This is a genomic window from Pseudomonas citri, from assembly GCF_025336485.1.
GTDB lineage: Bacteria > Pseudomonadota > Gammaproteobacteria > Pseudomonadales > Pseudomonadaceae > Aquipseudomonas > Aquipseudomonas citri.
This window is the reverse complement of sequence record NZ_JAODAB010000015.1, coordinates 1-57,671: the sequence shown is the minus strand read 5'-3', so window position 1 is coordinate 57,671 and position 57,671 is coordinate 1. Positions and strand designations below refer to the sequence as shown.

Sequence of the window (57,671 nt, the reverse complement as noted above, 5' to 3'; positions counted from 1 at the left end):
GCGCTTCAAGAAGCCGCTGAATCATGAGCAGCCGGGCAAGGCCGATCCACTGGCCTTCCTGATCGTTAAGTCTATGTTGCTCACCGGCTTTGACGCCCCCATCGAAGGGGTCATGTACCTTGATCGGCCAATCAAGGAAGCCGAGCTGCTGCAAGCCATTGCGCGGGTCAACCGTACTGGGTTTGGCAAACGCTGCGGCATCGTGGTCGACTACTACGGGGTCGCCAACCATTTGCGCGAAGCCCTGGCAGCCTATGCTGACGAGGATATCGAGGGTGCGCTGAGTAGCATCAAGGACGAGGTGCCGGTGTTACGAGATCGTCATCTGCGAGTGGTGGATGTGCTGCGTCGCCAGGACATCGAGTCGCTGGAAGATGCCGAAGCCTGCATTGCTGCACTGGAATCGGAAAAGGTGCGCGCCGAATTTGCGGTAAAGCTCAAAGCATTCCTCGACTCATTGGACACTGTACTGCCACGCCCCGAGGGCCTGCCCTTCGTCAAGGATGCCAAGCGCCTAGCCTATATCCACGCACGGGCGCGCGGTCGCTACAAGGACCTGCCGCAACTGGGCAAGGATGTCGGCGCCAAGGTGCGCAAGCTGATCGACGATCACGTTATTTCCCTGGGCATCGACCCGAAGATTCCGCCGATTCAGCTCACCGACGCAGACTTCGAGAAGCAGCTATCGCGCAGCGTCAACGACCGCGCCAAGGCCTCAGAGATGGAGCACGCCATTCGCTCGCATGTGCGCAAGCATGCTGATGAAGATCCGGTACTTTATCGCAAGCTATCCGAACGTCTGAACGACCTGCTCAAGTCGCTGGGCGAACAGTGGGATCAGTTGGTTGAACAGATGCAGAAGATCATCAACGAACTGCGCAGCGGTCAAATGAGCGATGACTACAGCCCCCTGGACCTACCTGAGCACTATGCACCCTTCCTGCGCACCCTGCTGGATGTGGTATGTGCCGACGCCAATCCGCAGCCCACCGAGCTGCTGCGTTTGAAGGATGTAACAGTGGAACTGGTCGATTTGTTGGTGGGCGAACTCCAAAGCCACCGCGATATCTGGAGCCCGCGCAAGCGAGCAGCACAGGAGGAACTAGCCGGGCAGCTATTCGATTACCTGATGCGACTACGTCCGCCCTTGATGGACAGCGATACGGCGGGTGTACTGTCTGACCGGCTGATGGACCAAGCGAGAGCTAGCCATGATCGGTTGATGCAACTATGAGTAGCCAGACCCTCACCGTAGGCGAGCTGCAACTGACGCTACGCCGCAGCGCGCGGCGTAAGACGCTACAGATCACTGTCGAGCGTGACGGCGCCCTTATCCTGTCTGCCCCACCTGAGGTTGATGAGCAAGCTCTGCGGCAATTCGTAGCGGAAAAAAGCTTCTGGATCTACTCGCGTCTTGCCGAAAAGGAACGCCTGCAGCGCGCAATCCCGATCAAGGAATACGTTGATGGCGAGGGTTTTCTATATCTGGGACGAAGCTATCGCCTCAAATTGGTTGATGAACAGGATGTGCCGCTGAAACTCTCTGCGGGTCGTTTTCGCCTGCTGCGTAGCGAGCTACCAAGAGCTCGAGAGCATTTCATTCGTTGGTACAGCGAACATGCGCGCAGTTGGCTGGCCTTGCGCGTCAAAAGTCACCAAGCCCGCATGGACCTTATCCCAGGCGGTATACGTGTGCAGGATCTGGGCTATCGGTGGGGCTCCTGTGGCAAGGGCGCGCAGCTCTACTTCCATTGGAAGACCATTCTGCTGCCCAAGCCCATTGCGGAATATGTGGTGGTGCATGAGATGGTGCATTTGCAAGAGCCACATCACACCCCAGAATTTTGGCTACGCCTGGAGCGCGTCATGCCTGACTACGCACAGCGCAAGACATGGTTGGCAGAACACGGAATTGATGTTGAAGGCATCTGAGTATCATAGCGGACGATGTCACCAGCGCACGCGGCATAGGTACTGGTCAGAACCATCCAACTTCACTCTGAAGATGGCTTACAAGCATCAGGGTTCCATCGACCCGATAATTCTCAGCACTTAACTTTGAGTCAGACGTTAGAACCCCCAATGCAGGCGATACGCTGTATAGCAGCTCACGATTTAAGGACACAGTCTTATCAGAAAGGAGTTAGGTAAATCACAATGCCTTCACATACCCTACATTTTATAAAACCTTGCCGCAAAACCGACAGTTCCCCGCAGCTCACCCCAAGCATCGTGACCGAGAACAAGCGGAAAGGCATAGAAACGACCTTGATTCTTGACCTTAACATTTTGGTGAGAATGGAAGATGTAATTCTTCGTCGCCACAGCCCGAACGATTTCGACTTAACTAGACTTATAAATTTCATAAACTCTTGCCCACCACAAAGTCTGTGCCTAACGCCCGGGTTTGCCCTTAACGAGGTCCACCCGAAATTCAAAAAGCTAAGCTTTGAGATGTATGAATTGTTTCTTTCGATATTCTGCCCTCAGATGATCGATCATCCAACCGCGACACGAAACACCCCGAATGAAGCGGAAAGAACCCGAGCGTATGAGTTCTCAGAACTCAGCATAGAAGAGCAGTACCTCTACAGCGTGCCGTTTTTCTCGCTCATGCAGATACATATCATCAACGCCACGAAGCCAAGCTTATCAGGCGTTGAAAAATTCAAAACATATATGAGCCGTGTCTGTGATGAAATTGATATGCTCAGCGCTGTTGAAGCCGAAATTGCCAAGTACTGCTTCTGCGATAAAAAGCCCAACTATTCCGACGAGCTTAACGCAAAAATCGAAGACATCAAGAACAACTTCATGAGTGGAAGCAACAAGCCAGCGCAGCGATTCAAAAATATTTTTAACGGCGTTCAAGACCTCAAGTACATAAAAGGCGCCCTGGAGTTTTCCAAAGAGCACTTTTACGGCAAGACTCAGGACACATGGATAGCCACATTGGACTCCAAGCTATACTGGCTGAGCGAGTCCATTCATCATTATCCAGTCGCGGGTGAGCGAGACGGAAAATATTTCAGCATCAATCGATCACATGATCAGCAGACATGCAACTATTGGCTATCAGTAGATGAATTACAAGAGCAACTCCAGCACGAGAGAAGCCAAAACGGCAAAGGAACCGCCCCTTTAGGTGAGACAGGATTACTACGCATACACAATACATTAACCACAAATGGCTTCAGGGAATTTTTCGCTGTTTTCAAGCCCACATAGTCGACCAAGCAGGGTACAGGTACAAGATGTTGCTCAACCACGCACCTGTACTCTTAGTACCTTGATTTTAAAGATGAGCGATCAAAGCAAATTAGGCCCCTTAATTTAAAGCTCATACCTGTACCCTACCCTCATCCAACACTGGGCAGAAAAGGGGATGACGACCACGTGATTGGCCACTGCGAAATGACTCCTGATGATTGCCTCAGGAGGGTCACGCCTCAGCATTCCGGCTCAATCCTGTGCAGCGCATTCCAAATGGTATTCCACGAAGAAAGTTTAACCAGAAAACTCTATATATTTCATATATTTATCAGACCATTTCAGCTCACCCCGGCACATCAAACAAAAGAAGACGTCCTAGGACGTCTTTTTTTGTGCCCAGGATTCTGCTCCCCCCCACACCCCGGTATCCTGCCAAACGCCCCTCAACAACAAGGACCGTCCCCCCATGCAAACCCACTTCGGCAAAGGTGTGATCTTCGCCCTCTGCGCCGCCGCGCTAAACGCCACCATCGGTGTCCTCAGCAAAGTGCTAATGAGCAGCGGCTTCACCGCAAGCAGCGTCGCCGTTATCAAGACTGTCCTGGGCTGCTTGCTGCTCTCGGTCCTGCTGTTTTTCCTCAAGGGACCGGCGACGAAGGCCAAGTGGTGGCAGGCGGCGATTTGTGCGTTTCTCGGTATTTTCGTGCTGTTCCACTTCGAAACCTCCGCTTACCGGCATTACGCGGCGGCGGGTGTGGTGGTGATGCTGATGGCGAGCGCGTCCATTTCCTCGATTCTGTTGGGGCGTCTCTTCCTGAAGGATGCGATCACGGCGAACGCCACGGTTGGCGCGGTGCTGGCCATTGCCGGGATCGCGGTGATTTTCGGCGCCGATCTTCAGCAGGGCTTTACGCTGCAAGGCGCGGCGCTGGCCGTCATGGCGGGCTGTGGTTACGGCGCGTTTTCGGTGGCGATGAAAGGTATGGGTGTGTCGGGCGGGTTGCACTTCACTCGCCAGTTGCTGTTTTTCGGCAGCCTTTACTTGCTGATGCCGGCTGCGGCGGATGGCTTTGTGATCGGTGAGTTCTCCATCCTGGCAATTGCCGTGCTGCTGGCACTGGCGGCGCTGCCGACGATCCTGGGTTTCTTCTGCACCACCAAAGCCATTGAATACCTCAAGCCGTCGCAAGTGCAGGCACTGGAGCTGACCGAACCGCTGTTCGCGGCGCTGCTGGCCTTTGTGGTGCTCAATGAAGTACCGAGGGACAGCCTGTACGCGGGCGCGGGGCTGATTATCCTCGGGTTGTGTTTCTCCAATGAACTGATCCGCCTGGGCAGACGCGTACCCGTTGCGTCTCATTCATAAGCGAACCCCGGTAAACCAGGCACTTGGCGATAATCGCCAGTGCCTTTTTCGTGCCCGCGAACACCTGCGTCAGATACCCGGCCCCATCACTCGCGCAGGCAACCGGGCCAGGCGATCCCAACCCTGCGCGCTGATCCCGGAGCCGTTGCGCAAGGACAACCGTTGCAGCGGCAACTGCTCCAACACCGGCACCATGGCGGATGTGAGCTGCGACTCCCCAGGGCCTGCCTCGAGCGTCAGGTCCCGCAACGGCAGATGCGCAAGGTGCGCGACGCCGGCATCAGTGAGCCAGGGGCTTTCATACAGGCCGAGGCGCTGCAACGGCAGATGACGCAGGCAGGCCAGGTCGTCATCGCGCAGATCCAGGCCGCTGATCTCAAGCTGCTCCAACGGCAGCCCCAGGTCGACGAGCTTGCGCAAGACCTTGCCATCGACGCCCTGACAAAAACTCAGGTCCAACCGCTTCAGCGGCAGGCCGGCCAGTTGTTTCAATGCCTTCCAGCTCAGCTCGTTCAACGACAAATCCAACGACTCCAGAGCCAAGCCTCGCAGGTCGCCCAAGGTCCGCGCATCGATCCCCTGGACATCGGCGAGCACCAGGCGCTTGAGCGGAAAAGCGTGCAGCACATCGAGCCGCTCGATCATCATCCGCGATGCCTTGAGATCCAGCTCGGCCAGCGGCATGCCTTCAAGCGCCTCAAGCCCTTCCTCGCAGACATACGAAGCACCGAGCGCAAGCCGTTCAATTGGCAGGTCGCGGATGAACGGCAACATGTCATCCGTCGCGGAGCAGTCGTTCAGGCTCAGGGAACGCAACTTGCCCAGGTCACGGAGCCAGGCAGGCTCATCCAGGATCCTGCGGTTATCGCTGATCGACAGTTGTTCGAGTGGATGGCTGCACAACTGCGCCATCCCCCGCGACGTGAGTTCCCCCGCGTCGCGCAAGGTGAGCGAGCGCAACTTGAGAGGCGCCAGGGCGCGAAGGCCTTCGTCGGTCACTTCATCACAGTTGTTCAGCCACAACGCCTCCAGCCGACCGCTGCCCAGTTGGCGAAAGAAATCATCGTCGAAATCCTCGCTGCGGGTTTCCAACTTCAACCGACGCAACCGTTCGAGCGCAGGCAAATGCGGATCGCCGTCATTACGCCAGAAACCGTTGATCTCCAACGCCTCCAGGGCAGCGGTCGGCAAACGCCCCCATATTTCCTGGCTGCAACTGAAATGCGGGTAATGGAGCGCCAGGGTCCGCAACGGCAGCCCGTTCAGGGCATCGCACCACTGCGGCTCGGCATCCTCCAACTCCAGATGATCGACCGGCAAACCGCGAAGCTGCGCCAACAACGGGCCAGGGCGATTGACGTGGGGCGTGGCGTTCAACTGGGCCACGGCGCTGATGGCCGCCGGGTCACCCAGGCCGGCCGCGACTCGCAGGCCATCCAGGGAGGCCTCGCCGGTGTCGAGCAGGTCGCGATACAGCGCGGCGCGTGTGGGGATGTCATCGGGGGTGGTGGAGAGTTGGGCCATCAGAGCGTTGCGAGAGGGGGTCTGCATGGTCTACGAGTCCGTGTGAGCATGCGGCGTATGCTGCCGTAAAAAATGGGTTTGATCATCGACCAAACCCATTTTTTCAGTTTCTATCTCGGGTCCACCGTATCCAGCGCCCGGTTCGCCAAGAGCTGGCCCAGCTCGATCAGCTGTTGCAGCCCCAACGCAAAGTGTCGTCGGGAGCCCTCCAGTTCGAATGCCAGGTCACCGGCCATGACGTTGGCGGAGGCCAGGGTTTCGCTGAGATTGGCCAACAGGCTTTCGGCATCGACGCCCTCCACGACAGTGAACAACTGGTCCGGAGGTAATTTCTTGTCAAGCTGTGCGGGTTTGGGGTTCAGATAGGAATCGATGACGCGTTCGGCGTTGGCGTCGGCGGCGATGTCCAGGTGCAGCGGTGGGACGGGTGGATCGGGGATGAGTTTGTCCATGGGGTGCTCCTAACGTAAGTGGGAGCCGCCACGTTCGCTGCTAAACGAGTGGGTGGCAGCCGTGCGCAGGTTAGCAGACCGGTACGTTAGGAAACCGGCGCACCCGAGGATGCCCTGCGCACAGCCGCCATAAGAATTCAGGCGATAAAGATGCCCGCACTCATGGTGATTGCCATGCGCCTAACGTGACTTCCGAGCTGCTAAACCCGACCGCTGAATGGGCAGCGGTGAGCAAAGACTAGGCACCGGAAACGGCAGGCGCAAGGGGTTGGAATTTTCTAGGAAATGTCCTGCAAGTCAATGGGGAAGGTGCCTACAAAAGGCATTTCACATCGAGCAAGCTTGGCTCCCACGGCCCTGTATTCAATCGTAATACAGCGCAGCCGCGGCCAAAGCACGTCCGTGGCGAGGGAGCTTGCTCCCGCTGGGCTGCGACGCAGCCCTTGCGCCGCCAAGCGAGAGCAAACGCCCTTGCCACAATGAAATTATTTAACCGCCTGCCCGGGTGATTCAGAAGGTGTTGTTGTAACAGACGGCTCTATAACTTTCGCGGAATGCCCTGTCTCGACATCGCGAATTTCGTAATACCACCATTTCATCGTAGAGATGCCATAAAGCCCATAAGTACGGCCACCGACCAAATCCACGGTCATTTCAATTGGACGTGTGTACTCAGTTCCAATAGCTTGATTAACGGAAAGTTTATGCCGTCCTGCACCGATTCGATATTCGGTCTGACGGGCTAGCATATATAAGGATTCATCGTCATCGATCTTAGATATCGACAGGCTTTTGTCATACTGCCGAATCGTCGCGACTTCGTCCCAAGGCTTTCCTTCCGCGCTTTTATGTTCGTAATGAATGCATCCTGTCAGAGTGAAACAGAGCAAAATCATCGCTACAAAGCGTAAAACAACATCGTGTCGCATCGGTGGCCCTCCAAGGCACGTTATTTATCTCGATTCAGAGAAAAGGCAAACTAAGCCACTACAACATCACCAGAATCTAAACAGATTGAATAAGCTTCATACCCACTTTCGCCATCACCTTCAGCGACGATCGTGTCGCCAGAATGGAATATTATCTCCAACCCTAAGCCTTTAATTTCTCTAACCGACACGACATCTTGTAATAAAAAGTCCAGCAAAGGCGCACTCGTATAAGAATCAGAAAACTCTCGCCGCCCTAAGATGCCACCAACCTTATATGTCAAACCTCCTTCTATACAGAAAGAGACTTTATAAGAGGGTACACCCGGAGCCGCTTGCGGACGCGCGAAATCCAATTTGGTGATTGCCACCCCAAAACTAACCATTTCCAAGTAACACTCGGACAATAGCAAAAAATCAAAATCATCTGGTAATGCGTACATACGTCACCTATGCCGCAAATTCAACGACGAACCGGCGGCCAGATTAAATTACAGGATCCCTCAGGGTCTGCCCCCGTTTCCTCCCTCGGTTGTTTTTTCAACACTTATATAACGAATACTAAATGGAATGGCGTCCTGCTTTCCGCCCAATACTCAGCAGCTTCCAACCAAGCAGTTACAAAACACCCCAACACATATGGGGCCTGAGACCATCCTTTAGCTGCATCGTATAGAACAAGACAATAACCATCAGCAGGTAACCAATCCATATCCCCCAAACACTCGTCAAGAGCGTCCCAGTTGCTCCCAAAATAATCTGGAAACTGCATCGCCGACGCGACAACTGCAAACAAATCCTTATCTGACCTTACATTCGCTACCGACCCCACAGTTACCGTGCTCCCGAGAGAGCCTAATTCATCTTTAACCTCCTCAGTACGGACAAAGTGGATAGAAACTGCCGACGCTTTTTTCAAATAGCTCATGTTCGTCATGACTACCTCCTGACCGGATCAACTTGAATGAAGTTTTCGTAATGATCATCTGTGTAGTACAACCTACCGGAATTTGCATCTTGAACTACACGACGCGTGCCGCGATTATTCGCGCCTGGTGTATCAACGGTGTACTCACGGTAATCTCCGTCTGGTAGCTTACCTTCTTTATTCTTGAAGACCGTTCCATCTTTTCTGTGGGGAAAAGGGCCGCCAGCTTCGATACGATCAAGAGTCTTATTTACCTCAGTTAAACGATCAGCATCCTTGAGCGGAAGATTCCTGGCCCCTTTTGAACCATCGGCCCCTACAACCCCAACCTTAACCCCGGTTGTACCACCCTTCCCCCCAGCCGTCGACGCGAACAAATCCCGATCCGGATTCAATCCCTCCGACGCAAGCTCCGCCAGTAATGCAGCACCATCGCCATTTTCGGTGCGCGTCGTCTCGACGATGCCGGTATTGATGGCCCGTTCGTTACTTCGAGTGATCTCCCAAAGTGTCGCCGAACGGGTGAACCCGGCGCTTCTGCCGTCATGCAGCAATTTCTCATTGGCTGGAATCTCATCCGCCAGCTGTTTGGTCACTTGTAAACAACCCGTTGGGTTGTCCCGGCAGTACTGGCCGAACTCTTTGTTCCGAGTCGTATCAAGGTCGTTGTAGTAGTCCCTGACGGCTTGGCAATCCGCTGGAGAAACGCAGGTGTTGAGCCTCTGTTCTCTTTCAACCAGCTCGGCATGGAACAGATAGTTGAACCTGGTCGCCGTCTCGGCGATCTTCGAGCCTGTATTCAGGTCGCCATCGACCGCGGCCGCCGCCAGTAACCCCGTTAGCTGCGACAGCATCAGTTGCAGTTGTTTGTTTCCATCCGCAACTTTGGCCATGCCGGGAATCAGCGCTTCATTCAAACCGGCGGCGACCGCACCGGTCTTGAAGTCACTGCCGGTCAGCTCAGCCAGCAGACCACCCATGATCGCGTGGGCAACAATTTTCTGTGGACCACCATCGGGGAACTTGATGGTATCGCCCACCCAGTTGAAGCCGGTCGCCATCGCCACATTGCCCGCTTCTCCCAGCAGGGCAGCATTGAAATTGCTGCCGAAGCTGCCCCCCCCAATCGCGGTGGAAATGCTACTGGAGATGAACGCTTTCCCAGTTGTGCGGATTGCCGTGTCAGTCGCGTTACTCCAACGGAAGATATCTTTGGAGGAATTGCCCGCACTCGATGCTGAACTTGCCGACCCCGTCGAACCCGCCGACGGCTCGACGCCTTGGGTGGTAGTACTGGCGCTGTCGGCACTGGTAAACCATTCTTCGTCCGCGTATTGGAATGCATAGGCGGTAAAACCGGCAATCGCCGCACTTTTCAGGCTGTCGGCGCTGACTGTTTCCTTCAGCGCAAGACCCAGGTTGCCTTTGTTTTCGATGGTGCTGGTGACCGCGGTGGTACTCAGGGTGGTGGCGATCGCAAGGTTGGTGCCCGACAATCCGAAACCTGCCGGCCCCATGACGAACGACATCAAAATCGCGATGGCGATTTTGGCTCCGGCACCCAGACCGGAGTTTTCATACTTGAAGCTGTCGTGGATTTCCTTCACCTGGCGCCAGTCGATGTCGCCCCGCGCCTCGGCCTCTTTCATCCAGGCCAGCTCCGGCTCAGCCTTCACCATCGCATCGATGGTCTGGCTGACGCTCTGCTGATCGACTTGTTTGACATCGATACGCAGACCATCGACGGCCTTGATAACCAACTTTCCTTGGGCAACCAGAGCACTCTGGCGCAAGGTTTCATCGGTCCGCCCCTCGCCTTTCATCTTGTACCAGGCCAGGTCACCTTTACTCTTGGTGTGGCTCTCGTCGTGGAAATCCTTGACCCCTTCGAACGTGATGCGCCCACCGCTGTCGATGATCAGGTCGTTTCCGCTTTGTAACTTCGCCACTTGATAGGTCTGATCACCACCGCTGACCAACATCAAGTTGCCCCCGGTGCTGATCTCACTTCCGATATGAGTGAGTTGGGTGACCTCATCTCGCCGTGCGGCGTTGCTGCCCCAACTTCCCTTTTTCTTCATGTCATACAGCGAATAGTCCCGATTCTGCTCAGCCAGCAGACTCAACTGCTTACCCGCCACCAGGTAGGCCTCGTTACCCGCGGCAATCTTGCTCGCGACCATCAGCAAGTCATTGCGCGCAGAAACCCTTACATCCCCTCCAGCATCGAGGGTGGTCGCCTGCTGCTGGACATGCTCCTCTTCCTTGTTGATCTTTTTGCCGCTGCGTTTGTAGCGGTACTCGCTGGAGTCCTCGTTCGCGGCCGAAATCAGGGCAACATCTTTGCCACTCAGGTTGATATCGCCTTTGGCTTGGAGATGGCTGGCGACGACGCTCAGATTGTTCTCGGCGGTGACGTTCAGATCGCCGCCCACCTTGACCTCACTGGCGTGCTGAACGGTCTGGCTCTGTTCCCAGAAGTGGCGCTTGTCCTTGCGCATCGAGCCGTTCTCTTCGCGAGCGGCGGAGATGACGATGTCTTTGCCCGCACTCAGGTCCGCGTTGTTGCCTGCCGTGATCGCACCGCCCACATTCAGCAGATCACCCGCTGCCTTTACGGTGAGGTTGTTGCCGGCCTCGATGCGTGCGGCATTGTCGACAACGGAGGTTTTCGCACTGAAACCCTCGCCGTTGTTGTCGATGATGCTGATGGTCCGGTCATTGCGGATATCGCCCGTCAAGGTCGACAGTTCGACGTCCTTACCCTTGAGGATGCCGCCCTGTATGTTGACCAGGTCTTTGCCAGCCACCAGCTTGAGCCGCTCGCCAGCTTCGGCGAGGCGTGTGTTGACCAGATTGTTTCCTGCCGCCGCCGAGAGGTTTTCACTCGCGCGCAGGGTGCCGGCGTTCTTCAGGTCGGCACCCGTGATCAGGGTGAGGTTCTTGCCCTGGATCAACGCGCCATCGGCCATCAGCCGGTTGTTGACCTGTGCCAGGTAGAGCACCGGCACCAGGACATGTTGGCCGTTGACGACCTGGTCTTCCATCCAGACGATGTCATGGGTCAGTGCGGCAACTTGCTGCGAAGTCAGGGTCACGCCAACAGCCAGGTTCAACGCATCCTTACTGGCGATGGCGTTGTTCATCAGGTACTTGAACATACCTTCATCACTGGTCTGTCCGGCAATGAAACGCTGTCCGGTGCGGGCCAGCACCGCCTGTTGAATCAGGCGTTGTTCGTACAAACCATCACCCAGGCGCTTCCAACTGGTGTCTGGGTCATAACCCAGGTTATCCAGCAGGTAGTCCGAGCTCATGAACTGCCTGAGGTCGGTCAGCGCGGGGTTGGTTTCAATCAGGTATTTGGGGCCGGTGATGACCCGGCTGGCATCCGAACCTTGAACAGTGGCCCGGCTCTGGTCATGGCTGTCTTGCGCCGCAGCGGCGCTGTCGACGACACGGAACAGACCATTTTCGCCGGTCGGCAAGCTGAACCCAGGCATGGTGGTCGGGTTGATCTGTTGTTGGGCCAAGTCCGGCGGCAACTGCGGGTTGAGCACCACGACCGCTGGCTGTGCGACGCTGGCCACACCGGTCGCCGCTGACTTGGCTGCGCCCGCCAGTGGTGCCTGGAACTGCGCGACACTACTGTTCTCCAGGCGCTGCGTAGCCTGGATGCTGATGTTGCCCCCCGATTGGACGACCGCCGGCGCCAGCGACTGCCCTGGCGTGACGGTTGTGATGTCGACCACCTGACGGAAAGAATTGAGTGCACCTACGGGCACATCTTTCGGGTTGGCCTGGGCGTTGTAGGGGACGATGTAGCGGGCACGGAAACGCTCGTCGGTTCCATCGGTGACCCGGCCAGTGTTCCATGTCCGCGTTCTAACACTGGTGCCGGAAGCGGCACCCACGTTGGCGAAGTTGTCTGCCGTGATCGCCAGATCGGCAGCCGAGGCCATCACGCTGTATTGGTTGGTCACCCTAGAGCCATCAATGGTCAGCTTCGCCCCGCTCATCAGGGTGGCACTGGCTGAGTCTTCAAGCACTACGCTCTGGTAGGTCTCCTTCGCCACATAGTCGACGTTGTGATGATCGCCACTGCAGTCATAGCATTTGACGCTGATGGAGCCCGATACCAGCTCGTCGCCAGTGGTAAAGACGCTCTTGCGGTTGATCAGGACGCTGCTGCGCAGCGACATGTCCTTTACCGACTCAAGGGTGCCGGAGATATTCTCCAACAGTGTGCTACGGGCGATGCCGTCTCGCGCCATGACGTTCAGCGTTCCCAGGCTGTAGACGTCTGCCCGCTCGTTAGTGAAATTGTTGAAACGTAGCGCCATGTCCGCGCCACTGAAGATCAGACCGCGGTCGTTACGTGCGTCATTGGCAACCAGCTCGACGGTGTCGGCGCCACCCAGCGTGCCTGTATTGGTCAGGCTCGTGGCGGACAGGGCGAACTTACCACCGCCCGTGATCCGCCCCGCATTGTTCAGCGCACCCTGGCTAGTGACGGTGGTGACACCCCCTCCAGCCAGGCGCGAGCCGCTCGAAAGATCGATACTGGCGGCGCTTAAATCGAACTGGCCGACCCCGCTGACGCTGCTGTTTTCGGTACCGACATAAGCACCGGTCAGCTTCAGATCCAAATCAGCGTCGCTGCTGATGGTGCCGGCGTTGTTCCAAGTACCGCCAGTGGCCAATAGGCTTTGCACCGCGATCAACTTACCGGTGCTGCTCTGATTGAGCTGGCCCACCTTCAGGTTCAGGACGTTCGCCTGGATATCCGAGCTGTTGTCCCAACGCGCCGCGTCGACGGTCAGAGTGCCCGACGTCGTCAAACTGCCGCCGATGTTGCTGAACCTGGCGAGATCCACACCTAAAGTACCGGCGCCCACATGACGAACATCGCCGCCGCTATTCTTGAAGCCTGCCATCTGCAGGGACAGGTCTTGGGTGGCCGCTTCAATGACGCCGCCCTGGTTGTCCAGCAATTGGTCAACCGTTAGCGTCGCGGTCCCCAGCTTGCCCACCGAGCGCAACTTACCGCCCTGGTTATCAACTGACGCAGCACGGATCAGCAGGCCATTGGAGCCCTCCACCAGACCGCGCTGGTTGTTCAGTGCACCGGTCAAACCAAAGTCAATGGTGTTTGCCGCGGCGCGTCCGTCACTATTGTCCAAGTCCTGCGCGCTTATCGTCAGTGCCTGTTTGGCAAGCACGGTACCGTTGCGGTTTTCGAGCGTGACGGTGGAGAGCTCAACGGCACCGGACAAGGCCGAGACCTCCCCGCCATTGTTGACGATCGCTTGCTTGGCATCGAGGTTGACGGATTGCGCCTGGATCAACCCGGCCTCGTCGGCAGAGTTGAGCGACTCGCCATTATCCAGCACCTTATCCAGGGTGACTTTCAGCCAGCCGCCGACACTGGCAAGCACACCGCCACGGTTATCGAGACTGCTCGCCTCAACGTCCACGTTCCCGGCCTGGGTAATCGCGCTGCCATCCTGATTGACGAAATCACCTGTGATATCGACCTTCAGGTCACCTTGGCTGAGCAGGCTACCGCTGGAGTTATCGAGACCACCGCCGCGGATCGTCAGCCCCTGCTCGGTGCTGATGATTGCCTTGTCGTTATTGAGCAACTGTTGGTGAGCGGTCAGGCTCATGGCCTTGACCGAGGCGATATAGCCATCGTCACTGTTGTTGATGCGGTCTGCGGTCAGGGTTAGCTTCCCCTGGCTGATCAACTTGCCGTCCTGCTGGCTGAAGCTTTTCAGCGTGGCAACGAGATCACCCTGGCTGGTGATCTGGCCCCCGCTATTTTCAACGTCGCCCCCCTCAAGCGTCAGCGCGGTGCCGGAAGCAATTTTACCGGCGCTGTTATCCAGCGCTTTCGCTTCGAGTTTGAGGGTGTTCTGGCTGCTGATAACGCCTGTGCGGTTTTTTAGTGTCCCAGCTACCAAGGTTTGCTCGCCGTCGCTGACGATGCCCCCTTTGTCACGGTTATCCAGCGTTCCAGCGGCCCGTGCTTGGATTTTTCCTTGGCTAACCAATGTGCCGGCACGGTTGTCGAGATCTTTGCTGTCGAGTGTCAGGGTTTTCCCTGCGGAAAAAGTGCCGCCGCGATTGTCGAGAGTCTGCGTTGCGGTGGCCTTCAGCTCGCGACTGGCGATCACGCTCTGCCCGCGATTGTCGATATTCGCCGCTGTCAGCACGACGTCGCCAATCTGGTTGCGGGTGCTATCAGCGTTAACACCCGCTTCGATGATGCCAAGATTGCGGAGCTGGCCGTCGGTCGTCAGCGTGACACTGTCGCGCGCAGCGATGGCGCGCTGATTGTTGAGTGTCCCCCGGGTCGTCGCTTGGACATGGCTGCCGGCATAAATGGTTTCTTGGGCGTCCAGGCTCTCTGCCTTGATACCGATCGCACCCGCCGCAGCAGCCTGCGCCAAACTCAAATGCCCATTCGCATCAAGCTGAATATCCCCACCACTGGCAACCATCTTGCCATCCAGCTTCACCCCGACCCCAGCCTCGGTCCCCACCAGCTTGATCGCGCCGGCGTACATGCCGCCCAACGCCGAGGAATCGATGGCCAGTTGCGGCTTGGCACTGCCGTCGTCGGCGCGGGCGGTGGCGTTGAGGGTGTTGGCGTCGACGTCGTTGCGGCCGGCGACGATGGTCAGGTTCTTGGCCTGGATCTCGGCGTTGATCCTGGCGCTGCGGGTGATGATTTCGAAGCGGTCGACGTTGTTGGCGTTCAGGCCCGCGCCTTCGACGGTGACGCTGCCCTGGTCGACCTGATAGCGCTTGAGCTGACCGTTTTCGACGACCGGCTTGCCGGTGGTCAGGGTCGCTTTCGGGGTGTTGATGAAACCACAACCATTACAGGTAATGCCGTAGGGGTTGGCGACGATGACATGGGCCGACTGCCCGGCCACTTCGGTATAGCCGCGCAACTGGCTGGGGTTGCCGCCGTTGACTTCGTTGAGGATGGTGGTAGCGGCCGTGCCCTGAAGGTTCGGGTTGCCGAGGATGATCCCGCCCAGTTGCGTGGACTGGGCCGCGTTGGTGGCGTTGTTGAGGATCACGCCGTTGCTGCCGACGTTGTAGTCCTTGAACTGGTTGTGGGACAGGCCGCTGCCGTTGGGCTTGGCGATGTTGACGACCGGTACGCCATTGCCCGCCTGGCCGAGGCTGGTGCCCGGCTTGCTGACCACGATGCCGTCGGCCTGGGCCCACATCGGTTGCCAGAACATGACGTTGGCCAACAGGAACGCCAGGCCGCGCTTGGGCATGCCCCAGAACCGCTCGCGGGTTTTCAGGACAGCAGAAGGCTGGCGGGCCAACAAGGCGTATTGACGATCGTCCATGTTCAAGTCTCGTTGCAGCAGAAATTAAAGAAGTCGGAATCAGAAAAAGGCGTCTACGCGGAAGTAGATCGGCGCTTCGCGTTCGGTCATGGCATCCGGGCGTTCCAGGGAATGGGCAAACGTGACGCTGGCACTCAGGTGTTCACCGCGGGCGAACAGCTCCAGCGAGTTGCTCGACATGCGCCCGTGCTCGTCACCGTTGTAGCGGTCGCCGCGAATCACGCCCTGGTCATAGCCCAGGCTGGTGCCGTATTCGGCGAACACCGGGCGCAGCCATTGCAGCGTCACCGGGCGACTCCAGCGCAAGTCGTTGCGCCAGTAACCGCCGCTGTCGCCGGCCAGCGTCTGGTCCTTGTAACCGCGCACCGACGACAGCCCGCCCAGGCTCATGCGCTGGGGACTGAACAGCACATCCTCGCTACGCTGGCCGGTCATCAGGCTGCTGAAACTGAAGGACTCGCCCCACAACTGGAACGGTTGCAGGTAGCTGAGGGTCGCGGTGTATTTGCGGTAGCGCGCGTCCGGCACGCCGGGGCGCGGGTCATGATCGCCCTGGGCGTCGAGCGCGCCGATGCCGTTCTGCGCGCCCAGGTCGAGGTTGACGAAGGCATTGCCGACCCGTCGGCCATGGTTGATACCGAACTGCGCTTCGCTGATGCGGTTGCTACTGCCGGACAGCTTGCTGCCTTCGATGAAGTTGTTGGTGCGCAGGTAAGCCAGGCCGGTATTGAGGGAGGTTTTGCTCACGGCGTCGCGATGGATCACCCGCTCGACCCGCACCTGGTGGTTCTGGCTGTCACCGCTTTGCTTGAAGTTGAAACCGTTGGCCTGGCCCAGGGCGCGGTATTCGCTCTGGCTGTAGGTGTAGCTGACGTTCCACCAACCGAACGGCAGGTTGTAGTAGAGCATGGCATTGCGCGAAGTTTTCTGGTGATCGCTGATGGCATCGTGGCCGCCGCGCAGGGCCAGTTGATCGGCCAGGCCCAGGGGGCTGTCCCAATCCAGGGAGCTGCCCCATTGTTGTTCACCGGTACTTTTCTGGCCGTCGTTGTGCCGCGACAGGCCCACGCGCCAGGGTTTTTGCGGGGTATTCTTGACCAGCACCTGGCTGCCGCCGATGTTCTGCCCTGGCGCCAATTCCATCTGGGCCTGATTGGACGGCAAACGGTTCAGTTGATCGACCATCTGCTCGATGTCCCGCAGATTGAGCAGCTCGCCGGGCTTGCCGGGAAAGCTCATGGCCAGTTCCCGCTCAGAGAGGCCGCTGCCCTCGGCGCCCTTCAGCCCCTCCAGTCGGCCCTCGACCACCAGCACTTGCAGGTGACCGCTGGACAGGTCCTGTTGCGGCAGGTAGGCACGGCTGGTGACCAGGCCTTTCTCGATGTAATGGTCGGTGATGACCTTGAGCAGCTCGTTGAGCTGCGGCACGCCCAGGCACCGGTTGATGAAGGGCGCAAGCAGGCGTTGACGCTCGCCTTCGGACAGGGCATCGGCGCCCTTGAGTTCGATGGTCTTGATCGGAAAACAACGGGTATCGGCAGGGGCTGTCGGTTGAGTCGGCCGCGCCTCTTTGCCAGGCAAGTCCTTGAGTTCTTCCAGCCGCCTGCGCTGCTCTTCGAGCAAACGGTCCTGGCGTTCACGGATCAGGTCCGTATCGCCTGGGGTCGGCGCAGCGACAGCAATGTTCATCGCGAGAAAACACAGCGACGCAGCGACCAGCCTCGTCCCTAAGGCGAATACGGACATGTTCGATCCCTCGATATCAATACGACAGCCCGCCTATGGCGGCTCAAAACCGGATGCCTGGCTGATCCCGCCATGCACGGATACGCAAAAAACTGCGCACACCAGACCCGGGTTATCGCTTTCGGTTCACAAGGGAGGAAAATATCTTCGTAAAAAAGAGACGCATCTCACAGGATTCGTCGCAATTGCTGTGGGAAACGCCCGTTTGCCTTCGGCTCTTCGCCCATCACGGAGCGGATGGAGCCTCATGAACTTTTCTTCACGCCACCTTCCCAGCGGATTCGGTACAGTGGCCCCGCTCATTCAAGAAACTAAGGTTTTAGCCCGCTTTGTTCGCGGGCTTTTTTTTGCCTGGCATTCATGTCGACGATTGCACACCGCCCAACGCAACCGCGCCAGGCGCCACCGTCACGGACCTGGCCTGCAAGACCGGTTGCTGCAACGCCTCCCTGCCATAAAACGCCAGGGCCGTCAGCCAACACGTCAGCCAGACGAAAATCCCCGCCCAGAACGTGTGGGACATGTAGTGCCACCCCTGCAAGACCCGCGTCGTGCCGTAGACGAACCCCAAGGCCAGCGCCCCGTACATCACGGTTTTGGAATGGCGCCAACGATAGCGGCGAGCGACGAAGTACAGCGCCAGCATCGTGAAGCCACCAGAAGCGTGGCCACCAGGCCAGCAGCGTCCGTCACCGGCGACTTTCAGCAGGTTGAAATTCTGGTACCACTCCTTGTGTTCGATCTTGCCGGCGTACTGGGTGGTTTCCACCGGGCAATACACGCTGGTGTGGCCCTTGAGGTAATGGATGACGCCGGTGCTGAGGGAAAAGGCGAAGACCACATAGAGAAAATCGCGGCGGTGCTTGTAGGCAAAGCGCAGTGGCTTGGTCAGCCGGGTCTTGTCCAACAGGCGAAGCACTCCAGCGCGTTTTTCCGGCTTAAGGATCGGCCAGGCAAACGACAACAGCGCCCCGATGATCGCCGCCTCACCGGTCCAGTTCGGAATGATCCGCGCCCATTTGTGGGTGATTTTCTCGAACAGGCGCACATGCTCCAACGGGAACAACTGTTGTACCGGGTCATAGAAAAAATCGCTGATGGCGATGTCGATGCGCGTCATGTCGAAGAGCAAGAACACGACAGCGGCGCAGAGCAGAGGGATTCCGAGATTGAGCCCGTAGAAACGAGCGCGGGCAGACGTCAGCATGGGCGATCCTAATCGTGGAAAAAATTACTGGAATTTAACCGAGCGCCAGTCGGACGCTTCGATGAAACCGAGCAACCGAGGCGTCTTGGGCTGGGCGGCGGAGACGAACAGCGAAGCGCCATAGCCAAACGCCGAGGTCGGCCGTTGGAGCGCGGTTTCCATGGCCTGCATGCATTCGCTGTGGGTGACCAGGATCAGGTTGCGGCCGGGCACCTTGCGGGCCAAGGCGTTACGCAGCAGGTCATGTCGGCAATTGGCCAACCAGTCGTCGCCCGCGCTGACCTTGTTGAACATGTACCCTGCGGTCTGGGCCGTGCGCAGCGAGGGACTGTTGTAGATGTCGGCGTTGTCCAGGCCCAGTTGCTCGAACCGGGCGCCGACGCTCACCGCAACGGCACGGGCGCGATCGGTGATGCCTTCGCGGTCGTTCAGGCACGTGGCCTTGGAGCGGTCGCAGCGTTCGACATGGCGCACCAACACGATCATCTCGCCCTTGGCCCAGCCATCGGCCAGAGCCCGGTCGCTGGCGCGGTTGCCATGGGCCAGGTCCGGCACCGCCGCCGGGCTCAGGCACCAGAAGCCCAGCGCGATCAGCAGCGGCGCACAGGCCAACACCAGCATGGCCGTTCGGTAGCGGGCAAAGCGGCTCGCTTCGAGCGAGCGCGTCAGGCCGAAAAGGCTCAGTCTCAGTTCCACAGCAAGCCGCCCCGACGGCATCCCACCCAGTCATTCGATGGCGCGACAGTAGAGATGCCTACGTAGGCAAGCAGTGAAAGGGATGTGAAAAAAAACTTATAGATCCTGGACCCGACGCCGATACAGCCTGGTTACATGCTCTTGCTGGCTCTCAACAACAATAATCTTCCAGCCAACCGATGATCTGCCGCACAACGTTCCTGGAGGGATTGATGAATAGCTGGTTTGGCAACATTAGCGTCAACATGAAACTGGGCCTGGGCTTCGGCCTGGTACTGGCCCTGACCTGCATCCTGGCCCTGACCGGCTGGACCAGCCTGGGAGGGTTGATCCAGCGCAGCAACTGGATGAGCGACATTACCCAGCTCAACGCCGGCCTGACCAAACTGCGGGTCACTCGCCTGCAATACATGCTGACCAACGGCGACGAGACCGCCGCACAAAACGTGCAGACCACTCTCGACGCGTTCGTGGCGCAACAGAACGCCCTGCTCAGCAGCTTCAAGAGCCCGGCAAACGTCAAGCTGCTCAAGGAGCAGAGCGCGGTCATCGACGCCTATCAGGTGTCCCTGAACAAAATGCGCAGCGCCTACCGCACCGGCAACACCGCCCGCGATGCCATGGGCACGAACGCCGAGGTGGCCTACAAGCTGATCGAAACCATCGACGCCGACGTGCGGCAAATGGCCCTCAGCGATGAGCGTTTCGAACAGTTCCAGGCCATCACCCAAGCCAAGCAGGCCTTCATGCTGGCCCGCTATGAGGTGCGCGGCTACACCGCCAACAGCAACGCCGATACCGAGCGCAAGGCTGTCACCCAACTGGACGCCGCGATCGCGACCCTCAAGCCTTTGAACGAGCACTTCTCCAGCTCCCGCCTGGATGAACTGCGCCAGTTGGAAAACGCCCTGGGCCAATACCGTAGCGCCTTGCAGGCGTTCAAGCTGGCCACCGCCGATGTGGTGCAGGCCCGCAAGGAAATGACGGACCAGGGCGCAGCCATCGTGACCTTGAGCGAACAGCTGTACCAGATCCAACTCGACCGCCGCGACGCCGAAAGCGCCCAGGCCCGCACCCTGCAACTGGTCAGCACCTTGCTGGCCTTGCTGGTGGGCATCATTGCCGCGGTGGTCATCACCCGCCAGATCACCGGCCCACTGCGTCAAACCATGGCTGTGGTGGACCGCATCGCCGGAGGCGACCTGTCGCACACCGTCATCGTCACCCGCCGCGACGAGCTCGGCGTGCTGCAGCAAGGCATTGCCCGCATGGGCGTCACCCTGCGCGACCTGATCAGCGGCATCCGTGACGGCGTGACCCAGATCGCCAGCGCCGCCGAAGAACTGTCGGCCGTGACCGAACAGACCAGCGCCGGGGTCAACAGCCAGAAAGTCGAGACCGATCAGGTCGCGACCGCCATGCATGAGATGACGGCCACGGTCCAGGAAGTGGCGCGCAACGCCGAACAAGCCTCCCAGGCCGCCGCCGCGGCCGACGGCGAGGCCCGTGAAGGCGACCTGGTGGTCCACGAAGCCATCGCCCAGATCGAACGCCTGGCCAGCGAAGTGGTGCGCTCCACCGAGGCCATGACCCTGCTGCAACAGGAAAGCGACAAGATCGGCAGCGTCATGGACGTGATCAAGGCCGTGGCCGAACAGACCAACCTGCTGGCGCTCAATGCGGCCATCGAAGCGGCACGCGCCGGTGAAGCCGGTCGTGGTTTCGCCGTGGTGGCCGACGAAGTCCGCGGGCTGGCCCAGCGCACGCAGAAATCCACCGAGGAAATCGAAGACCTGGTGGCCGGCCTGCAGAACGGTACCCAGCAAGTGGCCGCCGTGATGAACAACAGCCGCAACCTCACCGACAGCAGCGTGGCCCTGACCCGCAAGGCCGGCGTGTCACTGGAAAACATCACCCGCACGGTGTCGAACATCCAGTCGATGAACCAGCAGATCGCCGCGGCCGCCGAACAGCAGAGCGCCGTCGCCGAGGAAATCAGCCGCAGCATCGTCAACGTGCGCGACGTGTCCGAACAGACCGCCGCCGCCAGCGAAGAAACGGCATCCTCCAGCGTCGAGCTGGCGCGCCTGGGCAACCAGTTGCAGATGCTGGTCAGTCACTTCCGGGTGTGATCATGGCAAACGCCCGTTTCCATCTGGAAAGGGGCGTTTGGCGTGAAGGACCGCTCAAGGGTTCCAGGGGTCGATGACTTCGATTCCCGGGAACCTGAAATCCTTGGTATTGCGGGTAGCAATCAGGGCCCCGTGGGTTCGGCAAATGGCTGCGATTTGCGCATCGGCCATACCGGCCGCTCGCCCCTTCGCCTCGCTCGAAGCCACCAGTGCCGCGTACTCGACAGCTGCATGAGCGTCAAAGGGCAGGATCCTGTCGGCAAAATCCTCTTCAAACATGGCCATGGCATGGGATTCGAGCATTTGCTTACGCTTGCCGACAGGCAACCGGGCGATGCCATGAAGAATCTCGGCGACGGTAATCGCGCAGATGGCCAGGTCCATGGCTGGCTGTGAATCGATCCAGGCCAGCACAGTCGTGTTCGGCTCGGCGCGCATGAATTCTGAAATGACATTGGTATCGAGCACGATCATTCAGAAAGGTCCACCGCCGTGGCTTTTTCGTCCCGCGAAGGCAGATCCAGGTCGACGCCCCCCAAGGCGCTGAATCGGCTTCGGATACGACTTCCCAATCCTCCCGCCGAGCTGACTGTCGCCAGGGCGCGCCCCAGGATCAACCGGGCCTCTTCCTCCATGGAGTGACCGTTGTGAGCCGCTGCGATACGCAGTCGCTCCTTGACTTGTTCATCCAGGTTTCGAATGGTGATACTGGCCATGACGCCCTCGCAATCAATGAAATCATTGATTTCAAACTAAGTTAATCGCCCCCTTTTGTACAGCCCACTGTTGCACACTCATCCAGAGCGACGGCCTTTATCGCCCCGCTCACCCGCATCCATGCAACGCATCGCCCTTTCGTACAAATCCTCCGCCCTCGTCCTACCGTCTTTTATTGCTCGCTCCTGTACGGTTTGCCCTGGATACGGACACTTCGTTCGAACAGGAGATGAACCACACATGGATGCAAGCGACGACTCTTTGTTGCACAAGCTCATCGAAGTCCCCATGGCCGCGGACGACGCCAGGGCCGACTTCAGGACGGCCTTGCGGCGCATGGAACTCCATTCGGTGTTCGACATCATGCGCATGGGCAAAGCGCAGTTCGTCCTTGAACTTGGCAAGCACACGGACGCGGATGCCGGGCAGGTCTATGACAACGCGGCGTGCTATGCCGGGCAAATCGCGCGCCTGTACCAGGAGCGGCAAATATCCACTCACGTCCCCAGGCCGCGTGTTCGTCGCAGCCTGGGGACGAACACGATGTCAGAGTCGACCCGCTATCAGGCACTGTTCAAAGAGAATTGGCAGCAGTTCTGCAAGGAAGGCGACATCGCCGCCATCGACTCGCCCGTGGCCTATCTGCGGGCGTTGTATCTGTTCGCCGGGCAGTTGGAAAAGGCCTCTCCGTCCGCCGACAAAATCACCCTGGCGCAACGACGCCCGGACCTCAAGAAGCTGATGCTCGACCGCCAGAGTGCCTTCGTGGCACAACCGATGCTGGGCATCGTCAATGCAGCCTTGCGCAGCCATATCGAGGTACATCTGGCGGGCACCGGCAAGACGGTCAACGAGGTACTGGCCAGCGAACACTACCCCTTCGCCCTGCCCTACGACCTGCATCATCACCAATGCCTGCTTGGGTTGGGCGCAAACAAACCGGCCCTCGGCGAGTTGAATTACCGGGTGAGCCTGAAGCTGCCGTTTGCCCCAGGCGAGTCCGCTTACGGCGGCGTTTCGCAATCGCGTATCGAAGCCCAAAGGCTACTGTCCGGGCTCAGCCCGGAGCAGCAGAAACTCCTGCTCGCAGCGCCCGGTGCAGATGCCAACCTCGACGGTCTGAGGAAAAGCTATGGCACTGAAGCGATCGACCGGCTGCATGATCCTGAATTCCTCAAGGAACGCACCGGGCTTGCGACCGAACAGCTGGAACAGCTGCTGGCTCAAGGCAGCTACACGCCTCGGGCCTCAACCAACAGTCCAACGTCCAGGCATTCCAATTATGGGGCCGCCTACATCAACTGGCCGGCCTCGACGCCAGCCCTGTCGGTGCTCAAATCGGCCAAAACTTTTACCAACGCCTCCCGCGAGCGTTTCGCCCGCCTGCAGCGAATGATCCGCCTGCAGCGCTGGACCGGCCTACCGATCGCCGAACTGGACACCCTGCTCATCAGCGCCCTGCGCGCCGGAGGCAGCACGACGATGGCACTCAACACCAATACCTTGCGCGCGCTGGGGGTCTATCGGTACTTGAACCTGCGCCACGGCATCGCCCCCGAAGAGTTCGCGTCACTGCTGCATGACATGCCGATTCATGCGTGCGGCGAACAGGCTTCGCTGTTCGACCAAGTGTTCAATCGAACCCAACTGCTCGAACGTCCACAGGCCGAAGACCTCGCCACGACAGACCTGACGACCTTCAGCTACCTCGGCGCAGGCCTTGGACTGCCCCTGACCGAGGACGCATTGTTGCTACTCGCCCGGCAGACCGAGAAATACCTGGGGTTAAAACATGACCTGCCCACGATCTCGTCGCTCTACCGCCAGGCCCGTATCGCCAGGATGTTCGGGCTCACGCCCTTGGAGTGCATGGAACTGGCCCGTCTATTGGGCGGGGAACACTTCTGCGAAACCCTGGTGACCGGAGCGCTGCGTACATCGAGGTCGTTCAAATCCGACATGCTCGATGTATTGATGGCCCTGGATTGGGCCGTCGACTGGCTCAGGCAGAACAACCGTGATGTGGTGTCGTGGTGTCGCCTGTTCGACACGCAGGAAAACGACTGGCCAGTGAATCAGAACCTGGAAAAGCGCCTGGCGGTATTGCTGGCCGATGCCAATCCGGGCGATGAACAACGCCTGGTGGAAACCTTGCTGCACGACCTGGCTGACGTGTCCGCCGAATATGTCCCCTGCCTGCTGCAAATGGCCGGCACCCACGCAGCAGCAATTGTCGAGGCCATCAAGGCGGCTCCGAAAAAAATGCCGCGCCCCCTGGCAACGGTGCTTCGCATGGCCCAGGCCTGTCAGGAATTGCACTTGGGCAGCAGCACGCTTCAGCAGTTGATGGATCATCCCAACTGGCTGGCCTCCAACAGCCCCGGAACGCTGACGCCGCACACGCTGTACCTGCTCGAACGCTTCAGTCATTGCGCCCGGCACCAGGCTCGATCGGAAGAAAACTTGCTGCATTACTTGCAGCTTGCCAATCAGCGCACGACGCAAGCCTCGGAAGCCAACGGCCTGCTGGCCCAGTTGCTGAATTGGACCCGCGAGGAAGTGAGTGACCTGACCACACAATTGTCGCACCAACGCGCCCGCTCCATGGAAACCGTGGATTGGGTCATGCGCTGCCAAGCGTGCTGCACGCTCACCGGACTGTCGGCGAACCACTTGCTCAAGGCCACCGCACTGAACGCCAACAGCGCGACATCGGACTGGAAGACCGTCGGCGAAGCGCTGGTCGCCGCCTGCCACTGACACCTGCAACCTTCTCGACATTCAAGGATTGAATATGACCGTTGCCCTGAAAAAACAGCTGGATGAGAGCCTGCGCGATGCGCTGTTGGCGTTCTACCTGAATCAGGTCGTGCCCAACGACGCAACGACCCGCGCACTGAAACTCAAGACCGCCCAAGACCTCTACGAATACTGGTTTCTCGACGTGCTGGTCAGCCAGGACGTGCCCACCACGCCCGTGGCATGCGCCATTGCCAGCTTGCAGCACTACATCCACCGCATCCTGATGAACCTGGAGCCTGGCTACGACTCGGCGGACATAACGGCCGAACAGCGGCGCACCTGGCGCAACGAGACGCACCGGTACTCCCTCTGGGCCGCCCAGCAAAAACTGCTCTACTTCCCCGCCGCCTATCTGGATCCCGCGCTGCGCAGCGACAAGAGCGCCAATTTCCGGCAACTGGAAAACGACCTCAGCCAACACCGGCTCCAAGCCGATGCGGTTCAGTTGGCGGTCATGGCCTACCTGAGCCGACTCGAAGAAGTCGCCAACCTGAACATCCTCAATGGCTACATCGACGGCACGGACTTCGCCAACAGCACCTATTACTTCATCGCCAAATCGAGGTCGGAGAACAGCTACTTCTGGCGCTCGCTGGACATGGCCCAACGTCCACTCGACGGCCCACCACCACCGCCGCCTCCGGCCACCACCCCCAAACTTGACGCGCCGGATCCCTATGCCTGGTCGGACTGGGAAAAGGCCGACGTACCGATCCCCGACAGCGCGGCCGAACAGTCGATACGTCCGGTGTGGTTCAACAACCGCTTGTTCGTCGTCTGGGCCGAATGCATCCATCAAGATCCGGCGACCCGCAGTGCCCACGCGAGCGCCAGCCCAGCCCAGCCAGGCCCGAGCCATCCGCTGTTGCGCTTGAGCCTGTGTTACAAAAAGCAGGACGGCAGTTGGAGTACTCCGCGTGTTTGCTTGCAAGGGTATTGCCAGGACAAAACGCTTCTCGACAAAGACATCCAGGCCATCAAACCGTTGCTGGGTAGCGTTGCAACGCATCACTGCAAAGACGCTCACCACCTGCTCTTTCTTGCGCTGTGTGTCCGGGGCTCGCAAACCGGCGCGGACAATGGCTTCATTTTCATTGAAAGCACCAGCATCGATAAAAACCTCAGCCACGAACCTGCCCCTTCCGACACAGCAAAAACATCAGCCGCGAAAAAGTACGTCGATTACCCAAGCGCGGAGCAAGCGCTCCTGGGCTGCAGCGCCCATCGCATCCAAACAAAGGCACCCGTTCAAACGACGCCCCTCCAAACGGAAGCAAAGCCACCTGCCGCGAATGTTCAATACAGCACGCAAGACACGAATACTGGAACGCAAACCGGTATCGACTTCCACCTCAACCCTCCCCCTAAGTGCCTCACGCCCACCATCACCGATGTGAGGTCAAGCCTGGGCATCACGCAACTGCTGGACTTTTCCAAGTCCGCTATTGCGAACAGCGATGCCAAAGACAAGCCACGCCAACCGATCCGGTTGAACACCGTGTTCGCCGCCGAACTGATCCGACGTACCGCGAACAGCCTGGATGAACTGTTCGACTGGCAGACCCAACACCTGCCGGAACCGGCCTTGCCGGGCGAATCCGAGACGAAAATGGATTTCCACGGACCTTATGGTCGTTACTTCACCGAGCTGTTCCTCTACGTGCCGTGGCTGATCGCCGATCGGCTGAACACCGAGCACCGCTACGAAGAGGCCGAACACTGGCTGCGCCATGTCTTCGATCCAGGCCTGGGGAGCGAGGCGTGCTGGAGAAGCGTCCCATTGGTGGCGAGCAGCACGCCTTTCTACGCCAACCAAGCCCCCCATGATCCGCATCAGATTGCCCTTAGCCACCCCGTACATTTTCGCAAGGCGCTGTACTTTCTCTACCTGGACATCCTGATCAACCGCGGCGATGCCGCCTACCGCGCGCTGTCCCCCGACAGCCTCAGTGAGGCCAAGCTCTGGTACACAAGGGCGCTGGATCTGCTGGGACCGCGCCCCGTCGTGCAACCGGTCGATCAGTGGACGAGCATCAGCCTGCAAGGCTTGAGCGAAACCACCAACGCTCACCTGCGCGCCTTTGAACGCTCACTGGCCCGCTCGACCGCCAGCCCCACCTTGCTGGTTCGCAAAGACAGTTCACACCCCGCCTTGCCCAGCGTCGACACGGTGCAATTGCGGCTGCCATTCAACCCCGAACTGCTCAGGCGCTGGGACGTCACCGAAAGCCGTTTGTACAACCTGCGGCATAACCTCGATATCGCCGGCAAACCGCTGCATTTGCCGATATTCGCAGCCCCGCTGGACCCTCGCGCCTTGCCCGCCGCCCATGCCCTGAACCTCCCCAACAGCACCGCTGCCCAACTGCCAGGCGCACACCTGCCGCACTATCGCTTCACGGCCATGCACAGCCAGGCCCTGGGGGCGGTGGAAAGCCTCAGCCAGTTCGGCGCCACGCTGCTGTCGCTGATTGAACGCAAGGAACAGGCGCAGCTTCAGGAACTCCAACAGCAGCAAGCCTGGGACCTGGCAAAAATCTCCGTCGACCTGCAACGCCAGGCCCTGAACATCGACCAGCACAACCACCAGGCGCTGCTGGCCAGCAAGGCCATCATCCAGAACCGAGCCAACCACTACCGCCACTTGCTGGACCAGGGCATCAGTGAAACCGAGAGGCAAGCCAGCGAACTGTATTTGCGCAGCGGCTCGTCCGAGCTCGATGCCTCCTACGCTCAAGTCGTAGCCGGTGGCGTCATGGTCATGCCGAACATTTTCGGCTTCAGCAACGGTGGCGGCCGTTGGGAAGGTTCGTTGCACGCGACCGCGGCCCTGGCCCAAGGCAGCGCCATCAGCCAACGGACGACGGCGGCCCATCTCGACCGCACGGCGCAGTTCCATCGTCGCCGGGAAGAATGGCGCCTGGCGCGCCATCAAGCCTTGCTCGAACTGACCCAGATCGACGCCCAACTGGCGCACGTCGCCGCGCAGCAAACCGCCACGCGCCTGCAACTGCGCCTGGCCGAATCAAGCCTGAGCCAAGCCAAGGCCAACTACGATTTTTTCAGCAAGCGCTTCACCAGAACCCAACTGTACCAATGGCTGAACAGCCAATTTGCCACCCTCTACCGCCAAGCCTACGACGCCACGCTGGCGCTGTGCCTGGCGGCCGAAGCCTGTTGGCAATACGAACTGGCGGATTTCAACCGGCGCTTCATTCAACCCGGCGCCTGGAATGCCACCTATCGAGGACTCGGCGCGGGCGAGCAATTGAAACTGAACCTGCTCAACATGCAGGCCCAATACCTGCGGGCCAATGCCCGCGAGCTGGAGATCCGCAAGACGCTGTCGCTGCGTCAGTTGAAGCGCAAAACCGCCAGCAGCACGATCAACAAGGACTGGGCACAGCTTCATGCCGACCTGATGGCCGGCCAGTGCGAATTCGAGCTGACCCACGAGCTGTTCGAAGATGACTACCCGCATCAACGCCATTACCTGCGGCGCATCAAGACCCTCAGCATCTCCTTGCCGGCCGTCGTCGGCCCTTATGAAAACATTCGGGCCACGCTGACCCAGACGGCCAGCAAGGTGTTCTTGTCCAGCGAGGGTCCGGCCCTGGAAAGCCGCCGCGCCAGCCAGCAGATCGCCCTCTCCACGGGGGTCGACGATAACGGCCTGTTCACCCTGGGTTTCAACGACGAACGCTACCTGCCCTTCGAATACACCGGGGCTATCTCCACCTGGTGCCTGACCTTTCCCAACCCCGACGCACAGAAGGACATGCTGGCGTCACTGACCGACATCATCGTGCACCTGAGCTACACGGCCCGGGCCGGCGGAGGTTCGCGATGAGTGAACACAGCACACTACCGCTGACCCCACCCGCACTGCCCAAGGGCGGCGGCGCCATTCAGAGCATTGGCAAGGGCTGGGCCGCCATCGGCGCCCAGGGCACAGCGTCTTATGAGATTGCCCTGCCGATTTCGCCGGGCCGAGGCTTCGCGCCCTCCTTGTCGCTGGGCTATGCCAGCTCGGGCGGCAACGGCGTGTTCGGCCTCGGCTGGGGGCTGTCATTACCCTGCGTGGCGCGGCGTACCCAGCACGGCGTACCGGCCTATACCGAGGATGACCAGATCCTCGGCCCAAACGGAGAGGTGTGGTTGCCCGAGCGAGATTCGCAAGGCGTCATCCGTTCAACCCGCGTCGAGCGCTACAACACCCTGGCGCTGGACGAGATCTACACGGTGACGCGCCACTTCCCCAGCATCGAAAGCCGTTTCGACCGGATCGAGCGCTGGGTATCGAACCGCGACGAAGCCGGCTTCTGGCTGGTACACGGCGCCGAGGGCAGCCTGCATGTGTTCGGAAAGAACCCGGCATCACGCCGTGCCGATATCCAGGACACGCGTCGGGTAGGCCAATGGTTGCTGGAAGAGAGCCTGAACGCCCACGGCGAGCACATCCTTTACCACTACCAGGCAGATGCCACGGCCCAGCGCTACCTGAGCCGGGTGAGCTACGGAAACTTCAAGGCCGATGCGGACCTTTACCTGTGGACAACCGAGCGGCTGGCGGCGGTGCAATGGCATTTCGAACTGATCTTCGACTACGGCGAACGGAGCACCGCATACGACCAGCAACCGTCCTACACAGGCCAACAGTGCCAAGGTCGCAGCGATGCCTTTTCCGACTTCGCCTACGGCTTTGAATTACCCACGCAACGGCTGTGCCGCCAGGTACTGATGTTTCACCGCTTTGCGGAGGAATGGGGCGCAGCGCCGGTTCTAGTGCGCCGCCTGCTGCTCGAATACCAGCAGACGGCCTTGGGTTATCAGCACCTGACAGCGGCCCATGACCAGGCATTCGGCGACACGGCGAACGCGGATAATCGCCCCCCCGTCGAGTTCAGCTACAGCGAGTTCGACCACTCGCCACACGTCCATGCCTGGCAGCCCTGGCAAAGCCTGCCGGCGCTCGACGATCCGGGCTACCAACTGGTGGATCTGTACGGCGAAGGCCTGCCGGGCCTGCTCTACCAGGGCAAGGCCGCTTGGTACTACCGTGAGCCCATGCGGGCCAAGGCCCAATCCAATGAAGTGGCTTACGAGCGGTGGTGCGCGCTGCCCCATATTCCCGCGGCCGACCCTGCCAAACCCCTGCGCCAGTCACTGAGCGACCTCACCGGCGACGGTCGATTGGATTGGGTCATTGCCGAGCCGGGGTTGAGCGGTTTTTTCTCCCTCGGCCCCCATCGGGACTGGTCGGATTTCGCCACGCTCAAGGCGTTCCCCACGGAGTTTTTCCAACCACACGGACAACTGGCTGACCTGACGGGCGCCGGTCTCAGCGATCTGGCAGTGATCGGCCCGCGCAGCGTTCGCCTGTACGCCAACCAGCGCGAGCAGGGTTTTGCGCGTGCCCGTGAAGTGCTCCACGACGCGGACGACACCCTGGCGCCACTGGGCGGCGCTTCGCCCTCCGAGCTGGTGGCCTTCAGCGACGTGCTGGGCAGTGGGCAAGCGCACCTGGTACGCATCCGTCATGACGAAGTGAAATGCTGGCCCAACCTGGGTCACGGACGTTTCGGCAAAGGCATCGTGCTGGGTTCGCCGGGCCTGGCATACGACAGCTTCGACGCCGCGCATATCCGCCTGGCCGACCTGGATGGCTCCGGTGCCAGCGACCTGATCTATCTGCAAGCGAACCAGGCGCTGATTTTCATGAACCGCGGCGGCAACGGTTTCAACCCTCCCATCGCGCTGCCCTGGCCACAAGGCCTGCGCTACGACCGCCTGTGCCAGGTGAGCTTCGCCGACCTGCAAGGACTCGGTTGTTCCAGCCTGATCCTGAGCGTGCCGCACATGACGCCCCCACAACATTGGCGCTACGAATTCGTCAGCGCCAAACCGTACCTGCTCACTGGCACCCACAACAATATGGGCGCCGCCCACAGCATCCACTACCGCAGCTCGGCGCAGGAATGGCTGGATGAAAAAGCCGAAAAAACCGCCACCGACACGCCACCGGCCTGCCATGTGCCCTTGGTCCTGCACCTGGTGACGAGCCAGCATCAGGTGGACGAAATCACCGGGAATCGACTGTCCCAGACATTTGCCTATCGCCAGGGCTATTACGACGGTGTCGAACGGGAATTTCGCGGCTTCGGCCTCCTGTTGCAAACCGACACCGAAACCACGCCCGACTCATCCGACTTCAGCGCGCCTTGCCTGACCAAGACCTGGTTTCACACCGGGCAAGCGCTGGACTTGCCCCGTACCGGCTACAACCGCAGCGACCCGTTGGCCGTGGCATTGGGCAAGACCGCGCCTTGCCAATACCGGCCAGGAGCCGGCGATGCCCCCATGGCCTTGCCCGACGCCGCAACGGTGCGGGAAATGTCCCGCGCGCTGAAGGGGCGTGTGCTGCGAAGCGAGGTATTCGCCGTCGATGCCCACCTGAACGGCAAGACGCTGTACTCGGTCCAGGAAAACCGCTATGGCGTACGTTTGATCGAAGCCGGCGACAAACAACGTCATGCCCGGATGTTGCCGCTGCTGCTGGAGACCATCCGTTATCAGTACGAAGGCCTGGCTGACGACCCGCAATGCCAGCACAGCTTCAATTTGCAACACGACCTGTTTGGCTCACTGACCCACAGCGTCAACGTCCATTACGCCCGCCGCAAAACCGCCAGCGACACCCCGCCGTTTCAAGAGGCCGATCAGCAGCGATGGTGGCGCGACGCACACGATCCGGCGCAACAGTTCTACTACCTAAACGAAACCCGCGCCGAGTTCATTCACCTGGATGCCCCCCAAGGGTGGCGACTGGGCCTGGCTTATCGCCAGCGGACCAACGCACAGAAACGCCCCAAGGCACCCGAGGCCGGCGGACTGACGCCGCAGGACATGACCTATGAACGGCTCATCGAACTCAGCCGAGAAAGCACCTGGACAACCCAAAGCGTTCTGACAGGCCTGACGGTGCACCGCTACAAGGACGCCACCACCGCAGAAACCCTACCGGACGGCGTCGCTCACTTCCAAGCCCTGGCCGATCATCTGCAAACCGCCGAGCTGGATGAAACCGCCCTCAAAGCCTTCGAGCTGCTGCCGCAAGCCTCCCGTCCCCAAGGGCCACTGCTCAAGAGCATGGGTTATCACCCAATGGACGTCTTTCTCCCCGCGAGCCCATCAGCCCAAGAACTCTGGTCCGTCAAAAGTGGCTTTGCGACCTACGCCTCACTGCAAGGCTTCTACAAAATCCAGACCTCGCAGGCGAGTGAACACCATGGCGTCACCGTGTTCAGCTACGACAACTGCCACTGTTTCATCACCGCGTTCAAAGGGCCCGATGGCTGCGTCACCCGGGTGTTCTACGATTACCGTGCATTGCTGCCACGGCGCATTACCGATCCCAACGGCAACGTACAGGAAGGCCTCGTCGATGCCTTCGGCCAGGTCCTGGCCACGACGTTCCATGGCACCGAAAACAACGCAGCAGTGGGTTTCCAACCCATCGCGCAATTCAAGCGGCCGCAACTAAAGAGCCCGACAGACGCCCTCCAACAGAGCGCGCAGGCCCTGCAGAACGCCGCCACTGCCGTGTATTACGCGCCTTTCAGTTGGATGGGGTGCCTATCGGACGCCGCCTTGGCAGACACCGACTGGCTGGCGCGGTGTGTGTCCAACCGTGACCTGCTGCCCAGCGGGCATATCCGCGCGTCAGCTCGAACGCGGCTGGCGGCCTTGCCAGTGCTCAGTGCCGACGAGGTGAAATTGAAGAACCACATCGAGGCTTCGACCCGCGAGCCGGTGCACATTGCTGTCCTGGTCGCAGACCGTTACCCCGACGACCCACAGCGACAGATCCGCATCACGATCACCTGCTTCGACGGCTTCGGTCGAACGCTGCAAAGCAAGCAACAGGTCGAACCGGGCATGGCCTACGTCGTCAATGCTCAGCGAGCGCTGACGCTCAAGGATGCAAAGCCGCTGGAACAGAGCGCCACGAGGCGCTGGCGCATCAGCGAACGGGTGGAATACAACCACAAGGAATTGCCGATCCGCCTCTACCGCCCTTACTTCGCCGATCAGCCTCACTACATCAACGATGAGTCCTTGCGCCAGTTCGGTCATTGCGACCAGCAGTTCTACGACGCGTTGGGCCGCCCCACCCACACACGCCTTGCCAAGCAGGGTGGCCACTCTTATTTGCGGCGCCTGACACGCCATGCCTGGTACACCCTGGAGGAGGACGAAAACGACACCCTGGAAGAAAGCCTGTCCGAACAAGAAACCGTCACCGGAGGTGAAGCATGAACCCCCGTCTTCACCGCAAGACGCCCACGATCCACGCCGTCGACAGCCGAGGCCTACCTGTGCGGCAGGTCGCTTATTGCCGGAACCACGTCGATGAGCCGGCCCAAGCACGCATCACCCGCCAGCACCACGACACGGCGGGGCGACGGGTTGCGCAGTGGGACCCGCGCCTGTTCGGCGCAGCACCCGACGCCAACCTGACGAGCCTCTACAGCCTTGGCGGCCAACCGCTGCTGGTGGGCAGTGTCGACGCCGGCTGGCGCCTGAACCTGCCTGGCGCTGCCGGACAAATCTTGCGCAGTTGGGATCAACGTGGAACCCAATGGCGAACCACCTATGATGATCAGTTGCGGCCCACCGTCATCCACGAGCGAGCGCTCGATCAGCCGCCGCGTCGGGTCGAGTGCCTGCGCTACGGCGACAGTTCGCCAGCATCGGCGGCACGCAACCTCTGTGGCGCGCTGGTGCGCCACGATGACGGCGCCGGTACCCTGCTGATCAACGGATATGCGCTGTGTGGCAAACCCCTTGGCCAGACCCGGCACCTACTCCTCGACATTGCCTCACCGGACTGGCCCGCCGATGAGCAGGCGCGCGGGACCTTGCTCGAAAAGGCCCCCGGCTACACGACACGCTGGCACTACGACGCACTCGCCGAGCCCATCGTGCAGTTCGATGCCGCCGGGCACCAACAGCGCTACTCGTTTGATGTCGCCGGCCAACTCAAGTCCGTGAGCCTGAAGCTCAAGGACGCGGTGACCGAGCAGATCCTGCTGAAGGACCTGCTCTACAACGCATCGGGCCAAGTCGAATCCCAAGTGGCCGGCAACGGCGCGGTCAGTCGCGCCATGTTCGATCCGGCCAGCGGTCGACTGACCGCCCTCCGTACGACAGTGTCTGCCAGCACCGTGCAGGATCTGCACTACACCTACGACGCCGTGGGTAACGTGACGCAGATCGAGGACCGCGCCCAGCCAGTGCAATTCGGCAGTAACCAGCGGGTAGACGCCACTAGCACCTTCACCTACGACAGCCTCTACCAGTTGATCAGCGCGACAGGTCGTGAGGCGGCGGGGCTGACCAGCCACCCCGATATTCCCGCCTTCAGCAGAACCCCGTTCGACGCCCGGCAACTGTTCAAGTTTACCGAGCATTACACGTACGACGCCGGTGGCAACCTGACCGGATTGCGCCATGTGCGTGACGGTAACAACTACACCCGGACACTGGACGTCGCCGCCACCAGCAATCGTCTGCTGTCCTGGGACAAGGGGCATTCGCTGCCCGAGGTGAGCGCCGGTTTCGATGCGAACGGTAACCTGCAAATGCTGTCTCCAGGCCAGGCGCTGGAATGGAACGGCCGCAATCAACTCACCCGTGCGGTCCTGGTCCGGCGTGACGACGGTCGCCATGACATTGAGCGCTATGGCTATGACCGCAACGGTCAGCGGCTGCGCAAACTACAGACCACCTACGCCGGCGCAGCGACCCATACGCGCGAAGTCCGCTACCTGCCGGGCCTCGAAATCCGCACCCGGCAAAACGAACGCCTGGAAGTCATCACCCTGCGGGCCGGCCGTTGCAGCGTACGCTACCTGCATTGGACCGAAGGACGACCGTCCGGCATCGCGGCCAATCCATTGCGCTACAGCCTCGACGATCACCTGGGCTCCAGCTCGCTGGAACTCGACGCCGAGGGTTGGTTGATCAGTCAGGAAAGCTATTTGCCCTACGGTGGAACCGCCTGGGCAGCCTGCCGCTCGGCCGTGGAAGCCGATTACCGGACCATCCGCTACTCGGGCAAGGAGCGCGACGCCAGCGGCCTGTATTACTACGGCCACCGCTATTACGCGCCATGGTTGCAACGCTGGATCAGTCCCGACCCGGCGGGGGCGGTCGACGGGTTGAACCTGTATTGCATGGTGGGCAACAACCCGGTGAGATTTGTCGACCCGACGGGCCTGATGAAGGACGAAGAACTCAAGGAGTTCGAGACCTGGGGGCGGGCCCGCTCCCAGGAAATCATGGACTCGGCCAAAGGGGACTACAGCTATCGCCTGATGCCGGATAACTTCGATAAAACCACCGACCAGTTTTTCAATGAAACACTGTTGGGCGGCGAATTCCTGGCCCACTCTTACGGCTACATCAAACCTGAAGGCGTTGGGTTGAGCGACTTTTTCAACCTTCCCAAACCGCAAGGCAGCATGCGCGGCTACAAGGGGGTCGACAGGAGCCATGACGGCAATGCCCGGACGAGCACACCCCGCGAATACTACTTGAGCTTCGGCACTTACCGGATCGGCAACACCGCCGATTACCTGGGCGATCTGTCCAGCCGTTACGCCACCGCCAAAAACGACCTGTTCCATAACGTAGCCATCGAGGAAGACCTGTTGAAGGACGCGCCAACATTGAACAGGACGCGCGACCAAGTCCATGAACTGCAACAACCGACCCGGGACTGGATCGAAACGCACATCGAAAACATGGGCGGGATCATGCCGATTCTGGCCGGCGGCCCCGGGACCCACGCCGAAGTCCGCCTGGCGAACTCCATCGTGGCGCTCTATCCGGACCGGGCGGAAAGGCTTCTTGCAGAAACCACGATTCTCACCGACAGAATTGCCCGGGTGCAGGCCCCTGAACCGTTTCCGGCCTGCATCAACTGCAGCGGCATTCTTCCGGCCGCCATCGCGGTGCCCACCGGACGCACACCGCTCGACTACGCAGGCTACCAGGCGATCGTCCAGCGTTTGAACGAACCGTCGCAGCCTCGTCCAGGCAGTAGTCGCGGCAGAAGGTAAGGCGCCGGGTTCTGTAATGCTGCGGTTGCGCTACGAGCCGAGCCCACGGCGCAACGCCCTTTTCTGGAACTTGTTCGCGCAACGGCGATCACTGGCCGGGCAGCATTCAATTGCGTACCATCGCCGCTTTTTTCGCCCCCCGGCAGCCGGTTTTCATCGGCTGCCCATTCAGGTAAACCATGAAACCAGCACGTCTGCGCGCCGACATTCTCGCCGGCCTCACCACCTCTTTCGCGTTGCTCCCCGAATGCATCGCCTTCGCCCTGGTGGCCCACCTCAATCCACTGATGGGGCTGTACGGGGCGTTTATCCTCTGTACGCTGACCGCGCTGTTCGGTGGTCGACCGGGCATGATCTCAGGGGCCGCGGGATCGATGGCAGTGGTGATTGTCGCGCTGGTGGTGCAGCACGGCGTGCAGTACCTGTTGGCGACCGTGCTGCTGAGCGGGTTGATCATGATCGCGTTCGGGTTGTTGCGCCTGGGCAAGCTGGTACGCATGGTGCCGCACCCGGTGATGCTCGGTTTCGTCAATGGCCTGGCCATCGTCATTGCCTTGGCCCAACTGGAGCATTTCAAGCGAGGCGCGGCCTGGCTGAGCGGTGAGCCGTTGTACCTGATGGCCGGCCTCGTGGCGCTGACCATGGCCATCGTCTACCTGCTGCCACGCCTGACCCGCAGCGTGCCGCCGGCCCTGGTGGCGGTCCTCGGTGTTGGCCTGGCGGTCTACCTGCTCGACCTGCCCACCCGCACGCTCGGCGACATGGCGCACATCGCCGGTGGCTTGCCGGCCTTCGCCTTACCCGGCGTCCCCTGGAACCTGGCCACCCTGGAGGTGGTGTTGCCCTACGCGGTGGTGATGGCCATGGTCGGCTTGCTCGAAACCCTGCTGACCCTGAACCTGACCGATGAAATCACCGCCAGCCGCGGCTTCACCAACCGTGAATGCGTGGCCTTGGGCGCGGCGAACATCGCCTCGGGACTGCTTGGCGGCATGGGCGGTTGCGCCATGATCGGCCAGACAGTGATCAACCTCAGTTCCGGTGGACGTGGCCGGCTGTCCGGCGTGGTGGCCGGGGTGATGGTATTGCTGTTCGTGCTGTTTCTCTCGCCCCTGATCGAACGTATTCCGCTGGCCGCGCTGGTGGGGGTGATGTTCGTGGTGGCCCAGCAGACATTTGCCTGGGCCTCGCTGCGGGTCATCAACAAGGTGCCGCTCAACGATGTGCTGGTGATCATCGCCGTGACCCTCATCACCGTGTTCACCGACCTGGCCGTCGCGGTGTTGTGCGGGATTATCATCGCAGCGCTCAACTTCGCCTGGCAGCATGCCCGGGAGCTGTACGCCGACACGCACCTGGAAGCCGACGGCAGCAAGCTCTATCGCCTGCACGGCACGCTGTTCTTCGCCTCGACGATGCGGTTCCTGCACCAGTTCGACCCGGCCAACGACCCTTCGCAGGTCACCCTCGACTGCCGCCACCTGAACTTCGTCGACTACTCGGCCATCGCCGCACTGATGACCCTGCGCGAACGCTACGGCAAGGCCGGCAAGCATCTGCGGATATTTCACCTGAGTGAACGCTGCAAGCAAATGCTCAAGCGCGCGGGCGTGCAACACGACTGAAGAACGCCACAAAAACCTGTGGGAGCTGAGCGGGCTCCACAGGCTTTCGGGAGTCAGTCGTAGATCTTTCGCGAGGCGTAGCCGGCGAGTTTGTCCTGGATGAAGTCCAGGAAGCACTGGATCCGCAAGGCCAGTTGCGAATTGCGGTAGTACACCGCGTTGATCGGCTGGCGGTACCCGCTGTTGGCATCGGCCAGCAGCACCTTCAGCCGACCGGCCAGGATGTCTTCGCGACTCATGAAGTCCGACAGACAGGCAATGCCCTGCCCTTGCAACGCCAGGTGGCGCACGGTTTCGCCGCTGGAAGCGCTGATGGCGGGTTGGATCGGCCAGCGATCACCGTGCGCGTGACGTAGCGGCCACTGGTTGAGCCCGTCGTTCAGGGCGAACCCCAGCAGCGCATGGCTCGCCAGTTCGGCGACGCTCGCGGGTGTACCGTGTCGCTCCAGATAGGCCGGGCTGGCCAGGATGTGCAACGGGCTACAGCCCAGCGAGCGGGCATGCAGGGTCGAGTCCGTGAGGGTGCCGATGCGAATGGCGACGTCGGTGCTTTGCTCCAGCAAGTCGATGATCAGGTCGTTGCTGTTGAGCTCCAGTTGGATCTGCGGGTAGAGCCTGCGGAACTCTTCGATGTGCGGGACGATGGCATGCAGGATGAACGGTGCGGCGGCGTTGATCCGCAGCCGCCCCGCCGGATTCTTCTGGCGGGATGACAAGCGCTCTTCCAACGCGTCCATCTGGTCGAGGATGCCTTTGGCATGTTCGAAGAAGTACTTGCCCTCCTCGGTCAGGCCCATGCGCCGCGTGGTGCGGTTGATCAGCGTGGTGTCGAGCTTGGCCTCCAGGCGCGACAACGTGCGACTGACCGCCGACGGCGTCTGTCCAACTTGCTCGGCGGCGGCAGAGATCGATCCGCACTCGATCACGCAGACGAAAATCTGTAATTCGTCGGATCTGGCTTTCACAGGCATCCTCTCGTGGAACGCATGAGTGCATTCAGGTAACCCCCCGATGGTAGCCGGATTACCGTGAAAGACCGAACACCTCGATCAAATGCTGCTCATACCGCGCCACATCGCCTTCGATGTTCGGGCGCTTCATCACGTCCACGCACAGGAAAGTCGGCAGGCCGGTCATGCCAAGGAACTGGTTGGCCTTGTGGAATGGGAAGTACACCGCGTCCACGCCCTTGGCCTCGAAGAAGTCGGTCGGATCGTCGAAGGCTTGCTGCGGGGCGTTCCAGGTCAGGGACAACATGTACTGCTTGCCCTGGATCAGTCCGCCGCTGCCGTACTTCTGCGAGGCATCGGAGCGGGTGCGGCCATCACTGGCATAGAGGCTGCCGTGGCCTTCGGTGAAGACTTCGTCGATGTATTTCTTCACGGTCCACGGCGCACCCATCCACCAGCCGGGCATCTGGTAAATGATCACGTCAGCCCAGAGAAACTTGGCGACTTCTTCCTTGATGTCGTAGCTGCCATCGATGAAGGTGGTCTGTACGTCAAAACCACCGCGGTCCAGCACGCTGAGCGCCGTATCGTGGAGGGTGGCGTTGTAGCGGCCGTCGGAGTGGGCGAATTGTTTACCGCCATTGAGCAACAGGACTTTTTTCATGAGTGCCTCATCGGGTTCCACGACGCGAGCCATGGAGGGGCGTCGATTGGATAGGTTGAAAAACGATGGCGGCAGAGTAGCGATGAGGCGCAGGCGGAATAAGCCACGCAACAGCAAAACTGATTTGATACAAACGCACGAATCAATAGTCGATTATTGCAATAGAATTCGGCTGACTTTTAATCAGGAAGCCATCCGATGAGCGAACAACACGGTTTCATCCTCCACGCCAAGACCCGTCCGGAAAAAGCCGAAGCCTTCGAAGCGTTGTTTCGCCCCTACGTCGAGCCAAGCCGCGCCGAGCCCGGCTGCATCGAATACCACATGCTGCGCGACCAGCAGGACCCGACACTGTTTATCTTCTATGAGGTCTGGGCCTCCCAGGCGCACCTGGATGTGCATTCGAATCTGCCGCACATGAAGCAATTCCTGGAGCAGCGCATGGATTACCTGGAACGCGACTTCGACATCCGCCGCATCGAAATGCTCAGCCCCTCCTCGGCTAGCCGCTGACCAGCAAATGGGCGCCAAGCGCGCCGAGGCCGATGAAGAACACGCGCTTGAACAACACGGCGCTGATGCGCTGGCGCAGCCATTGCCCCAGCCACATCCCCAGCAGCGCGGGTGCCAGCGCCAGCAACGAGGCGCTCAACTCACCGCCCCCCAAGGCGCCGCGCCACAGCAGGCCGGCGGCCAGGGCTAACGTTGAGACGGTGAACGACAGCCCCAGGGCCTGCACCAGTTCATCCTTGCTCAAGCCCAGCGCTTGCAGATACGGCACCGCCGGAATGACGAAAACACCGGTGGCGGAGGTGATAAGGCCGGTGAGCAGCCCACAGAACGGAGCGAGCCAGCGTTCGACAGCGCAACCGACCCTCAACGTGGGCAGCAACAGCCCGCTCAGTGCATACAGCGCTAGCGCCCCGCCCAAGGCTCGCACCACCCACGCCCCGCCCGCCATGCCGATCCACAGCGTTCCAAGTCCGGTGCCGAGGAAAATCGCCAGCAACAGCGGCCACAGACGCCGAATCAAGGCATGCAGATGACCGCCGAAGGCCAATTGCCAGACATTGGTCAGGGTCGCTGGAATGATGAGTAGCGCCGCAGCCTGCGGCGGTGCCATAGCCAGCCCGAGCAAGCCCATGGCGATCGTTGGCAGGCCGAGGCCGATCACTCCCTTGATGGTACCGGCCAGCAGGAAGGTGCCGATGACCAACAGGGAAAGCACCAGGCCGAGGTTCTGATAGAAAGCGATGAGAGTGTCCATGGGGCCATGGTGCGCCCCGGGCCTTGGCTTGAAAATCTGCCATATACTGAGGCTGCCTCTCTTTACTCAAGAGGCTGGAGAATTCATTGGCACAGGATCCCCTATGCACTTCGACCTCATCGACCTGCGCCTCTACCTGAACATCCTCGACACCGGCAACATCACGGCCGGCGCCGGGCGTAGCCATTTATCCCTGGCGGCGGGCAGCGCGCGGGTTCGCGCCATGGAGGCGTCCCTGGGCACCGCGTTGCTTGAACGCGGTCGACGGGGCGTAACCCCGACACCCGCCGGCCAGGCCCTGGCGCAACATGCCCGGGTGCTGCTGCAACAGGTCGAACGCCTGCAACAGGACCTGGCCGAATACGCCCGGGGCGTCAAAGGCCAGGTGCGATTGCTGTGCAACACCAGCGCCCTGACCGAGTATCTGCCCGAACGGCTGGCCGATTTCCTCAAGGCCCATCCCAACCTCGACATCGACCTGCAGGAGTTGCCCAGCTCACGGATCACCCATGCGTTGCGCCAGGGCGCGGCAGACTTGGGTATCGTTTCCGACGCCGTCGACACCGAAGGCTTGCAGACCCGGCCCTTTTGCGACGATCCGTTGATCTTGATCCTACCGTCCGGACATCCTTTGACTGACGGTCGGACGGTGACTTTCAGCGACACCCTCAACCATGACTACGTCGGCCTGAACACTGCCAGTGCCCTGGCGATTCACTTGGAGGAACAGGCCCTGCACATTGGCTTGCGCATGCATGTCCGCATTCGCGCCGAGGGTTTCGACGGGGTGATTCGCATGGTCGCCCACGGTGCCGGCCTCGCCATCGTGCCGAAGGCCGCCATCGACCGGCGCCCGCCCGAGCCGTCCTATCAATGCATTACGTTGCAAGAGGCCTGGGCGCAACGGGCCTTGCGGCTCTGTGCCCGGGACTTCGATGGTTTGCCCGCCTACGCCAGGACACTGGCTGTGCACCTGGAAAACGGCAGCGTTTCTGGATAACCCGGTGTCGAACCCAGACATCTACCCGCTCAGGCTGCGCGTTAGGGTGCCCGTTCTCTTCCGCCCTCTTTCGGAGTTCACATGACTGCACCAATTACCGTCCTGCGCGACACCCATCCGCTGCCCGTGCTCGACGCCTGCAAATGGGAAAAACTCGAAGGCGACCCGCACACCGTCAACCTCAACGCCTACACCAGCGAAGACGGCAACAAGATCATGGGCACCTGGATCTGCACGCCGGGCAAGTGGTATGTGGAATACGTGAAGTGGGAATACTGCCACTTCCAGGAAGGCTACTGCATCATCACCCCGGAAGGCATGGCGCCGATCCACCTGAAGGCCGGTGACATCTTTGTGATCGAGCCAGGCATGAAGGGCACCTGGGAAGTGGTCGAGACCGTGCGCAAATATTTCGTCTTTGCCTGAAACAAAAAACCGAGAGACCACCCGACATGGTCTCTCGGAAAACAACCTTCTGAAATGCAGCGCCCTGTGGCATGGGAGGTATTTGAGGGAGCAAGGCTTGCCCCCACAGATAAACTCCCTCGACCTCCCAGGCCTTATTGCGGCTTGCGATAGCTGTTAACGATCGCCGAAAAATCCTTGCCGCCCTCGCCGCGCTGGCTCATGGCTTGATACAACTGCTGCGCCACCGCCCCCAGCACCACCGGCTGATGGGCCTGTCGGGCCGCTTCAGTAGCCAGCCCCAGGTCCTTGAGCATCAGGTCTGCTCCAAAACCACCGGTGTAGCCGCGGGATGCCGGCGCCGTTTCGATCACGCCCGGCCACGGGTTGTAAGTATCGGAACTCCAGCAACGCCCGGTGGAACTGTTGATGATCCCGGCCAGCACCTGGGTGTCGATCCCCAAGGCATCGCCCAGGGCCATGGCCTCACTGACGCCCACCATGGAGATCCCCAGCAGCAAGTTGTTGCAGATCTTGGCGATCTGCCCGGTGCCGACCTCACCGCAATGGACGATGTTACGGCCCATCTGCGCCAGTACCGGTTGCAAGGTGGCGAACAACTCAGCCGTGGCGCCGACCATGAAGGTCAACGTGCCCGCCGCCGCACCGCCGGTGCCGCCCGAGACCGGCGCATCGGCCATCGCCACCCCTTGCTTCGCAGCGGCAGCCGCCACGTCGCGGGCAGTCTGCGGGTCGATGGTGCTGCAATCCACAGCCGGTGTACCAGCGGCGATGCCGGCCAGTACACCGTCTTCACCCAGCCAGACGCTGCGTACGTGGGCGGCGGCGGGCAGCATGGTGATCACCAGCGCGGCGCCTTGGGCGGCATCGCGAGGCGAGGTGCTGATGGTGCCGCCCAGCGCAGCCAGCTCGGCCAATACCGTCTGGTTCAGGTCGAACAGGTTCAGCGAATGGCCGGCCTTGAGCAGATTACGGGCCATGGGCGCGCCCATGTTGCCCAGGCCGATGAATGCGATGTTCATGTCCGGCTCCTTAACGCAGGTTGATCGTGGTGTTCACACCGTCATTGACACTGTCATCGTCGAACCAGCGTGCGGTGACGGTCTTGGTCTGAGTGTAGAACTGCACCACTTGTTTGCCGTACGGGCCGAGGTCGCCGAGTTTCGAACCACGGGAACCGGTGAAGCTGAAGAACGGCACCGGCACCGGAATCGGGATGTTGATGCCCACCTGGCCGACGTCGATCTCGCTCTGGAATTTACGCGCCGCTGCGCCGCTCTGGGTGAACAGGCCCGTGCCATTACCGAACGGGTTGGCGTTGACCAGGGCAATCGCCTGGTCCAGGGTGTCGACTTCCAGCACCACCAGCACCGGGCCGAAGATTTCTTCGGTGTAGATGCGCATGTCGGTGGTCACGCCGGAAAACAGGGTCGGGCCGACGAAATTGCCTTGCTCGAAGCCCGGCACGCTGATGCCACGGCCATCGAGCTCCAGCTTCGCGCCTTGTTGCACGCCGCTTTCGATCAACTCAAGGATCCGCGCCTTGGCCCGCTTGGAGATCACCGGGCCAACGTCCGTGCCTGGCTCGCTGCCGGCATTGACCTTGAGCTTCTGCGCCAGGGCCTTGAGCTCCGGCAGCCACTGCTTGGCCGCACCCACCATCACCACCACCGAAGTGGCCATGCAGCGCTGGCCCGCCGCGCCGAAACCGGCGCCGACCAAGGCATTGAGGGTCTGTTCGCGGTTGGCATCGGGCAATACCACCGCGTGGTTCTTCGCGCCCATCATCGATTGCACGCGTTTGCCATAGCGACCGGCCAGGTCATACACATGGGTCCCGACCGCCGTCGAACCGACGAACGACACGGCCTTGATGTCCTTGTGGGTGCACAGCGCATCCACCACGTCCTTGCCGCCGTGCACCACGTTGAGCACGCCCGCCGGCACACCGGCCTCGATGGCCAGTTCCACCAGCAGCATGGTCGACAACGGGTCTTGTTCCGACGGTTTGAGCACGAAAGTGTTGCCGCAGGCGATGGCCATCGGGAACATCCACAGCGGGATCATCGCCGGGAAGTTGAACGGCGTGATGCCGGCGCACACCCCGATCGGCTGGCGCAGCGTGTAGGTGTCGACGCCCCCGGCGACGTTCTCGGCGAACTCACCCATTTTCAGGGTGCCGATGGAACAGGCGTGCTCGACCACTTCCAGACCACGGAAAATATCGCCCTCGGCGTCCGCGAGGGTCTTGCCCTGTTCGGCGCTGAGCACCACGGCAATGCGCTTGGAGTGTTCGCGAATCAGCGCCTGAAGCTTGAGCATGATGCGCATCCGCGCGCCGATCGGCGTCAGCTTCCAGGTCTGGAAGGCACGCTGGGCGGCGGCGATGGCCGCGTCGACTTCCGCAGCGGTGGCAAACGGCACCTTGGCCAGCACTTGCTGGGTCGCCGGGTTGACGATGTCGTGCCATTCGCTGGATTGGGATTGAACCCACTCGCCATCGATCAACAGTTTGACGGTTTGCAGGGCGGTGTCGCTGGGCGTAACGGAAACGTTCATGCGGGCCTCCGGGATTGTTCTTATAGAGAGCGCTGCTTCAGCGGTGACCAAGGTGCACTGGCACCGTGGTGATAAGACGGTTTTTGGAGTATAGACGTGCAAACTTCTAATAAGAACGCACATAAAAACCGGTCCATCATGCAAAAAAACATCACCTCCCTGGGGTCGCTGAACTGGGACGACCTCAAGTTCTTCCTCGAAGTGGCCCGTACCCGCAAGGCCAGCACCGCGGCCAAGCGCCTGGCTGTCGACTACACCACGGTGTCGCGACGCATCAGCTCGCTGGAAGCGTCGTTAGGCACGCTGCTGTTCGAAAAATCCCGGACCAACGGTTTTGTCCTGACCGCCGAAGGCCAGCGCCTGCTGGGGTACGCCGAATCGATCGAAAGCACGTTGCACATGGCTTGCGAACAGGTTTCCGGTTCAGGCGTCGCCCTGTCCGGCCACGTGCGCATGGGCTGCACCGAAGGCTTCGGCAGCTTCTTCATCACCCCGCAACTGAGCCACTTCGTCGACGCCTACCCGGCCATTTCGGTCGACATCCTGCCACTGCCGCACTTCATCAGCCTTTCCAAGCGCGAAGCCGACATAGTCATCGCCCTGGAACGCCCGGAACATGGCCCCTATGTGTGCTGCAAACTCTGCGACTACCGGTTGCAGCTCTACGCCACCCAGCAATACCTGGACACTCACCCACCCATCCAGCGCCCGGCCGACCTGGGAAATCATTCGTTCATCAGCTACGTGGACGACCTGGCGTTCAGTTCCGAATTGCTTTACCTGGCCAACGTGCTGCCCGGCGCCCACGCCCACCTGCGCAGCACCAGCGTGATCGCCCAATTCGTCGCCGCGCAGCAAGGCCGTTCCCTGGCGATCCTGCCGTGCTTCCTCGCCGCCCAGGATCCGCGCCTGTTACCGGTGCTGCCGGAAGAGATCAACATCACCCGGCAGTTCTGGATGTACTGCCGGGAGGATCTGCGCAAGCTCAAGCGGATCACGTTGTTGTGGGATTACATCCGCGACGTGACCGAACAGAACCGACCATTGCTGATGGGCGACAGCCGGGCGATGGTGTTTGCCGGTTAGTCGGCGATGACCACGATGGCGACACGACGGTTTTCGGTGCGGCCGCTGGCGGTGTCGTTGGAGGCGACCGGTATGCTGCTGCCGAGGCCGCGCAGCTGTACGTTCTCTTCGCGCATCCCGACACCGGTCAGCACCTGGCCCACGCTCTTGGCCCGACGTACCGACAGCTGTTCGTTATAGGCACGCGAGCCCGAGGCGTCGGTATGGCCATCGATGCGCACACGCTGGATGTCGGCCCCCAGCAACGCCTTGCCGATCCGTTCGACGATCTGGGTGCTGGCCGGGTTGAGCTGTTCCACGTCGCTGCCGAACAGCACCTTGCCCGACAGGCCAAAGGCCCAGCCATCGTCGGTCAATTCGAACCCTTGCTGCTTGAGTACCGCCACTTGCGCCGGCGTCAGGCCTTTGTGCGGTGCGGTCTGGCAACCGCTCAGCGCCAGGACGGTGATAAACAGAAACGCGGCGAACTGCCGCAAGGAAAATCGAGGGTAAGCACGCACGAGTCAGCTCCTGGTTTGAAGATCTGCGGCAGGGTGCTCCGACCCTGACGAGTGTTGACCGCCTCGGGTGAGGCGCTTGGCCTGGTACATCGCCGCATCGGCGGCGTGAAGCAAGGTGCCTGGTGTGGTGCCGTGATCCGGATAAACGGCAATGCCGATACTCAGGGAGGTCAGGACGCTGGCATTGCCGGGCAATTGAATCGGCATGTCCATGCTGGCGATGATTTTTTCGGCGATCCGTTCGGCATCCTCGGCCTCATGCAGGGGCGTCAGCAACACGGCGAATTCGTCGCCGCCCAGGCGCGCCACCAGGTCATCCTCGCGCAACTGGGCCTTTACCCGGGTCGCCACCGCCGTCAGTACCGCATCGCCGGCCGCGTGGCCGAAATTGTCGTTGATACCCTTGAACCGATCGCTGTCCAGGTACAGCACCGCCACCCGCTCGTCGAGCTTGCTGGCGTTGCGCAAGGCGCGGATCAACCGGCCTTCGAAGAACGCCCGGTTCGGCAGCCCGGTCAGGCTGTCGTGGCTGGCCTGGTGCGCCAGGGTCGCGTTCTCGCTTTGCAGATGGGTCTGCCAGGATTCCAGTTCATCGAGCAGTGCGTTGAAGTCATTGCCCAGGTTATCCAGCTCGGCAATGGCGGCCGGCGGAACGCGTCGGTCGAGGGCACGTTCGCTGCGCGCCGCGTGAGCGACTTCTGCCAGGCGTCGCAGCGGTCCGGTGATCGCACGTAACTGGCGCCGCGCCAGGTACAGCGCGACCCAGGCGCTCACCGCCGTGCATACGATAATGCCCGCCAGGCCGCTGAGCAGAAAGCGCAGCAGACTGCCGCCATGCCCCGCCAGGAAAATGCTGCCAACGGTGCGCCCTTGGTGAATGATCGGCAGGTGGATGGGCTTTTCCAGGAATGCCTTGGCAATATGCATCTCCAGCCCGGACAAGAAACCGGTCGTTGGCCGCTGCCAGCGGGCCAGCAGACGACCGTGCTCATTGAACACCTGGGCGTCGGCCACCTCTTCGGTCGTGGCGATCAAGGCCAGCGCTTCGGTGGCCGCCGCCGCGTCATCGAACACCACCGCCGCCTCGACGGTGTAGTTGATCGACCGGGCGATCAGGTGCAGGTTGTGGTCGGCATAGACCCTCAAGGCGAGCACGCCCAGCAGGGTCAGGGAAACGCTGGCCATGGTGATCGCCACCAAGGCGACGATCAGGTGACCGCGGCCGATGACCGAGCCCAGGGTGGGACGGGTCCGTGTTTTCGCCTGGGTCATGGTGCGGCGGTCCGACGACGGGAAAGCTGCAAGACACTGGGATGGATGCGCACACCGCTGCGCGCGACCGAATCGAGGTTGACCTCGAACGACACCTGTTCATCACCGACCCGCAGGCAGAACAGGCTACCCACGGTGCATGGGTCGCCTCCTTCGCTGATGCTCAGGACAGGCTTGCCGGCCAAGGAGGCAAACAGATGACTGCGCTCCTCGTCGGTCAGTTGACCGATGTAGACCGCATTGCACTGGGTAGCGATATCAGGGTTATCGGCCAGCAATCGCTGGACGCTCACCGGTCGACCGGTGGCCTGGGTCGTGCCCTTGACCAGATCGTCGGTGTATTGGGTCGGCCCGATGATGCACAGTTGCAACTGCGCAGGCTCCACGGGCCAGCGGGCATAGCTGAGAATGCCCAGCACGACCTGGGTAACCGCCTCGGCCCGCTGCTCGGCGCGAGTGACGGCAGCCGGGTCCTCGGCCACCACCATCGGCGACAGCAACCACACGAGACCGGCCAGCAGAAAATGCCTCCAGTCCTTGCCGCGCACGCTCCCCCGAACAGCCGCTGTCATGGAAAATCTCTGGTTACAAGATAGGTGACAGAACGATAACACAGTGTCAAAAAGCCAGCGAGACAGCCATCCAAGGACATTTCTGACAGAAAACAGTCACAATCATGCTCTACGGCGCGAAATCACTGATGTAAGTCGCTCAGTCATCGCGATCCAACTCCAGCATCAATCCGCTCAGGCGCTTGACCTTGCGCCGGACCGCCTCCTCGAACACGCCGTTCTTCGATTCGATCAGGCTGAACCACTGCTTGCCCCGGGTAATGGCGGTGTAGACCAATTCCTTGGTCAGCACGGGGTTCAGCGCATCCGGGAGAATCAAAGCCGTATGGGCGAACTCCGAGCCCTGGGATTTATGTACCGTCATGGCATATACGGTTTCTACATCGTTCAGGCGGCTGGGCAGCACGAACCGCACCCCGCCCTGGCCATCGTTGCGCGGAAAAGCCACCCGCAGGACCTGTTTGCCGGCATCCGGCCCATGACGCTCGGGTAACTTGAGGGCGATGCCAATGTCGCCGTTCATCAACCCCAACCCGTAGTCGTTACGGGTCATCAACACCGGTCGTCCTTCATACCACTGCTGATCGCTGTCGATCAACCGAGCCTTGAGCAGCGCGGCGGTGATCCGTTGATTCAGTCCTTCGACACCCCACGGGCCTTTGCGCACTGCGCAGAGCAACTGGAATTCGTCGAAGGCCGACAGCACGTCCCGGGCCCAATCGACCCAGCAACGGTCTTCCAATGGGCGGGAAATGGCCGGGCGGCGCTGTCGCAGCAGGCTCAGGTAATGCCGATAACCCTGGGGCCCTTCTGGCTTGCCGTCGAGTAACAGTTTTTCCAGTTTTGCGTCGTGTTCACTCGTCAGTTTCAAGGAAGACAAATCGGCATACTGCCCTTCCTCCAGCAACTGACGAGCCTTTTCGGGCTCCTGCTGATTGACCCGACGGGCCAGTTGACCGATGCCGCTGCCCTCGCCAAAACGCCGGGAATGCCTGAGCATGACCACTTGCTGTGCCAGGGGATGGGCACTGTCGAGGTCTTGCTGCAAGTCGCGGGTCGAAAGGTTTTCACCGCTGACCGACTCGAGCCAGGCACGGGTCTGCGGGCTGTACCACGCTTCCTCGGCATCCCGGCACAAATCTCCCAGCACCGCACCGGCCTCTACCGAGGCCAACTGGTCCTTGTCCCCGAGCAACACCAGGCGCGCATGGGTCGGCAGCGCATCCAGCAGATTGGCCATCATCTCCAGGTCGATCATCGACGCTTCGTCGACCACCAGCACATCGAGCGGCAACCGATTGCCCCGATGATGGCGAAAATGCCGGGTGCCGGGGCGGCTGCCCAACAAGCGATGAACCGTGGTCACCTCACAGGGAATTCGCTCGCGTACCGCGCCGTCCACGTCGAGGCCCCGCACCTGCTGGCTGATGGACTCGGTCAGGCGCGCAGCCGCCTTGCCCGTCGGAGCCGCCAGGCGAATCCGCAGCGGCTTGCCGGCCTCGACGGCAGGCGCCTGGAGCAATGCCAACAGGCGCACCACCGTGGTGGTCTTGCCGGTCCCCGGGCCGCCGGTGATGATGCTGAACGCCCCTCGTGTCGCCAGCGCACAGGCCAGTTTCTGCCAATCGATCGGCGCATTGGCCTTGCCGTTGGCAGGCCCGAACAGTGCGTCCAAGCGCTCGCGCAAGTCGCCAGGCGTGGCTTCGTGCTGGGCCAGCCGTTGACGCAACGCCTCGTCGATCCGTCGTTCATAGGCCCAGTAACGGCGCAGATAAAGGCGCTTGCCGGACAACACCAAAGGCCGTTGCCGGGCCTCTTCGCTGCCATCGACGGCCAGCGCCACCAGGCGGCTGCACGCCAATACCTTGCACCAATGGGCGCCGTCCAGCGTACGCAGCACCTGCGAGGGCAGCACGCCCGTCTGCACATCTCCTTCGGGAGGCAGCGACAGGGCGAAGTCCGGCTCCTTGAGGGTTTCGAACAAGTCCAGGCAAACATGCCCATGACCCAGTTGATGGCTGGTAAGGGCAGCGGCAAGCAGCACCAATGGGTCATCGTCGGGTGCCAGTTCATGGAGGAACGCGACGAATGCCTTGTCCAGGGCGCGCAACCAACCGCGCTCGACCCAGCGCGTCAGCAACAGCAGAAGATCATCTGCACGGCTCAAAGGCGCGAGGTCAGGCAATCCCTCATCATCGGATGAGCGCGGCAGCAGATCGGCAAAAGAACGGCTCATAGCAATTCTCCCTGTACCCAGGCCGGTTCGGGCTTGGGTTCGGGCACGCCCTGGAACAGACGATCCAACTGTTCGATCAATGTCCGTGGCGGCTTGGTGAAGTACACGCCCCGGCTGGCCGAACGGGTACCGCGCAGAAACAGATACAACGCGCCGCCCACGTGCCGGTCGTAGTCATAGTCGGGAAGCCGGGCCTTGAGCTGGCGATGCAGGGCCAGCAGGTACAGCACGTATTGCAGGTCGTAGCGATTGTCCAGGATCGACTGCTCCATGGCCTGCGGGGTGTACGCCAGGTCGTCGGGGCCCAGCCAGTTGGACTTGTAGTCAGCCACGTAAAAACGGCCTTCGTGCTCGAACGTCAAATCGATGAACCCCTTGAACATACCGTTGAGCATGACCGGCTCGGCCGCGACCCGGGCAACGCCAGCATGGGTGAACTGGCAGACCAGTTGGTCGAGCTTGAGCACGTCGACCCGAAGGCTGGCGAACCAGAACTCCATCTCCGCCTGGAATTGGCTCAGTTGTCCCAGTACCACCGGAACCTGATCGCTGCCCACGGGCAAGGGCAACCTGACCAGATGCTGCAACCAGTCGCTCAAGGTGGTGATCCAGCCTTTCCAACCCCGACGGTTGCAACGCCGGGCGATGGCATCCTCGATGTCCTCCGGCGAAGAGGAGAAACCCTCTCCGGCGACCCACTCCAGGAGCCCATGCAGAAACGTGCCAGGGTTAGGGCCACGGGGAAAACGGTGGATATCGCCGCCGGCAATGACTTCCCTCGGGGCATCCGGATCCAGCCGCTCATCGTCGAACAGCTTCTGCGCCTGCGGATTCTCCGGTGCGGCATCACTGCCTTCGCTCAGACGCTCGCCAATGCGCAACGCACTGTAGGACGCAATCCACCAGTTCTCACTGGCCTTTCGCAAGGGCACCAAGGGTTCGAGCAACACCGCTTCGTCGCGTGGGGGACGGTAATGCTCGTCGGTAGCCTCGGGCATTGGCCGGCAATCCACGACGGTGTTGCCGCGTTGCAGGTCATCCAGCCAGCGTCCCAGTTCCACCGATTCGGCCAGTGGCATGCCACCGCCCAACAGGTACCCCAGCGCGGACACGTGAAGAATCGAGCGGCTGTTGTTGCCCCGCTTGAGGTCCGCCACACCCAGCCAGCACGCATGTTGCGCGCGAGTAAGCGCCACGTAGAGCAGCCGCAGGTCCTCGGCCAGCCGCTCGTCATCGGCCTTGGCAATCAATTCGGCGGTGGGCTTGAGACTGATCTGCGCCCTGCCCGTCTCATCGTGGTAATGCAACGGCAAGCGACTGCCATCCACCGGTTTGGTCGCGCAGATGAACGGCAGGAAGACCAGCGGGTATTCAAGCCCCTTGGACTTGTGGATCGTGACCACCTTGACCAATTGCTCATCGCTTTCCAGACGCAGGATCTGTTCTTCGCCCGCCTGCCCGGACAAGGCCAGGTGCTCGGACAAATGCCGGATCAAGGCCTGCTCGCCATCCAGCTCCCCGGCCGCCTGCTGCAACAACTCGCACAGGTGCAGCAAGTTGGTCAGCACCCGCTCACCATCGCCGCGCGCCATCAGGGCCTGGGGCAACTCGAAATCATGCAGCAGGCGCCGCAACATCGGCAGCACCCCTTGGGTGCGCCAGACGGTGCGGTAACCACGGAATTGCATGACCCGCGCCTCCCAGGCCAGCTCATCCTGATTGAGACGTTCCAGTTCGCTCAGAGGCAGGTTCAAGGTGATGCTGGCGAGTGCCGCGCGCAGCGGGCGCTCGACATCCGGCTCGGCGCAAGCCCGCAGCCAGGTCAGCAAATCCCGCGCTTCCTGGGCAGCGAAGACCGAATCTTTATCAGAAAGATAAACACTGCGCACGCCCCGTACGGACAACTCGTCCCGCACGGCCTGGGCTTCTTTGCCATCGCGCACCAGAATGGCGATGTCCGCCGGTTGCAGCCCCCGGAGTGTTTGCGCGTCGACGACAAAGCCTGCGTGCCCGGCCTGTCCGGCGTTGAGCAACGCCGTGATTTCACTGGCGCACGCCGCCGCCATGGATTGTCGGTACACCGCCCCGGAGAGCGGCTGGTCCGACGGCAGGTGCCAGATGTTCAGTGCCGCAACGGCCTGTCCCGCGACGCACAACGACTCCTTGCGCCCCTGGGATTCAACCGGCAGGAACGGCACCGGGTTCTCGCCCGATGGTTCACGAAACAGGAAGGCCCCACGCCCGTTCGGGCGGGATTCGGCGTTCTGGAAAACCTGATTCACGGCCTCGACCATGGCATGGCTGGAGCGAAAGTTCGTCCCCAGCGTATGCAGCCGGCCACGGGTGGCTTCACGGGCCCGCAGGTAGGTGTAGATGTCGGCGCCGCGAAACGCGTAGATCGCCTGTTTCGGGTCACCGATCAGGAACAGTCCGGTCTCCGGATGGTTGTCTTCGATCCGGTAGATGCTCTCGAAGATCCGGTATTGAACCGGGTCGGTGTCCTGGAATTCATCGATCAATGCCACCGGAAACTGTTCACGGATCAGGCTCGCCAGGCGTTCTCCGCCGTCGGCCTGCAACGCCGCATCGAGACGCAGCAACATATCGTCGAAGCCCATCTCCGCGCGGCGACGCTTCTCGGCCTCGAAGCGCGCTCCGACCCATTGCGCGGCATGTTGCAACACGGCGGCATCCGGCGTGGGTAACGCCTCCAGGCTGGCCTTGAGGCTGGCCATGGCGTCCAACCCGGGATGGTCGGGCACTTCGCCTTTCCAGGCTTCGGCCATGCCCTCGGGCGTCAGTCGCGTGAACCCGGTGCCGATGTCCAGGAGTTCAAGGCTTTCATCCTCCACCCAGGCAGTGATTTTCTGGAACCACGGCTCGAAGTAGCGCGCCTGCATCTTGCGCCCATCGACAGACTTGCTGGCGACGCCTTGCTGGCAGATCTCAAGCAACTCCACAGCCCATTGTCGCCACGGTGCCTTGAGATCGAGCAAAGCGGCACTGCGCTCCTGCAGGGATGTTGCAATGAGTTCGGCGGGCTCGAGCCCTTCACTGTTGTCGTGCTCGCTGGAAAACAACCCCCTGACCCGTGGCAACAGCGCAGCAGGCCCGCCCCAGTGGGTACGCACCCAATTGAGCGCCTCGCCTTGCATCGAATAGCAGAACAACCGCCAGTAATCGCGCAACACCTCGCCGAGCAAATCGCTGTGATCGGTTTCCAGGGTCTGGGTAAACAGGCTGCCGCTGTCGAACGCGTGTTCGCGCAACATGCGCTGGCACCAGCTGTGGATGGTCGAGACGGCCGCCTCATCCATCCATTGCGCGGCGACGTCCAGGCGATTTGCGCAACCCGGCCATTGCGGTGCGTCGAACTCATCGCGCAACTGGGCGAGTAATGGATCCGGGGCGGGGATCTCGTCTCGAAAGAACCGCGCGGCTTCGGCAAGGCGCGTGCGGATACGCTCGCGCAATTCCTTGGTCGCGGCGTCGGTAAAGGTCACTACCAGAATTTGTGGCGGAAGCAGCTCACGACCGAACCCGGTTGCCGGACCGCCGTGTCCGAGCACCAGACGCAGGTAAAGTGCCGAGATGGTAAAGGTCTTGCCCGTACCGGCGCTGGCCTCGATCAACTGACTGCCCCGCAGCGGGAACGCCAGGGCCAAAGGTGCCTGCTGACTCATGGCCGCCCCTCCTGGATCGCCGAACGCCAGGGCGCTTCGAGCAGAGGCCGGTAAAGTGCGTCGCACCAATCGGGAAACGTTTCGTCGGCCATCAAGGCATCGAAATCGGCAAACTGTCGGGCCAGGGCCGGGCTTTCCCGTCGCTCGCCTTCCGAGTTCTGCCCATCGCCTTCATAGGTTTTTCGAGCAGCCGCTTCTGCCTTGTCCGGCTCACTCTGGCCGAGCCACGCGAAAGCCGTCTTTACCGCGACCGGTAGGGGTTGGCGCATGCCGGCCTGCCAGGCCTGCAACAGATCGCCAAGCAGCTTTCGCGCTGGCGCTTCATCAAAAGGTGCCAACAGCAAGCTGTCATCGCTGGCCACCAGTGCCGTCGTCAGCGACAGACCGCTGGCACAGGCGACCAGATGATTGACCCAGGGACGTATCAGGCGATGCCACTTGCGGGTTTTGGCGGAGCCAATGCTGTTGGGTATGGCGGTGATGGCCAGGAGCGTGCCATCGGCGCGTTGATGCAGGCCGCTCAACCACCCTTCGACACTCACGCCGTGCAATTGCAGGCCGACGGGCAACGCGCTGGTCAGCGGTGTCGGCCATGATGCCAGGAGCCCTTGGTAACGCTGGATCAAGTCTGGCAAGGGTTCGATCAACTCACGCTGCATGCACTCTCCAAAACCGGCCATCGGCAAAAGGCCGCTGTTCTGGAGCCTCTTGGCGTGGGCAGCCAGGGCAAAGTCTGGCTGGTCCAGGCGAACCAAGGCAGCTTCGAGCAAGCTGTCGCTCAGGCTGTAGCGTTGCAGGGCGTCGAGGACGAAGGGTTCGTCATCCGCCAGGGGGGCTTCGACCGTCTCGAAGAATACTTTCAGTCGCTGGCTGAAGAAATGTCGGACAGGGTGGCGCAGGAAATCCTGCAATTGTCCGAGACCAAGGGGCTCTTCCTGGATGTAAGGCTCCAGCACCAGAGGTTTTGCAGCTAAATCCTGGACGCCATGAAGCATTCGCCACTCGCGGGCATAGCTGAACAGCTCATCGCCCTGGTGAAAATAACGGGCACTGAACGGTTGCAGGGGATGCTCCTGGGTGAGCGCCTCGAGAAGACTTTCGCCATCTTCCATCAGCCGCCACCCACTGGCGAGGTGATCCCTCAGTTGACCGATCAATACCGATGCGGGGCGGTCACTGTTGTCGCGGATACTGCGACCGATCCAACTGATGTACAGCTTTTCCCGCGCCGAAAGCAGTGCCTCCAACAGCAAATAGCGGTCATCCTCACGTCGGGAACGGTCGCCAGGGCGATAGTCGCTGCCCATGAGATCGAAATCCAACGGAGGCTGGGCGCGCGGGTAGTCACCGTCATTCATTCCCAGCAGGCACACCAGCTTGAACGGAATCGCACGCATCGGCATCAAGGTGCAGAAATTGACCGCCCCGGCAAGAAAGCGCTGGGACAATCGACCTTGGTCCAGCCCGGCCAGCCAGGCTTCTCGCACCACCGTCAGCGGCAACTCATCGTGCAGGCCAACCGACTCACAAGTTTGCAACCAGGTTTCACGCAGGTCTTCGAGCTGGACCAGCAGATAGTCGTCATGCTCGCTGCTCGCCTGGAAAAACAGTTGCATCAGGTCGTGCAGGCGCGCACCCCATTGCTGCGCCGATGCCGGCCGGCTGAGCTCCTGATGAGCAACGTCCAGCGCATCCAGCAAAGCCACCAGGGGACCGATCAACGCCGCATCCAGGCCGCCAATTTCGTCATAGGGCTCGATGCCCTCATAGGCGTCCGACCGGCCGACGGCGTACCCCAGCAGCATGCGACGCAGGCCGAAACGCCAGCTGTTCTGCTCAAGCTCGGCAGGCAATCCCAGTCCGGCACGATGTTCAGCATTCATCCCCCAGCGAATGCCAGCGCCCTCTATCCAACGATGCAGCGTCGGCAAGTCGGCTTCATCGATGTCGAACCGTTCGCGCAGCGCCGGGACGTCCAGCAAATCCAGCACTTCGCTGACGGCAAAACGACTGTCCGGCAGCTTGAGCAGATGTTCCACGGCGATCAGCAGCGGGTCGCGGCCGCGTTGGCCCTGGTCGGTCAGGGTGAATGGGATGAAGCGGGGATCGGTTCTATCGAGCTGGCCGAACACGGCGCGGATATGCGGCGCATAGCTGTCGATGTCCGGGACCATGACAATGATGTCCCGGGGGCGCAGCGTCGGATCCGCACTGAAGTGGGCCAGCAACTGGTCGTGGAGAATCTCGACTTCGCGCTGGGCACTGTGGGCGACATGAAAGCGGATCGACCCGTCCCGCGCGGTATCGACGGCCGGCCAATGTTCGCGGGTTTCGTTGAGGGGACGCAGTTCCAGGATGTCATCCTGCAACTGGCCGAGAAGCGTCGTGGGCTGCCCGTCGCTGAACAGGTCGATTCGTCCCTCACGAAAAACCGAGCGATAACTCTTGGGGTCATCGTAACTGTCGAGCAGGTTGATGTAGTCGCGCCCTTGCTTGCCCCAGGCAGCCAATAGCGGATGGGCATGCTGGTGCAGGGTTTGCGGATCAAGAACCTGGGGCATGCCGGCCTTACGTGCCTGGCGCTTGTACTGATGACGCAGCAGATCCTTGTCGGCCACGATATCCGCCCAATGGTGACGACATGGATTATGGACACACAGCAGGACCTGGCTGAACCGTGAAAGACCGGCCAAGGCCTCCAGGGCTTGGGCCGGCAATGAAGAAATGCCGAAAACGATCACCCGTGCAGGCAGGCCTTTGGGCGCTACATCCAGACTGTTGATGCGCTCGATGTAGCGCTGGTGAACCCCCGCACGGCTTTGGGCCATGCCCTGTTCACCTACGTCCAGCAATAAGGCTCGCCACAATTCAGCCTGCCAACAATTGGCTGGCGCGAGCGGCTGGACATCACCTCGAACGGTTCTTGTCTGGTGTCGACCTTGCGCCCAGTCTTCAAGCCAGTCAGCCCGATACACCTGATATTGGTCGAACAGGTCTGCCAGGCGCTCGGACAGCTGGTAGCGCTTGCGCAAGTCGGTGTCGTGGATAAGGAAACGCCGTAGGGGCTCGAAGTGCGGCTGTTCGATCAACTGCGGCAGCAGACGCATCAGTCGCCACGTCAGCGGCGCCTTGTCGAGCAGGGACTTGGCCGGAATTTCATCGCGTCCAAGCACCGTTCGATAGAGCTGCCACATGAAACTACCCGGCAGTTGCACATCGATGGCAGCGGCAATACCGCAACCGCCCGTATCGTCATCTTCCGGGTCTTCGGCCAATGCCAGCTTGAGCCATTGGGCAATGCCGTTGCTTTGTACCAGCGCAATTTCATTTTCAAGAGGCGCCAGCGGATAACGCCGCATCAAGCTGATTACCAGACTGCGCAACTCATCCAGGCGGTTGCCGTGAACCACCATGAAAGCAGGGCTGAGGGACGTCGCGTCCGGCATAGAGGCATCCTTGAAAATGCAAAAAGCTAGGGCCGAACCTTAGCACTGTCGGGGGGCTGTGACAGCTTCACGCCGTCCGTGCTTGTCGTAAGAACTTTCCTGCGGGCAAAACAAAACCCCTACCTGCGTCAGCAGATAGGGGTTCCGGAATTTAATCTTGACGATGACCTA

At 60.8% G+C, this 57,671-nt stretch carries 36 protein-coding genes and 1 pseudogene (1 of these 37 running past the window's edge); 15 read left to right on the top strand and 22 right to left on the bottom strand.

The genetic code is table 11. The features are described 5' to 3' along the window. From N4Q37_RS17165 to N4Q37_RS17150, 4 genes are all read left to right on the top strand, one after another. Positions 1 to 1,234: the end of a type I restriction endonuclease subunit R gene (locus N4Q37_RS17165; RefSeq protein WP_260959814.1), read on the top strand. The gene continues 2,093 nt to the left of window position 1, outside the view; only the last 1,234 of its 3,327 coding nucleotides appear in the window; its start codon lies beyond the left edge, outside the window; its stop codon occupies positions 1,232 to 1,234. Then, positions 1,231 to 1,932, top strand: a complete 702-nt coding sequence (locus N4Q37_RS17160; protein ID WP_260959812.1) for a M48 family metallopeptidase — start codon at positions 1,231 to 1,233, stop codon at positions 1,930 to 1,932. Before N4Q37_RS17165 ends, N4Q37_RS17160 begins: the two co-directional genes overlap by 4 nt. Before the next feature lie 225 nt (positions 1,933 to 2,157). After that, positions 2,158 to 3,228, top strand: coding sequence for a hypothetical protein (locus tag N4Q37_RS17155; RefSeq protein WP_260959810.1), 1,071 nt, complete (start codon positions 2,158 to 2,160; stop codon positions 3,226 to 3,228). 451 nt (positions 3,229 to 3,679) lie between these two features. Beyond that, positions 3,680 to 4,579, top strand: a complete 900-nt coding sequence (locus N4Q37_RS17150) for a DMT family transporter (protein WP_260959808.1) — start codon at positions 3,680 to 3,682, stop codon at positions 4,577 to 4,579. 69 nt (positions 4,580 to 4,648) lie between these two features. Here the strand turns inward: N4Q37_RS17150 and N4Q37_RS17145 are convergent, their stop codons facing one another. From N4Q37_RS17145 to pmrG, 9 genes are all read right to left on the bottom strand, one after another. Continuing rightward, on the bottom strand, positions 4,649 to 6,130 hold the full coding sequence (locus N4Q37_RS17145; protein WP_260959806.1) for a leucine-rich repeat domain-containing protein: 1,482 nt from the start codon (positions 6,128 to 6,130) through the stop codon (positions 4,649 to 4,651). An 83-nt stretch (positions 6,131 to 6,213) separates the two neighbouring features. Beyond that, complete coding sequence (locus tag N4Q37_RS17140; protein WP_260959805.1) at positions 6,214 to 6,555, bottom strand: DUF6124 family protein; 342 nt, start codon at positions 6,553 to 6,555, stop codon at positions 6,214 to 6,216. Between the two features lie 485 nt (positions 6,556 to 7,040). After that, positions 7,041 to 7,484, bottom strand: a complete 444-nt coding sequence (locus tag N4Q37_RS17135) for a hypothetical protein (protein ID WP_260959803.1) — start codon at positions 7,482 to 7,484, stop codon at positions 7,041 to 7,043. Positions 7,485 to 7,534: 50 nt separating this feature from the next. Beyond that, entirely contained in the window at positions 7,535 to 7,927 is a 393-nt protein-coding gene (locus N4Q37_RS17130; protein WP_260959801.1) for a hypothetical protein, read from the bottom strand. 104 nt (positions 7,928 to 8,031) lie between these two features. Continuing rightward, complete coding sequence (locus N4Q37_RS17125; protein WP_260959799.1) at positions 8,032 to 8,421, bottom strand: barstar family protein; 390 nt, start codon at positions 8,419 to 8,421, stop codon at positions 8,032 to 8,034. Between the two features lie 2 nt (positions 8,422 to 8,423). Then, positions 8,424 to 15,788, bottom strand: a complete 7,365-nt coding sequence (locus N4Q37_RS17120) for a two-partner secretion domain-containing protein (protein ID WP_390897939.1) — start codon at positions 15,786 to 15,788, stop codon at positions 8,424 to 8,426. Positions 15,789 to 15,827: 39 nt separating this feature from the next. After that, entirely contained in the window at positions 15,828 to 17,534 is a 1,707-nt protein-coding gene (locus N4Q37_RS17115) for a ShlB/FhaC/HecB family hemolysin secretion/activation protein (protein ID WP_313958328.1), read from the bottom strand. A 358-nt stretch (positions 17,535 to 17,892) separates the two neighbouring features. Further along, positions 17,893 to 18,741 (bottom strand): phosphatase PAP2 family protein, encoded by an 849-nt coding sequence (locus N4Q37_RS17110; protein ID WP_260959795.1) that lies wholly within the window; start codon positions 18,739 to 18,741, stop codon positions 17,893 to 17,895. Positions 18,742 to 18,765: 24 nt separating this feature from the next. After that, complete coding sequence (gene pmrG / locus N4Q37_RS17105) at positions 18,766 to 19,437, bottom strand: lipopolysaccharide core heptose(II)-phosphate phosphatase PmrG (protein WP_260959788.1); 672 nt, start codon at positions 19,435 to 19,437, stop codon at positions 18,766 to 18,768. A gap of 179 nt (positions 19,438 to 19,616) precedes the next feature. Here pmrG and N4Q37_RS28125 point away from each other — a divergent pair. Both N4Q37_RS28125 and N4Q37_RS28120 read left to right on the top strand, forming a co-directional pair. Next, positions 19,617 to 20,663: pseudogene (locus N4Q37_RS28125) on the top strand (methyl-accepting chemotaxis protein); the annotation flags it as partial. A 42-nt stretch (positions 20,664 to 20,705) separates the two neighbouring features. After that, positions 20,706 to 21,569 (top strand): methyl-accepting chemotaxis protein, encoded by an 864-nt coding sequence (locus N4Q37_RS28120; RefSeq protein ID WP_449301166.1) that lies wholly within the window; start codon positions 20,706 to 20,708, stop codon positions 21,567 to 21,569. A gap of 54 nt (positions 21,570 to 21,623) precedes the next feature. Here N4Q37_RS28120 and N4Q37_RS17095 read toward each other — a convergent pair whose 3' ends face one another. Then, positions 21,624 to 22,043 carry a type II toxin-antitoxin system VapC family toxin gene (locus tag N4Q37_RS17095; protein WP_260959783.1) on the bottom strand — a complete coding sequence of 140 codons (420 nt, stop codon included), beginning with the start codon at positions 22,041 to 22,043 and terminating at the stop codon, positions 21,624 to 21,626. Further along, entirely contained in the window at positions 22,040 to 22,285 is a 246-nt protein-coding gene (locus N4Q37_RS17090) for a FitA-like ribbon-helix-helix domain-containing protein (RefSeq protein WP_260959782.1), read from the bottom strand. The genes N4Q37_RS17095 and N4Q37_RS17090 overlap by 4 nt, the downstream gene beginning before the upstream one ends. A 241-nt stretch (positions 22,286 to 22,526) precedes the next feature. On the opposite strand from N4Q37_RS17090, the gene N4Q37_RS17085 reads away from it, so the two are divergent. The 5 genes from N4Q37_RS17085 to N4Q37_RS17065 all read left to right on the top strand — a co-directional run bounded on the left by N4Q37_RS17085 (position 22,527) and on the right by N4Q37_RS17065 (position 37,839). Next, positions 22,527 to 25,046, top strand: a complete 2,520-nt coding sequence (locus N4Q37_RS17085; protein ID WP_260959780.1) for a Tc toxin subunit A — start codon at positions 22,527 to 22,529, stop codon at positions 25,044 to 25,046. 34 nt (positions 25,047 to 25,080) lie between these two features. Then, positions 25,081 to 28,938, top strand: coding sequence for a Tc toxin subunit A-related protein (locus N4Q37_RS17080; protein ID WP_260959778.1), 3,858 nt, complete (start codon positions 25,081 to 25,083; stop codon positions 28,936 to 28,938). Then, positions 28,935 to 33,407: a SpvB/TcaC N-terminal domain-containing protein gene (locus N4Q37_RS17075; protein WP_260959770.1), complete on the top strand. Its 4,473-nt coding sequence runs from the start codon at positions 28,935 to 28,937 to the stop codon at positions 33,405 to 33,407. Before N4Q37_RS17080 ends, N4Q37_RS17075 begins: the two co-directional genes overlap by 4 nt. Beyond that, a complete protein-coding gene (locus N4Q37_RS17070; protein WP_260959768.1) occupies positions 33,404 to 36,214 on the top strand; it encodes an RHS repeat-associated core domain-containing protein in 2,811 nt (936 codons plus the stop codon). The genes N4Q37_RS17075 and N4Q37_RS17070 overlap by 4 nt, the downstream gene beginning before the upstream one ends. 179 nt (positions 36,215 to 36,393) lie before the next feature. Beyond that, positions 36,394 to 37,839: a SulP family inorganic anion transporter gene (locus tag N4Q37_RS17065; protein WP_260959766.1), complete on the top strand. Its 1,446-nt coding sequence runs from the start codon at positions 36,394 to 36,396 to the stop codon at positions 37,837 to 37,839. Between the two features lie 53 nt (positions 37,840 to 37,892). Here the strand turns inward: N4Q37_RS17065 and N4Q37_RS17060 are convergent, their stop codons facing one another. Together N4Q37_RS17060 and N4Q37_RS17055 are read right to left on the bottom strand one after the other, a co-directional pair. Further along, a complete protein-coding gene (locus tag N4Q37_RS17060) occupies positions 37,893 to 38,804 on the bottom strand; it encodes a LysR family transcriptional regulator (protein ID WP_260959764.1) in 912 nt (303 codons plus the stop codon). Between the two features lie 58 nt (positions 38,805 to 38,862). Next, complete coding sequence (locus N4Q37_RS17055; RefSeq protein WP_260959762.1) at positions 38,863 to 39,453, bottom strand: NAD(P)H-dependent oxidoreductase; 591 nt, start codon at positions 39,451 to 39,453, stop codon at positions 38,863 to 38,865. A 198-nt stretch (positions 39,454 to 39,651) separates the two neighbouring features. Between N4Q37_RS17055 and N4Q37_RS17050 the strand changes: the two genes are divergently transcribed. After that, on the top strand, positions 39,652 to 39,966 hold the full coding sequence (locus N4Q37_RS17050) for a putative quinol monooxygenase (RefSeq protein WP_260959760.1): 315 nt from the start codon (positions 39,652 to 39,654) through the stop codon (positions 39,964 to 39,966). On the opposite strand, the gene N4Q37_RS17045 is transcribed toward N4Q37_RS17050, so the two are convergent. Further along, positions 39,956 to 40,720 carry a sulfite exporter TauE/SafE family protein gene (locus N4Q37_RS17045; protein ID WP_260959751.1) on the bottom strand — a complete coding sequence of 255 codons (765 nt, stop codon included), beginning with the start codon at positions 40,718 to 40,720 and terminating at the stop codon, positions 39,956 to 39,958. The two genes, N4Q37_RS17050 and N4Q37_RS17045, sit on opposite strands and share 11 nt — an antisense overlap. 103 nt (positions 40,721 to 40,823) lie before the next feature. Here N4Q37_RS17045 and N4Q37_RS17040 point away from each other — a divergent pair, with 103 nt between their 5' ends. After that, positions 40,824 to 41,720, top strand: coding sequence for a LysR substrate-binding domain-containing protein (locus N4Q37_RS17040; protein WP_260959748.1), 897 nt, complete (start codon positions 40,824 to 40,826; stop codon positions 41,718 to 41,720). An 81-nt stretch (positions 41,721 to 41,801) separates the two neighbouring features. Continuing rightward, positions 41,802 to 42,146 carry a cupin domain-containing protein gene (locus N4Q37_RS17035; RefSeq protein WP_260959746.1) on the top strand — a complete coding sequence of 115 codons (345 nt, stop codon included), beginning with the start codon at positions 41,802 to 41,804 and terminating at the stop codon, positions 42,144 to 42,146. 134 nt (positions 42,147 to 42,280) lie between these two features. Here the strand turns inward: N4Q37_RS17035 and mmsB are convergent, their stop codons facing one another. Both mmsB and N4Q37_RS17025 read right to left on the bottom strand, forming a co-directional pair. Continuing rightward, on the bottom strand, positions 42,281 to 43,168 hold the full coding sequence (gene mmsB, locus N4Q37_RS17030; RefSeq protein WP_260959744.1) for a 3-hydroxyisobutyrate dehydrogenase: 888 nt from the start codon (positions 43,166 to 43,168) through the stop codon (positions 42,281 to 42,283). Between the two features lie 10 nt (positions 43,169 to 43,178). Next, entirely contained in the window at positions 43,179 to 44,705 is a 1,527-nt protein-coding gene (locus N4Q37_RS17025; RefSeq protein ID WP_260959742.1) for a CoA-acylating methylmalonate-semialdehyde dehydrogenase, read from the bottom strand. A gap of 138 nt (positions 44,706 to 44,843) precedes the next feature. Here N4Q37_RS17025 and N4Q37_RS17020 point away from each other — a divergent pair, with 138 nt between their 5' ends. Next, the gene (locus N4Q37_RS17020; protein WP_260960492.1) at positions 44,844 to 45,791 is read left to right on the top strand and encodes a LysR family transcriptional regulator; all 948 of its coding nucleotides are present in this window, start codon (positions 44,844 to 44,846) and stop codon (positions 45,789 to 45,791) included. Here N4Q37_RS17020 and N4Q37_RS17015 read toward each other — a convergent pair. The 6 genes from N4Q37_RS17015 to recC form a co-directional block, all read right to left on the bottom strand. Further along, positions 45,788 to 46,291, bottom strand: a complete 504-nt coding sequence (locus tag N4Q37_RS17015) for an OmpA family protein (protein WP_390897938.1) — start codon at positions 46,289 to 46,291, stop codon at positions 45,788 to 45,790. The genes N4Q37_RS17020 and N4Q37_RS17015 overlap by 4 nt on opposite strands. A 3-nt stretch (positions 46,292 to 46,294) precedes the next feature. Further along, on the bottom strand, positions 46,295 to 47,563 hold the full coding sequence (locus tag N4Q37_RS17010) for a diguanylate cyclase domain-containing protein (protein ID WP_260959731.1): 1,269 nt from the start codon (positions 47,561 to 47,563) through the stop codon (positions 46,295 to 46,297). Beyond that, complete coding sequence (locus N4Q37_RS17005; RefSeq protein ID WP_260959723.1) at positions 47,560 to 48,135, bottom strand: YfiR family protein; 576 nt, start codon at positions 48,133 to 48,135, stop codon at positions 47,560 to 47,562. Before N4Q37_RS17005 ends, N4Q37_RS17010 begins: the two co-directional genes overlap by 4 nt. 139 nt (positions 48,136 to 48,274) lie before the next feature. Next, on the bottom strand, positions 48,275 to 50,371 hold the full coding sequence (recD, locus tag N4Q37_RS17000) for an exodeoxyribonuclease V subunit alpha (protein WP_260959721.1): 2,097 nt from the start codon (positions 50,369 to 50,371) through the stop codon (positions 48,275 to 48,277). Further along, positions 50,368 to 54,054, bottom strand: coding sequence for an exodeoxyribonuclease V subunit beta (gene recB, locus N4Q37_RS16995; RefSeq protein ID WP_260959717.1), 3,687 nt, complete (start codon positions 54,052 to 54,054; stop codon positions 50,368 to 50,370). Before recB ends, recD begins: the two co-directional genes overlap by 4 nt. Further along, a complete protein-coding gene (gene recC / locus N4Q37_RS16990) occupies positions 54,051 to 57,500 on the bottom strand; it encodes an exodeoxyribonuclease V subunit gamma (protein WP_260959704.1) in 3,450 nt (1,149 codons plus the stop codon). Before recC ends, recB begins: the two co-directional genes overlap by 4 nt. Positions 57,501 to 57,671: the final 171 nt, after the last annotated feature.

Coding starts and splice junctions, on each gene's coding strand:
- N4Q37_RS17160 (WP_260959812.1), top strand. CDS start 1,231: ATGAGTAGCCAGACCCTCACCGTAGGCGAGCTGCAACTGACGCTACGC.
- N4Q37_RS17155 (WP_260959810.1), top strand. CDS start 2,158: ATGCCTTCACATACCCTACATTTTATAAAACCTTGCCGCAAAACCGAC.
- N4Q37_RS17150 (WP_260959808.1), top strand. CDS start 3,680: ATGCAAACCCACTTCGGCAAAGGTGTGATCTTCGCCCTCTGCGCCGCC.
- N4Q37_RS17145 (WP_260959806.1), bottom strand. CDS start 6,130: ATGCAGACCCCCTCTCGCAACGCTCTGATGGCCCAACTCTCCACCACC.
- N4Q37_RS17140 (WP_260959805.1), bottom strand. CDS start 6,555: ATGGACAAACTCATCCCCGATCCACCCGTCCCACCGCTGCACCTGGAC.
- N4Q37_RS17135 (WP_260959803.1), bottom strand. CDS start 7,484: ATGCGACACGATGTTGTTTTACGCTTTGTAGCGATGATTTTGCTCTGT.
- N4Q37_RS17130 (WP_260959801.1), bottom strand. CDS start 7,927: ATGTACGCATTACCAGATGATTTTGATTTTTTGCTATTGTCCGAGTGT.
- N4Q37_RS17125 (WP_260959799.1), bottom strand. CDS start 8,421: ATGACGAACATGAGCTATTTGAAAAAAGCGTCGGCAGTTTCTATCCAC.
- N4Q37_RS17120 (WP_390897939.1), bottom strand. CDS start 15,788: ATGGACGATCGTCAATACGCCTTGTTGGCCCGCCAGCCTTCTGCTGTC.
- N4Q37_RS17115 (WP_313958328.1), bottom strand. CDS start 17,534: ATGTCCGTATTCGCCTTAGGGACGAGGCTGGTCGCTGCGTCGCTGTGT.
- N4Q37_RS17110 (WP_260959795.1), bottom strand. CDS start 18,741: ATGCTGACGTCTGCCCGCGCTCGTTTCTACGGGCTCAATCTCGGAATC.
- N4Q37_RS28120 (WP_449301166.1), top strand. CDS start 20,706: ATGGGCGTCACCCTGCGCGACCTGATCAGCGGCATCCGTGACGGCGTG.
- N4Q37_RS17095 (WP_260959783.1), bottom strand. CDS start 22,043: ATGATCGTGCTCGATACCAATGTCATTTCAGAATTCATGCGCGCCGAG.
- N4Q37_RS17090 (WP_260959782.1), bottom strand. CDS start 22,285: ATGGCCAGTATCACCATTCGAAACCTGGATGAACAAGTCAAGGAGCGA.
- N4Q37_RS17085 (WP_260959780.1), top strand. CDS start 22,527: ATGGATGCAAGCGACGACTCTTTGTTGCACAAGCTCATCGAAGTCCCC.
- N4Q37_RS17080 (WP_260959778.1), top strand. CDS start 25,081: ATGACCGTTGCCCTGAAAAAACAGCTGGATGAGAGCCTGCGCGATGCG.
- N4Q37_RS17075 (WP_260959770.1), top strand. CDS start 28,935: ATGAGTGAACACAGCACACTACCGCTGACCCCACCCGCACTGCCCAAG.
- N4Q37_RS17070 (WP_260959768.1), top strand. CDS start 33,404: ATGAACCCCCGTCTTCACCGCAAGACGCCCACGATCCACGCCGTCGAC.
- N4Q37_RS17065 (WP_260959766.1), top strand. CDS start 36,394: ATGAAACCAGCACGTCTGCGCGCCGACATTCTCGCCGGCCTCACCACC.
- N4Q37_RS17055 (WP_260959762.1), bottom strand. CDS start 39,453: ATGAAAAAAGTCCTGTTGCTCAATGGCGGTAAACAATTCGCCCACTCC.
- N4Q37_RS17050 (WP_260959760.1), top strand. CDS start 39,652: ATGAGCGAACAACACGGTTTCATCCTCCACGCCAAGACCCGTCCGGAA.
- N4Q37_RS17045 (WP_260959751.1), bottom strand. CDS start 40,720: ATGGACACTCTCATCGCTTTCTATCAGAACCTCGGCCTGGTGCTTTCC.
- N4Q37_RS17040 (WP_260959748.1), top strand. CDS start 40,824: ATGCACTTCGACCTCATCGACCTGCGCCTCTACCTGAACATCCTCGAC.
- N4Q37_RS17035 (WP_260959746.1), top strand. CDS start 41,802: ATGACTGCACCAATTACCGTCCTGCGCGACACCCATCCGCTGCCCGTG.
- mmsB (WP_260959744.1), bottom strand. CDS start 43,168: ATGAACATCGCATTCATCGGCCTGGGCAACATGGGCGCGCCCATGGCC.
- N4Q37_RS17025 (WP_260959742.1), bottom strand. CDS start 44,705: ATGAACGTTTCCGTTACGCCCAGCGACACCGCCCTGCAAACCGTCAAA.
- N4Q37_RS17020 (WP_260960492.1), top strand. CDS start 44,844: ATGCAAAAAAACATCACCTCCCTGGGGTCGCTGAACTGGGACGACCTC.
- N4Q37_RS17010 (WP_260959731.1), bottom strand. CDS start 47,563: ATGACCCAGGCGAAAACACGGACCCGTCCCACCCTGGGCTCGGTCATC.
- N4Q37_RS17005 (WP_260959723.1), bottom strand. CDS start 48,135: ATGACAGCGGCTGTTCGGGGGAGCGTGCGCGGCAAGGACTGGAGGCAT.
- recD (WP_260959721.1), bottom strand. CDS start 50,371: ATGAGCCGTTCTTTTGCCGATCTGCTGCCGCGCTCATCCGATGATGAG.
- recB (WP_260959717.1), bottom strand. CDS start 54,054: ATGAGTCAGCAGGCACCTTTGGCCCTGGCGTTCCCGCTGCGGGGCAGT.
- recC (WP_260959704.1), bottom strand. CDS start 57,500: ATGCCGGACGCGACGTCCCTCAGCCCTGCTTTCATGGTGGTTCACGGC.